The 57,671-nt window shown below is 48.9% G+C and carries 36 protein-coding genes and 1 riboswitch (2 of these 37 cut by a window edge); of the genes, 25 read left to right on the top strand and 11 right to left on the bottom strand.

The genetic code is table 11. From position 1 onward, the window contains the following. The 4 genes from MHI52_RS27225 to MHI52_RS27210 form a co-directional block, all read left to right on the top strand. Positions 1-1,647: the 3' portion of a non-ribosomal peptide synthetase gene (locus MHI52_RS27225; RefSeq protein ID WP_076254967.1), read on the top strand. It extends 1,632 nt beyond the left edge of the window; only the last 1,647 of its 3,279 coding nucleotides appear in the window; its start codon lies off the left edge, out of view; it ends in the stop codon at positions 1,645-1,647. Beyond that, positions 1,637-3,463 (top strand): ABC transporter ATP-binding protein, encoded by a 1,827-nt coding sequence (locus MHI52_RS27220; RefSeq protein WP_101314562.1) that lies wholly within the window; start codon positions 1,637-1,639, stop codon positions 3,461-3,463. Before MHI52_RS27225 ends, MHI52_RS27220 begins: the two co-directional genes overlap by 11 nt. After that, positions 3,460-5,193, top strand: coding sequence for an ABC transporter ATP-binding protein (locus MHI52_RS27215; RefSeq protein WP_076254971.1), 1,734 nt, complete (start codon positions 3,460-3,462; stop codon positions 5,191-5,193). The genes MHI52_RS27220 and MHI52_RS27215 overlap by 4 nt, the downstream gene beginning before the upstream one ends. A gap of 85 nt (positions 5,194-5,278) precedes the next feature. Then, positions 5,279-24,172: a non-ribosomal peptide synthase/polyketide synthase gene (locus tag MHI52_RS27210; protein WP_405157987.1), complete on the top strand. Its 18,894-nt coding sequence runs from the start codon at positions 5,279-5,281 to the stop codon at positions 24,170-24,172. A gap of 112 nt (positions 24,173-24,284) precedes the next feature. Here MHI52_RS27210 and MHI52_RS27205 read toward each other — a convergent pair whose 3' ends face one another. Both MHI52_RS27205 and MHI52_RS27200 read right to left on the bottom strand, forming a co-directional pair. Continuing rightward, positions 24,285-24,959, bottom strand: coding sequence for a VOC family protein (locus MHI52_RS27205; RefSeq protein WP_076319717.1), 675 nt, complete (start codon positions 24,957-24,959; stop codon positions 24,285-24,287). A gap of 20 nt (positions 24,960-24,979) precedes the next feature. Beyond that, positions 24,980-25,861: a LysR family transcriptional regulator gene (locus MHI52_RS27200; protein ID WP_341344181.1), complete on the bottom strand. Its 882-nt coding sequence runs from the start codon at positions 25,859-25,861 to the stop codon at positions 24,980-24,982. Positions 25,862-26,030: 169 nt separating this feature from the next. On the opposite strand from MHI52_RS27200, the gene MHI52_RS27195 reads away from it, so the two are divergent. Continuing rightward, a complete protein-coding gene (locus MHI52_RS27195; RefSeq protein WP_405157986.1) occupies positions 26,031-27,212 on the top strand; it encodes a CynX/NimT family MFS transporter in 1,182 nt (393 codons plus the stop codon). A gap of 38 nt (positions 27,213-27,250) precedes the next feature. Here MHI52_RS27195 and MHI52_RS27190 read toward each other — a convergent pair whose 3' ends face one another. Continuing rightward, positions 27,251-28,219: a helix-turn-helix transcriptional regulator gene (locus MHI52_RS27190; RefSeq protein ID WP_405157985.1), complete on the bottom strand. Its 969-nt coding sequence runs from the start codon at positions 28,217-28,219 to the stop codon at positions 27,251-27,253. 87 nt (positions 28,220-28,306) lie between these two features. Here MHI52_RS27190 and MHI52_RS27185 point away from each other — a divergent pair, with 87 nt between their 5' ends. The 8 genes from MHI52_RS27185 (at position 28,307) to mmuM (ending at position 37,837) form a co-directional block, all read left to right on the top strand. Beyond that, positions 28,307-28,750 carry a VOC family protein gene (locus MHI52_RS27185; protein ID WP_076253518.1) on the top strand — a complete coding sequence of 148 codons (444 nt, stop codon included), beginning with the start codon at positions 28,307-28,309 and terminating at the stop codon, positions 28,748-28,750. 248 nt (positions 28,751-28,998) lie between these two features. Beyond that, a complete protein-coding gene (locus MHI52_RS27180; RefSeq protein WP_405157984.1) occupies positions 28,999-29,523 on the top strand; it encodes a VOC family protein in 525 nt (174 codons plus the stop codon). A 487-nt stretch (positions 29,524-30,010) separates the two neighbouring features. Beyond that, positions 30,011-30,916: a PAS domain-containing methyl-accepting chemotaxis protein gene (locus MHI52_RS27175; protein WP_036607056.1), complete on the top strand. Its 906-nt coding sequence runs from the start codon at positions 30,011-30,013 to the stop codon at positions 30,914-30,916. A 148-nt stretch (positions 30,917-31,064) separates the two neighbouring features. After that, on the top strand, positions 31,065-32,777 hold the full coding sequence (locus MHI52_RS27170; protein ID WP_036668138.1) for a spore germination protein: 1,713 nt from the start codon (positions 31,065-31,067) through the stop codon (positions 32,775-32,777). Between the two features lie 38 nt (positions 32,778-32,815). Beyond that, entirely contained in the window at positions 32,816-33,916 is a 1,101-nt protein-coding gene (locus tag MHI52_RS27165) for a spore germination protein (protein WP_339191275.1), read from the top strand. Further along, positions 33,913-35,115, top strand: a complete 1,203-nt coding sequence (locus tag MHI52_RS27160) for a Ger(x)C family spore germination protein (RefSeq protein WP_076253520.1) — start codon at positions 33,913-33,915, stop codon at positions 35,113-35,115. Before MHI52_RS27165 ends, MHI52_RS27160 begins: the two co-directional genes overlap by 4 nt. A 70-nt stretch (positions 35,116-35,185) precedes the next feature. Next, positions 35,186-35,287, top strand: a riboswitch (SAM riboswitch). Positions 35,288-35,379: 92 nt separating this feature from the next. Continuing rightward, the gene (mmuP, locus tag MHI52_RS27155) at positions 35,380-36,792 is read left to right on the top strand and encodes an S-methylmethionine permease (protein WP_076253521.1); all 1,413 of its coding nucleotides are present in this window, start codon (positions 35,380-35,382) and stop codon (positions 36,790-36,792) included. Then, entirely contained in the window at positions 36,770-37,837 is a 1,068-nt protein-coding gene (mmuM, locus tag MHI52_RS27150) for a homocysteine S-methyltransferase (RefSeq protein ID WP_405157983.1), read from the top strand. Before mmuP ends, mmuM begins: the two co-directional genes overlap by 23 nt. An 83-nt stretch (positions 37,838-37,920) precedes the next feature. Here mmuM and MHI52_RS27145 read toward each other — a convergent pair whose 3' ends face one another. From MHI52_RS27145 to MHI52_RS27125, 5 genes are all read right to left on the bottom strand, one after another. Continuing rightward, entirely contained in the window at positions 37,921-40,323 is a 2,403-nt protein-coding gene (locus MHI52_RS27145; RefSeq protein WP_405157982.1) for an ABC transporter permease, read from the bottom strand. 2 nt (positions 40,324-40,325) lie between these two features. Beyond that, positions 40,326-41,084, bottom strand: a complete 759-nt coding sequence (locus tag MHI52_RS27140; RefSeq protein ID WP_101314572.1) for an ABC transporter ATP-binding protein — start codon at positions 41,082-41,084, stop codon at positions 40,326-40,328. A 103-nt stretch (positions 41,085-41,187) separates the two neighbouring features. Continuing rightward, positions 41,188-42,630, bottom strand: coding sequence for an ATP-binding protein (locus tag MHI52_RS27135; RefSeq protein ID WP_127546677.1), 1,443 nt, complete (start codon positions 42,628-42,630; stop codon positions 41,188-41,190). A 20-nt stretch (positions 42,631-42,650) separates the two neighbouring features. Then, positions 42,651-43,352 (bottom strand): response regulator transcription factor, encoded by a 702-nt coding sequence (locus MHI52_RS27130; RefSeq protein ID WP_315371356.1) that lies wholly within the window; start codon positions 43,350-43,352, stop codon positions 42,651-42,653. Between the two features lie 236 nt (positions 43,353-43,588). Continuing rightward, positions 43,589-44,419 carry an AraC family transcriptional regulator gene (locus tag MHI52_RS27125; RefSeq protein WP_036668130.1) on the bottom strand — a complete coding sequence of 277 codons (831 nt, stop codon included), beginning with the start codon at positions 44,417-44,419 and terminating at the stop codon, positions 43,589-43,591. A gap of 198 nt (positions 44,420-44,617) precedes the next feature. Here MHI52_RS27125 and MHI52_RS27120 point away from each other — a divergent pair, with 198 nt between their 5' ends. Then, the gene (locus MHI52_RS27120; protein WP_076319713.1) at positions 44,618-45,394 is read left to right on the top strand and encodes a sugar phosphate isomerase/epimerase; all 777 of its coding nucleotides are present in this window, start codon (positions 44,618-44,620) and stop codon (positions 45,392-45,394) included. Positions 45,395-45,449: 55 nt separating this feature from the next. Then, entirely contained in the window at positions 45,450-46,469 is a 1,020-nt protein-coding gene (locus MHI52_RS27115; protein WP_036668128.1) for a Gfo/Idh/MocA family protein, read from the top strand. Between the two features lie 270 nt (positions 46,470-46,739). Here the strand turns inward: MHI52_RS27115 and MHI52_RS27110 are convergent, their stop codons facing one another. Further along, positions 46,740-47,687 carry an aldo/keto reductase gene (locus tag MHI52_RS27110; protein ID WP_405157981.1) on the bottom strand — a complete coding sequence of 316 codons (948 nt, stop codon included), beginning with the start codon at positions 47,685-47,687 and terminating at the stop codon, positions 46,740-46,742. 20 nt (positions 47,688-47,707) lie between these two features. Continuing rightward, positions 47,708-48,712, bottom strand: a complete 1,005-nt coding sequence (locus tag MHI52_RS27105) for a Gfo/Idh/MocA family protein (protein WP_405157980.1) — start codon at positions 48,710-48,712, stop codon at positions 47,708-47,710. A gap of 118 nt (positions 48,713-48,830) precedes the next feature. Here MHI52_RS27105 and MHI52_RS27100 point away from each other — a divergent pair, with 118 nt between their 5' ends. From MHI52_RS27100 to MHI52_RS27075, 6 genes are all read left to right on the top strand, one after another. After that, positions 48,831-49,670 (top strand): helix-turn-helix domain-containing protein, encoded by an 840-nt coding sequence (locus tag MHI52_RS27100; RefSeq protein ID WP_405157979.1) that lies wholly within the window; start codon positions 48,831-48,833, stop codon positions 49,668-49,670. 106 nt (positions 49,671-49,776) lie between these two features. After that, positions 49,777-50,184 carry an Rrf2 family transcriptional regulator gene (locus tag MHI52_RS27095; protein ID WP_017692155.1) on the top strand — a complete coding sequence of 136 codons (408 nt, stop codon included), beginning with the start codon at positions 49,777-49,779 and terminating at the stop codon, positions 50,182-50,184. A gap of 165 nt (positions 50,185-50,349) precedes the next feature. Beyond that, positions 50,350-50,799 carry a nuclear transport factor 2 family protein gene (locus MHI52_RS27090; protein WP_100529881.1) on the top strand — a complete coding sequence of 150 codons (450 nt, stop codon included), beginning with the start codon at positions 50,350-50,352 and terminating at the stop codon, positions 50,797-50,799. 306 nt (positions 50,800-51,105) lie between these two features. Next, the gene (locus MHI52_RS27085; RefSeq protein ID WP_207765612.1) at positions 51,106-51,552 is read left to right on the top strand and encodes a LytTR family DNA-binding domain-containing protein; all 447 of its coding nucleotides are present in this window, start codon (positions 51,106-51,108) and stop codon (positions 51,550-51,552) included. Between the two features lie 12 nt (positions 51,553-51,564). Next, positions 51,565-51,993, top strand: coding sequence for a DUF3021 family protein (locus MHI52_RS27080; RefSeq protein ID WP_340984197.1), 429 nt, complete (start codon positions 51,565-51,567; stop codon positions 51,991-51,993). Positions 51,994-52,170: 177 nt separating this feature from the next. Continuing rightward, entirely contained in the window at positions 52,171-53,478 is a 1,308-nt protein-coding gene (locus MHI52_RS27075; RefSeq protein ID WP_315373173.1) for a dienelactone hydrolase family protein, read from the top strand. Between the two features lie 201 nt (positions 53,479-53,679). Here the strand turns inward: MHI52_RS27075 and MHI52_RS27070 are convergent, their stop codons facing one another. After that, the gene (locus MHI52_RS27070) at positions 53,680-55,059 is read right to left on the bottom strand and encodes an MFS transporter (RefSeq protein WP_405157978.1); all 1,380 of its coding nucleotides are present in this window, start codon (positions 55,057-55,059) and stop codon (positions 53,680-53,682) included. Positions 55,060-55,265: 206 nt separating this feature from the next. Here MHI52_RS27070 and MHI52_RS27065 point away from each other — a divergent pair, with 206 nt between their 5' ends. The 4 genes from MHI52_RS27065 to MHI52_RS27050 form a co-directional block, all read left to right on the top strand. Next, positions 55,266-55,589, top strand: coding sequence for a helix-turn-helix transcriptional regulator (locus MHI52_RS27065; RefSeq protein WP_341344170.1), 324 nt, complete (start codon positions 55,266-55,268; stop codon positions 55,587-55,589). Positions 55,590-55,731: 142 nt separating this feature from the next. Continuing rightward, positions 55,732-55,920 (top strand): hypothetical protein, encoded by a 189-nt coding sequence (locus MHI52_RS27060; RefSeq protein ID WP_074096524.1) that lies wholly within the window; start codon positions 55,732-55,734, stop codon positions 55,918-55,920. 83 nt (positions 55,921-56,003) lie between these two features. Further along, a complete protein-coding gene (locus tag MHI52_RS27055) occupies positions 56,004-56,924 on the top strand; it encodes a YafY family protein (RefSeq protein ID WP_282320175.1) in 921 nt (306 codons plus the stop codon). Positions 56,925-56,952: 28 nt separating this feature from the next. Then, a protein-coding gene (locus MHI52_RS27050; RefSeq protein WP_405157977.1) for a hypothetical protein crosses the window boundary here: on the top strand, positions 56,953-57,671 show its 5' portion. 280 nt of this gene lie beyond the right edge of the window; the window shows 719 of its 999 coding nt (coding positions 1-719); the start codon lies at positions 56,953-56,955; the stop codon falls past the right edge of the window.

Here is a 57,671-nt window from a genome sequence, read left to right as displayed (position 1 = left end):
AAGGTCCACTATTTCAATGCTTACGGGCCTACCGAAGCTTCGATTGTTACAACGCTTTGGGATGCGGATGAGCAGCAGCCAGAGCGCAGAGTTATTCCGATCGGGCGCCCGCTGTCTAATCATCAGATTTTTATTTTGGATGCCCACCTGCAGCTTGTGCCTCCGGGAGTGGACGGCGAGTTATGCGTGGCAGGCGTAGGGCTTGCGAGAGGTTACCTGAACCATCTGGAGCTAACGGCAGAGAAGTTTGTGGAACATCCGTTTGTGCCGGGAGAACGCCTTTACCGGACGGGAGATCTCGCCCGCTGGCTGCCGGACGGCAACATCGAATACCGGGGGCGGATCGATCATCAGGTGAAAATCCGCGGCTACCGGATCGAAATCGGCGAGATTGAAGAGCAGCTGCTGAAGATCGCCGCCATGCAAGAAGCGGTGGTGCTCGCCCGCGACGACGCAAACGGCCATAAACAGCTTGTCGCTTATTACGTTGCGGAAACGAGGCTGGCGGTGCATGAACTCAAGGAGCAGCTCGCCAAGCAGCTTCCGGGATATATGATTCCTTCGTACCTCGTGCAGCTTTCGCGGATGCCGCTGACCCCGAACGGGAAAATCGACCGCAAAGCGCTACCCGCACCAGAGGAAGCCGCCACTGGAGGAACGGAATATGTTGCGCCGAGAACACTGCTCGAGATGAAGATCGCCCGTGTCTGGCAGGATACACTTGGCATTCCACAGGTCGGCGTAAAGGATAACTTTTTTGAGTTGGGAGGCAATTCCTTAAGTCTGATTAGGCTCGTTCAAGCCGTTTACGATGAAACGGGCATCGAGATACCGCTGAATCGCCAATTCCATCATGTAACCGTTGAAGCCATGGCTTTTGGAGAGGAGGATCTGGGTCTGGATAAAGGGGGAGACTCCTTCATTAAGCTAAATAAAACAGGGGATCTGAACGTGTTCTGCTTCCCTCCAGGCAGCGGCTTCGGCATCGGTTACCGAGAGCTTGCAAGCAGACTAGACGGCCGATTCGTGCTTTACGGCATTGATTTTATCGACGATGTCATCGATTACGAGGCCCTGCTGAACCGTTATGTGGATGAGATTGTTCGTATCCAGCCTGAAGGACCTTACGTGTTGCTCGGTTACTGCTTCGGAGGCAACCTGACGTTCGAGGTAGCCAAATCGATGGAAAGAAGAGGGTATTCCGTAACGGACGTGCTCATGGTGGACTCGTGGATTAAGGGCACACTCACACCTTATGAAACGTCTGAGAAAGAGCTTGAAGAGATGCTTGCGGATTTCGACGAAGAAGAGAAGGAATTAATGAGCAATCCGCTCGTGCGGGAGCGTGTTCATCGGAAGATCAAAGCCACATTGACGTACGAAGCGCAGCTTATTAATTCAGGAACGATAACTGCCCGGATTTACGAACTGATTGCGAAGGACAGTGAAGCGTTCCGCCTGGAGCACCAGTTGCCGTCTTGGCATAGGGCAACGACGCAAGCTTACGCCGATTACCGGCTGGAGGGCGCACACGAGGAGTTACTGGAACTCGCGCGCGTGGACGAAACGGCCGTTGTCATCCGTGACATCTTAGTGCAAATCAAGCAGCAGATCGAAGCGGAGGCAGGGGTCCTGCATGGGAGCTGACCGGCAGACGTCTGTTCAAGGACAAGGCACAGCGGTGCCTTCCAAGCGCCGAACCGCTTATGCCACCTGGAAAGCGTTCCGCTGGCTGATGTCCTATGTAAGCCGTCACAAAGGCTGGATGATCGTCGGTATCCTGTCCGCAATTGCCGCCGCGGTTATTGAGATATGGACGGGACGTTTGGTCGAGCAGTTGACCACACAGGCCGAGAATGGGGCGGGGCCTATCGTTCTGCAGATCGTGTACACGGTCTTTGTGGTCATCTTGATCGGTGTGCCGGCGAAGTTTTTCATGAGCTTTGGTGTGGAGCGAAGCAGTGCCTCTGCGGTGCAGGATATCCGCAACCATGTCATGCGTCATATCGGCAAACTCCCGGTCCCCTATTTGGAAAAGCAGCACTCCGGCGACGTGTTGTCGCGGATCAACAACGATCTGCAGCTCATCCAGCAATTTATGATTCGGGACCTCGCCCAGTGGTTTTATCATCCGCTATTATTTATCGGCTGTTTCGCTTATTTGATGTATCTCCAATGGGAGCTGATGCTGTACAGCCTGCTGTTATTTCCCGTAGCACTGCTGGTTTCCCAATGGATCGGCAAGCAGTTGGAACAGTTGACGGAGGAAGCCCAGGCGAACATGGGCCGAATGAACGTCAACCTCCAGGATACGCTTGGGGGGATGCCTATTGTAAAAAGCTACCTGCTATCCGGTATGTTATCTCGCTCCTACCAAGTGCTGCTACAATTGACGGCTCAAAAAAAGCTGGCCGTGAAAAAGCGGGAAGCCTGGGTCAACCCGCTGCTTTCTACGCTGATGATTAGCCCGATCATTTTCGCCGTCAGTTACGGAAGCTATTTGATCTACAACGGGCAGCTAGGCGCGGGAGAACTGATCGCCTTCCTGTACTTGCTTAATCTGTGTCTGGAGCCGCTGGAGCATATTCCCGAGCTCATCACGCGCACGTTTGAAATGACCGGTGCCCTGAGAAGGGTCTCCGAAATCGTCGAGCAGCCGACCGAAATGGAAAATGGCCGTTTGATTCCAAAAGCGAGCGCCGCCCCCATCCAGTTTCAGAACGTAACCTTCGGGTATGAAGAGAGTTCCCCGATTCTGCGGAATGTTAGCTTCTCGGTGCCGGAAGGCAAGACGATTGCACTTGTCGGAGCGAGCGGCGGAGGGAAGAGTACGGTGTTTAAGCTGGTATGCGGCTTTTATCCACTTCCGGAGGATCAGGGCGAGATCCGCGTGTTCGGAAGCCTGATCCACGGTGCAGATCCCGAGCAGCTTCGGTCGCATTTTTCCGTGGTAACCCAAGATTCATATTTGTTTAGCGGTACGATCGCCGAAAATATCGGCTATGGGCGGCAAGAAGCGTCGATGGACGAGATTATCGAAGCCGCCAAAGCCGCTCAGGCTCATTCTTTCATTATGCAGTTTGAGGACGGTTACCAGACGTATGTCGGAGAGCGCGGCGGGTTTTTGTCCGGTGGGCAACGCCAGCGCATTGCAATGGCTCGGGCGTTCCTGAAGGATGCTCCCGTTCTGCTGTTGGACGAGCCCACATCGGCACTTGATCCGGAGTCGGAAAGCGCGGTTCAGGAAGCGTTGGGCGTATTGATGAAGAAGAGAACGACCATGGTTATTGCCCACCGGCTTTCTACGGTACAAAACGCCGATGAAATTTGGGTTATGGAACAAGGAAGTATTGTCGAAAAGGGCACTCATGAACAATTACTCGAGAGGAAGGGACTGTACGCCCAGTCGTATTACCAGGAGTTTACCGAGTCTGCCGAACGCAGGGAGGTGTCGTACACATGAAAAAGGGCGGAAGGCTATCACAAGTGAAAGAACTCGGCTACTTGCTGACGTTTATGAACCGCAAGCGCAAAACCCAGTACGCGATTGGCCTTGCTGTAACGGCGCTCACCCAGACATTGTTTCTGATCGCCTTCAGCTTGGTCGTACATAACTTGGTTGATTTCGCCGTGTCCCGAGATACGTCCCTGATGGTAGAAGCTTTTGTTATTTTGGGCGCGGCCCTGTTCCTGGAAAATATAATTTCTCCCTGGTTCATTTACTTATACCAGCGCAGTGTCGAGCTGACTGTGCTGAATATCCGCAAACGTCTTTATGACAAGCTGTGCCGGGTGCGGCCGAGATTCCTGGAGCAGAACCACCATGGGGACTTGCTGTCGCGAGTGAACAACGACGTAACGACCGTTGAGTTTACATTCTCGCAGGTTTACTTCGTTTTGCTGCTTCAAGTTGTCTTCTGCATCGGCTCCATTGTCTCTATGGCGGTGATTGATTGGCGGTTTGCTGGCGTATCCTTCGTCATTCTGCTGCTGTCCTCTCTGGTCAGCCTGAAATTTGCACGGGATATCCGCGCTTTGTCCGAACAAGGCTTGCGTACGCTCGGTAAAATGACCGAAAAATTTAAAGATTTTATGGGCGGCATTCAAATTGTGAAGCTGTTTCGCATCCGCACGATTTACGGCCAGTACGAGGCGTTGAACGAGCAAATGACGCAAACGCTTCGGCAAACGGCGAAAAAGAACGGTATGCAGGCTGCGGTGAACCATTTTATCAGCTACGTCACGTTCTGCGGCATCATCGTCATCGGCAGTCTTCTTTATGCTTACGGATTGATGGGAATGGGAAGTGTCGCCGCTCTGGCAGTTTTGCAAGTGAATCTGACGCACGCCTTGTTGAACCTGGGGATGGTTCTGTCGATGACCCAAAATTCGCTCGCGGGCGCTCACCGGATTCAAGAGGTACTAAGTGAGGAAGAGGAACCGGAGCGTTTGGGATCTTCTCGTAGCGAGCTTTTATCGGAGGCTGCGGTGGAGTTTCGCGATGTGGAATTTTCCTATCAGGCGGATAAAAAGGTACTTGTCGACATGTCCATGCAAGTGTTTCCTGGTCAGGTCGCTGCGATTGTAGGAGCCAGCGGCAGCGGTAAAAGTACGCTGATCAAGCTGCTGCTCGGCTTTTATCCTGTGGACAGCGGAGATATTCTGCTCCAGGGCAAACCGTTCGGCCATTACACGCTGGACGAAATTCGCAGGCAGATTGCATACGTTCCGCAGGAGCCGTTTTTGTTTACCGGCACGATTGAGGAAAATATCCGCTATGGCAATCCGGATGCAACGGATGAAGAAGTGGTTGAAGCGGCCAAAGCGGCGTACGCTCACCATTTTATTCAGGAACTTCCTGAACAGTATAAAACGCCGGTGGGAGAGAGAGGAGCGTCGTTGTCAGGTGGACAAAGGCAGCGAATTGCGATCGCCCGGGCGATTCTCAAAAACGCCCCGATTCTACTGCTGGACGAAGCGACTTCTGCATTGGATAACGAATCCCAGCATTGGGTACAGCAAGCCCTGAACGTATTGATGAAGGGGCGCACCACCATTCTGATTGCCCACCGTCTCAGCACTGTGGAACATGCGGATTTGATTACGGTCATGAATCAAGGAACGGTCGTGGAACGGGGCCGCCATCAGGACCTGCTGGCGCTCGGAGGTTATTACGCGCGGCTGTACGGCTAGACCCGCTTTACGGCGGGCGGCTTCCTGCTGATATTCAGGTATAAAGCCTATCTACAAACAATCTCTAATACGGGAGTGTGTCGATGTGAGAGAGAATACGAACAAGCAATATGGATTAACGCAAGCCCAGCGCCGGATATGGTTCATGGAAATTATGAATCCGGGCACATCCATCACGATGCTTTCCGCGACCTACCAGATTACGGGCGAGATCGACACCAAGCTGCTTGAGCAAGCGGCTGCAGAGATTGTCAAAACCTATGACGCTTTCCGAATCCGCATTAGCGGGGATATGCAAAATCCAACGCAGTGGTTCGAAGAGCTGGAGAATGTCCAAACCAGGATAAGCCACCTCGAAATAGGCACGACCGAACAATTCTATGCTTGGGTGAAAGAAGTAACCGAAAAACCGGCCAGTGTGTTCGACGAACACCTCTACCAATTTACGATGATCCATTTTGCGAACGGCCAAGTATGGCTTAATTTGACTATAAATCATATCATCGCCGATGGCTTGTCCGTCACTGCTTTGCTGCATGCGGTGATGGAAAAATACCTGGAACTTCGCAATGGCATCTTCAGGAGTTACCAGGCCCCATCCTATCTGGATTATATTTCAACTGAGCATGAATATGAGCAATCGCAGCGTTATCAAAAAGGCAAGGAATATTGGCTGACCAAGTACAACACTTTGCCTGAAACGAGCGGCATTAAATCGGTTCCGCCATTCTCGATTGGCAGCGAATCGAATAAACGTTCCATCACTTTGGATGGTTCCCGCTATGACCGCATTCTGGCTTTTAGCGAACAATATCAGGTTAGTTTATATACGTTATTTTTGTCCGCCATGTACGTCTTATTGTATAAGCTGACCGACAGCACCGATGTTCCAGTCGGCACGGTGTTTGCCAATCGCACCAGCAAGAAGGAAAAAGAAACGATCGGTATGTTCGTCAGCACCGTGGCTACGCGGATTAGCCTGAATCCAGTTGAGTCCGTGCTTTCCTTGATCCAAACGGTTTCCAAGGAAAATACGGCGGATCTGCGGCATCAGAAATATCCTTATAACCAATTGATTCAGGATTTACGCGAACAACACGGCCGCAACGATCTTTCGGAGTTGTTCCGCACGTCTCTGGAATATCTACCTTTGAAAATCGTGGAGTACGAAGAAATCAAGGTACGTCTGGAGGCTCACTTTGCTAGACACGAGATGGACGATCTACTGCTGCGCTTCGACCATATGCTGAATGAAGGCCATGTCATTCTCCATGCTTCCTATCGTACCGGCCTGTTCGAGACGACCGAGATTGATCGCATTATGGAACAGTATGTAACCGTTTTGGACCAGTTTCTTGAGACTCCCGAACTGCGGGTGCGCGAGATTTCTCTGTTGAGCGATGAGGAGAGACACCGTATTCTGGAGGTGTTTAACCCGCCGGTGGCAGCACTGAGCGAGGGAATAGCGTTTCATCGGTATGTCGAAAAGTTTGCCCGAGACATTCCGGATCACCCGGCAGTTGTTTACATGGACAAAAAGCTGACTTACGGCGAATTGAACAAACGCGCTGAGCGGCTGGCTGCGCTCCTTCGTGAACAGGGCGTGGGAAGGGAGACGATTACGGGGATCTGGGCAGAGCGTTCGGTGGAACTTCTGGTCGGTGTGCTCGCCGTATGGAAAGCCGGCGGAGCTTATGTACCGCTGGACCCCGATTATCCAGCGGAGCGGATTGAGTACATGCTCAGCGATAGCGAAGCATCGGTGCTGCTTACGCAGCGTCATCTGTTGGAGGGGGCCGGAGGTTGGCTGGCCGATGACCGGCTGAAGCTTCAAGCTGTCTATGCGATGGACGATGAACAGATGTATAACGAGGATACCTCAGCCGTGGAATTTGAATCCGCTGACAGTGCCCCACATGACTTGGCTTATGTGATTTACACCTCCGGTACGACGGGACGGCCAAAAGGCGTCATGATCGAGCATGGTAGTCTCGTGAATACGGCGGATGCGTACCGCCGTGAGTACCGGTTGGATCAGTTCCCGGTGCGGTTGTTGCAACTGGCGAGCTTCTCGTTTGACGTGTTCGTTGGAGACATCGCGCGGACGCTGTATAACGGAGGAACGATGGTAATTGTGCCAAAGGATGACCGGCTTGATCCGAACCGCTTATACGGCTGGATTCGGGACCAAAACATTACGGTATTTGAATCGACACCTGCGCTCATCCTACCGTTCATGCAGCATATTTATGAAGAAGGGCTGGACGTCAGCTCCATGCATTTGCTGATTACCAGCTCGGATGCTTGCAGTGTCACCGATTACCGATTGCTGCAGGAAAGATTCGGCGGACAATTCCGCATCATCAACAGCTACGGCGTTACCGAAGCGGCCATTGACAGCAGCTTTTACGATGAGCCGCTGGACAAGCTGCCATCGTTGGGTCATGTGCCGATCGGCAAAGCCTGGCTGAACGCCCGGTTTTACATTGTAGATGCCGGGTTAAAGCCGGTTCCTGTAGGGATTCCGGGGGAGCTTGTCATCGGCGGCGCCGGGGTGGCGCGCGGGTATTGGAACCGTCCGGACCTAACCAGCGAGAAGTTTGCAGACAGCCCGTTTGTGCCTGGAGAACGTCTGTATCGGACAGGAGATTTGGCCCGCTGGCTGGAAGACGGCAACGTTGACTTCATCGGCCGGATCGACTATCAGGTGAAAATTCGCGGGTTCCGGATCGAACTCGGCGAAATTGAAACGGCCCTGCTCAGCTTCCCGGGGGTCAAGCAGGCTGTGGTGACTGACCGTACGGATGAGCAGGGGCAAAAGTATTTGTGCGGTTACGTGGCGGGGGATGTTTCCTTGCAACTGAGCGATCTGTTGTCCCAATTGAAACAAGAGCTGCCTGCGCATATGGTTCCGGCCCGGTTGGTGTCTCTTGATCAGCTTCCGCTCACACCGAACGGCAAGATTGACCGTAAAGCGCTACCTGAGCCGACCGGAGAGATAGAAGCCGGCCGTGAGTATGTGGCTCCTCGCACAACGCTGGAAACAAGACTTGCTCTTATTTGGCAGCAGGTGCTGGGTATTGCGCGAGTTGGAGTCCAAGACGATTTCTTTGACCTGGGTGGTCATTCCTTGCGGGCCTCCGCGCTTGTTTCCAAGATTCGAAAAGAGCTACAAGTCGAGGTTCCGCTGCGGGACGTTTTCCGCTACACCACGATCGAGCAGCTTGCCCAAAGAATTAGCGGTTTAAAGCAGCAGGAAACGTATGAGATTACAAAGGCGGCAGAGACCGAGTACTATCCGGTTTCATCCGAGCAAAAGCGTCTGTACGTCCTGCGCCAGCTTGACGCGGCCGAGCGTAGCTACAATATGTCCGCGGCGCTTCTTCTCAAAGGCAAGCTGGACTGCACGCGCGTAGAGTACGCATTCCGGGCGTTGATTCAGCGCCATGAGACGCTGCGTACCGGGATCGAGCAGGTTCAAGGCGAGCTTGTGCAGCGCATCTATGACGAGGTGGAGTTTGCTGTAGATTATTTCCAGGCGAGCGAGCGAGAAGTGGACCAAGTGGTGGAAGCATACTATCACCCGTTTGATCTGACCAAGCCGCCACTTCTTCGCATCGGCCTGATCGAAGTCGCCGAGGATCGCCACATCCTGTTGTTCGATATGCACCATATCGTCTCGGATGGCATCTCGACAGCGTTGCTTTTCGACGAGTTCAGCCGCCTGTATCGGGGCGAGGAGCTGGCTCCGTTGCGTATTCAATACAAAGATTATGCCGTTTGGCAGCATTCCGAAGCCTACGGGCAGTTGATCCAGCCGCAGAAGGAGTACTGGCTGGAACAGCTGTCGGGCGAGCTGCCTGTATTGGAACTGCCGACGGATTTCCCGCGGCCTGCGGTGCAAAGTTTTGACGGCCGGACCGTGAAGTTTGATATTGGGAAAGAACGGACGGAGAAGCTGAAAGAACTGGCCGCACGGACGGGCACGACCCTGTACATGGTGCTGTTGTCTGCTTACTCGATCCTTATGCATAAATATTCGGGTCAGGAAGATCTGATCGTGGGAACGCCGATTGCCGGAAGAACGCAGGAAGAAGTGCAGCCAATCGTAGGTATGTTTATCAACACGCTTGCCATTCGCAGCCATCCGGAGCGTTCCAAGCCGTACCTCAAGTACCTGGAAGAAATGAAGGAAATCACACTCGGGGCTTTTGAACACCAAAATTATTTGTTCGAAGATTTGGTAGAAAGTCTTCCCATTCCGCGCGCGACCGGCCGGAATCCGCTCTTTGATACGTTCTTCTCCCTGCAAAATACGGAGAATGAGCAAATTGTCATCGAGGGGCTGGAGCAATCGTTTTATCCGTTGGAAAACCGAACGTCTAAGTTCGAGCTGCTTCTGGACATTTCGGAACTGGATGGCCAGCTCGAATGCCGGTTGGAGTACGCTACGGCTTTGTATAAACAGGAGACCGCGGAGCGGTTCGCCAGACATTATGACAAGCTACTCGAAACTATCGCAACAGCGCCGGAAGGGGATATTGCTTCGCTGGAAATGCTAACGGAGCAGGAAATCCGTGAACTGGTGCGCGGTTTTAATGATTCGGAGGCAGACTACCCGCGTCAGCAGACGATTCATGGCTTGTTCGAAGAGCAGGCGAAGCTTTATCCGGATAACGTGGCCGCCGTCATGAATGAGCGGCAGTTGAGCTACCACGAACTGAACGAGCGATCCAACCGCCTTGCGCGTAAGCTGCGGGAGACAGGAGTCGAAGCGGATCAGTTGGTAGCGATTCTGGCCGAACGTTCGCTTGATATGGTCGTCGGCATTCTAGCGATTCTCAAAGCGGGTGGAGCCTACGTGCCTGTCGATCCCGACTACCCGGAGGAACGCATACGCTTCATGATTGAGGATTCGGGCGCACCGTTATTGCTGATTCAAAGGCATTTGCATGAGAAGACCGACTTTGCAGGAACGCGCCTTGAATTGGACGATTTCGTTTGGGGCGACAAAGGGGCGGACTCCGCTGGTGCGCTGGACGCTTCGAATTTGGAGCCAATTTCTGGCCCGGGTAACTTGGCTTATGTCATCTACACATCGGGAACGACCGGCAAACCAAAAGGCACGTTGATTGAGCATAAAAACGTCGTACGCCTTTTGTTCAACGACAAGAACCTGTTCGACTTTGGGCCGTCTGATACGTGGACGTTATTCCACTCGTTCTGCTTCGATTTCTCCGTCTGGGAGATGTACGGGGCACTTCTGAATGGAGGAAAGCTGGTTATCGTACCGCCGCTTACGGCGAAAAATCCGGCCGAGTTCCTGGCACTGCTGAGCCGCGAACAGGTCACGATTTTGAACCAGACGCCAACATATTTCTACCAACTGCTGCGTGAGGTTTTAGCGGACCATCCGTACAATCTGAGGATTCGCAACGTCATCTTTGGCGGCGAAGCACTCAGCCCGCTGTTGCTCAAGGGTTTCAAGACGAAGTACCCGGAGACAAAGCTGATCAATATGTACGGTATTACCGAAACGACGGTTCACGTGACGTATAAGGAAATTACATGGATCGAGATGGAGGCGGCAAAGAGTAATATCGGCAAGCCGATCCCGACGCTGAGCGTGTATGTTCTGGATGAAAACCGTCGTCCTGTTCCTATCGGAGTAGCAGGCGAAATGTACGTGGCCGGTGAAGGCCTGGCAAGAGGATACCTGAATCGACCGGATTTGACGGCGGAAAAGTTCGTTGATTCCCCGTTTGCGGAGGGGGAAAAACTGTATCGCTCAGGCGACTTGGCGGCCTGGCTGCCGGACGGCAACATTGAATACCTCGGCCGGATCGACCATCAGGTCAAAATCCGTGGGTACCGGATCGAGCTGGACGAAATCGAGACGCAACTTCTGAACGTGGAGGGCGTGGAAGAAGCGGTGGTGCTCGCCCGTCAGGACAACGAGGGAGAGAAGGCACTTGTTGCCTACTTTGTTGCAGACCGGACGCTGACAGTCAGCGAAATGAGAACCTCGCTGGCACAGGGAATGCCGGGATACATGATCCCGTCGTATTTCGTGCAGCTGGAGCGCATGCCGCTGACGTCTAACGGCAAAGTGGACCGCAAAGCGCTGACGGAGCCGCAAGGTAGCCTGCAAACGGGCGTCGAATACGTAGCTCCTCGTAACCTTACGGAGTCCCAGCTTGTGAAGATCTGGGAGGAAGTGCTGGGCAACTCCGGCATTGGAGTCCTGGACAATTTCTTTGAGCTCGGAGGGCATTCCTTGCGGGCGACAAACCTTGTCAGCAAGATTCGGAAGGAAATGAACGTTGAACTTCCGCTGCGCGATGTGTTCCGCTATATGACGGTAGAATCGATGGCAGAGGCTATTGCCAGCTTGAAAGAAACACGGCACAGCTCGATTCCAAAAGCGGAAGAGAAAGCGTACTATCCAGTTTCCTCTGCGCAAAAAAGGCTGTTTGTCCTGCACCAGCTAGATAGCTCGGAGCTGAATTACAACATCCCGAGCGCCTTGCAATTGAAAGGGACTTTGAACGAGGCCAAAGTGGAAAAGGCGCTGACTACTTTGGTGGCCCGGCACGATATGCTGCGCACCGGTTTCGAAATCGTGAATGGAGAGCCGGTTCAGCGTATTCATCCGCTCGTAGATTTCAAGGTCGAGAAGCTTCAAGCAAGCAAAGATCAGGTCGCGGCCATTCTGGAAGGTTTCATTCAGCCTTTTGACTTGACCCAGCCGCCTTTGCTGCGCGCCCTGCTGATCATACTTGAGAAAGAGAAATTCCTGCTTGCGCTGGATATGCATCATATTGGTTCCGACGGTCTTTCCATGGACGTGCTGCTACGCGAATTTGTGGGGCTTTACAATGGGGAAGAATTGCCGGAGCTACGGATTCAATACAAGGATTACGCCGTTTGGCAGCAATCCGACGAGCAATGTCAGCGTATCAAACGGCAGGAGGAATACTGGCGCGGGGTATTCAGCTCCGAGCTTCCGGTTCTTGAGCTGCCTCTTGACTTTTCCCGCCCAGCCGTCCGGCAGTTTGACGGTCAAACGCTCACGTTCGCGCTGGATGCGGATAAAAGCGAAGCTCTAAAACGGCTTGCCGGAGATTCGGGGGCGACGCTGTACATGCTTCTTCTGGCTGCTTACTCCGTATTGCTTCATAAATACGCGGGACAGGAAGATATCGTAGTCGGCACTCCGATTGCCGCTCGTTCTCACGCCGACCTGCAACCAATTATCGGCATGTTTGTCAATACGCTGGCCCTTCGCTTGGGTCCGACGGCAGAGCAGACGTTCCTGGATTACTTGCAGAATGTGAAGGAAACGACGCTTGGAGCCTACGAGCACCAGGACTATCCGTTCGAGGAGCTGGTAGAAGCGCTTCAGGTGAGCCGGAATTTAAGCCGGAATCCGCTGTTTGACACCATGTTTTCTTTGCAAAAGCACGAAAGCCTGGATTTAGCCCTGGAAGGCTTGCAATGGTCGCTGTTTGACATCGAGGAAAAGAGAGCAAAGTTTGATCTTAGCCTGGATATCGTGGAAGAGGGTAACGAGCTGGTTTGCAAGATCGAGTACGCTACCTCGTTGTTTAGACAGGAAACGATGGTACGGCTGGCGGGTCATTACGAGCAGCTTTTGGCATCGATCCTGGCTCAGCCGGGTGCGAGGATCTCGGATTTGAATATTTTGAAGGACAGCGAAAAGCATGATTTGCTGGTCGGGTTTGCCGTGTCGTCTTCGGCTCTGGCGAAGCAATCCGCCTCAGAGGGTCCAGGCTTGGAAGCGGATGAGTCGTGGAGAGAGAGAACGATCCACGAGCTGTTCGAGGAGCAAGCAGAGCGAACGCCGGAGCAGGTGGCCGTTGTCTATGAGGACAGCCGCCTGACTTACCGGGAGTTGAACGAGCGGGCGAACCGGCTGGCGCGATCCTTGCGTGCCTCTGGCGCGCAGGCCGATCAGCCGATCGCGATCATGGCCGAGCGCTCGCTGGAGATGATCGTAGGCATCTATGCGATCTTGAAGGCCGGGGGCGCCTACGTGCCGATCGACCCGCAATTCCCGCAGGAGCGCATCCGCTACATGCTCGAAGATTCGGGCGCTAGGCTGCTGCTGATTCAGAGCCATTTGCGGGAAAGCGCGTCATTTGCCGGGACCGAGCCACTTGGTGGTCTATCGCTCATCGATCTGAACGATCCATCCGCGTATGACGAAAACGGCTCGAATCTGGAACCGGCCAGCGGACCGGAGCATCTGGCCTACGTCATTTACACATCGGGCTCGACAGGCAAGCCCAAAGGCGTCATGGTGGAGCACCGTCCGGTGATCAACCGGCTGCTGTGGATGCAGAATGCATACCCGATCGACTCCAGGGATACGATTCTGCAAAAGACGGCGATCACCTTCGACGTTTCCGTGTGGGAGCTGTTTTGGTGGGCTTGGACGGGGGCCAAAGTTTGCTTGCTGCCGCCGGGCGGAGAGAAGAATCCCGAGACGATTCTGGATACGATCGAACGGCAAGCCGTCACCACGATGCACTTCGTGCCGTCGATGCTGCACGCCTTCCTCGAATATGTCGAGCGTCAGCCGAGCGAAGATCTGGGTAACAAGCTGTCTTCGCTGAAACGGGTGTTTGCAAGCGGGGAAGCGCTGGCGACGTCGCATGTGAGCCGGTTCTGGCAGTGGATTTCGTCATCCGTGAATCAAGCGCAGCTGATCAACCTTTATGGGCCTACGGAAGCGACGGTTGATGTCTCGTACTACGATTGCGGACCGGAAGAGGCGTATGTATCGGTGCCGATCGGCAAGCCGATCTCGAACATCCGGCTGCATATTGTCAAGGAAGGGACGACAGCGCTGCAGCCGATCGGCGTGCCGGGCGAGTTGTGCATCGCGGGCGAAGGTCTGGCTAGAGGCTACTTGAACCGTCCCGAGCTGACCGCGGAGAAATTCGTAGAGTGTCCGTTCGCGCCGGGCGGGCGGATGTACCGGACGGGCGATCTGGCCAGATGGCTGCCGGACGGCAACATCGAGTATATGGGCCGGATCGACCATCAGGTGAAAATCCGCGGGTACCGGATCGAACTCGGCGAGGTGGAGGCGCAGGTCCTGAAAGCGGCGTCCGTACAAGAGGGGGTTGTCATCGCCAGAGAGGACGAAGCCGGTCAGAAGCAGCTCTGCGCGTACTTCGTGGCGGACAAGCCGCTTGCGGCGAGCGAGCTGCGAAGCGCGCTGGCGGAGGATCTGCCTGCGTACATGATTCCGTCCTACTTCGTGCAGCTGGAGCGGATGCCCCTCACACACAGCGGGAAGCTTGACCGCAAGGCGCTGCCCGCACCGGAAAGCAGTATGCTCGTTGGAACGGAATACGTGGCGCCCCGGACGGCGGCGGAGCAGACGTTGGTTGCGGTGTGGCAAAAGGTGCTGGGAACGGGTCGTCCGATCGGCGTGATGGACAATTTCTTCGAACTAGGCGGGGATTCAATTAAATCGATCCAGGTGTCGTCCAGGCTACATCAGGCCGGGTACAAGCTGGAAATTAAGCATTTGTTCAAATATCCGACCGTAGCGGAATTAAGCCCGTATCTCCAGTCGGTCTTAAGACGCGCCGATCAGGGGGCAGCTACGGGAGAGACGGGGCTGACGCCGATTCAGCGCTGGTTCTTCGAGCAGTTGTTCGCCGAGCTGCACCACTTTAACCAGGCGGTGATGCTGTACCGGGAGGAAGGCTATGACGAAGCGGCGCTTCGTCAGGCCGTGCGGAAGCTGGCCGAGCATCACGATGCGCTGCGCCTCGTCTTCAGCTGGACCGAGAGCGGGTATGCGGCATGGAACCGGGCCATCGAGGAAAGTGACGGCGAGCTCTACACCCTAGAAGTGATCGATTTCCGCGGAATGACGGACTGCGCGCAGGCGATCGAAGCCAAGGCGAACGAGCTTCAGCGCAGCATTGACCTGCAGGCAGGGCCCTTGCTGAAGCTCGGCTTGTTCCGTTGTGCGGATGGAGATCATCTGCTGATCGCGATCCACCACTTGGTCGTAGACGGCGTATCCTGGCGGATTCTGCTTGAGGATTTTGCTGCCGGCTATGAGCAGGCGCTGCAAGGGAAGCTGATCCGTCTGCCGCTCAAAACGGACTCATTCCAAACGTGGGCGAAACAGCTCGCTGATTATGCGAACGGTCCGGCGATGGAAAGCGAGAGAGCGTATTGGCAGCATATCGAGCAATTGACCTATGAGCCGCTTCCGAAAGATTTTGAACAAGGCAGATCCAAGCTGAAGGACAGCGGGGTCGTGACCGTCCGCTGGACGGCGGAGGAAACCGAACAGCTGCTGAAGCAGGCACACCGTGCTTACCATACGGAAATGAACGATTTGCTACTTGCTGCGCTGGGCCTCTCAGTACAAGCTTGGAGCGGTCAAGAACGCGTGCTGGTGAATCTCGAAGGCCACGGCCGGGAAGAACTTTTGCCAGATGTGGACATTACACGCACGGTAGGCTGGTTCACAAGCCAATTCCCTGTTGTTCTGGAGCCGGGCCACGCTCAGGCACTCGGTCATCAGGTGAAACAGGTGAAAGAAAACTTGCGCCGCATTCCGAACAAAGGAATCGGCTACGGCATTCAGCGTTATTTGTCGGCGCCGCGTGACGGAGAGCGCTTCGTTTTGGAGCCGGAGATCAGTTTTAACTATCTGGGTCAGTTCGACCAGGATTACGAAAGCAGCGGCTCGCAGCCGTCTCCGTTCAGTCCGGGCTCCGATTCAAGCCCGAATGCTGTGATGAATTATGTCCTCGATATCAACGGTATGGTGTCGGAAGGCATGTTGGAACTCACGATCCGTTATGGGGAAACCCAGTATCAACGGGAGACGGTTGAGCGCTTGGGCACCCTGCTTCAATCGAGCTTGCGTGAAGTCATCAGGCATTGCGTATCGAAAGAGCGGCCGGAACTTACGCCTAGTGACGTACTGCTTCAAGATGTAACGGTGGAGGAACTGGAGCGGCTGTCCGAACATACGGCGGCACTCGGCGAACTGGAGAATGTATACACCCTGACTCCGCTGCAAAAAGGGATGTTGTTCCACAGCTTGCTGGATGCCGATTCGGAAGCCTACTTCGAACAGGTGACCTTCGATCTGTATGGAAGCCTGAATGTGGAAGCCTTCACCCGCGGATTGGATACGCTGGTACAGCGAAATGAGGCGCTGCGGACCAATTTTATTACCGGCTGGAGAGACGAGCCGATTCAAGTGGTATTCCGCGAGCGGAAGTGTGAAGTGTACTTTGAAGATATTCGCTCGGCAAGAGATGAACACCCGGAGAAGACGATAGCCGATTTTGTTAGCGCGGATAAAGCGAACAAGTTCGATTTGGCCCAAGGCTCTCTGATGCGCGTTACAGTTTTGCGTACGGGCGACGAGTCCTACCAAGTGATCTGGAGTCACCATCACATTTTGTTGGACGGCTGGTGCATGTCCTTAATGATCAAGGAAGTGTTCGACACCTACTTCGCGTTCCAGGAGCAACGGACGCTGGAGCTTCCTCCGGTTACCTCATACTCTCGGTATATCGAATGGCTGGAAGCTCAAGATGCCGCAAAAGCTTCGCGTTACTGGTCCGAGTATTTGGCGGGTTATGATCAGCAGACCAAGCTGCCTCGGGAGAAAACAGGGCTGAAGCAGGGCGCTTTTGAAGCAGCTGAGATCGATGTGGAACTCAGCAAGGAACTGACTGGGCAAATCGAGCGGGTGGCGCGCCAGCATCAGGTGACGCTTAATACATTTATGCAGACCGTATGGGGACTGGTTCTGCAGGTATACAACAACAGCGATGATGTTGTATTTGGCTCCGTTGTATCCGGGCGTCCAGCGGAGATTCCGGGTATCGAAAGCATGATCGGTCTGTTTATTAATACGATCCCCGTCCGTATTCAAGGCAAAGCCGAGGAGACGGTAGCCGATATTTTGAGAAAAACCCAGGATCAAGCGCTGACATCGGGAGCTTACGAAACGTTCCCACTCTTCGAAATTCAGTCGCTTAGCGAGCAAAAGAGCGACTTGATCAACCATATTATGGTCTTTGAAAATTATCCGATGGAAGAACAGATTGAGCAGGTTGTCGGCGGAGGACAAGAAGCGCTGAAAATCGCTAATATCCAATCGCCGGAACAAACGAACTACGATCTGGACATTACCGTCATTCCGGAAGAGCATATTTTGCTGCGGTTTACGTACAATACACTGACATTCAGAGAGCAAGACATCAGGCAGATCCACGGTCATTTTGCCCGTGCATTGGAGCAGGTTGCGGCTAATCCGAATGTTCGTGTACATGAGTTAGAGCTTTTGACGGCGGCGGAAAAAGAAGAAATTGTCGGTGTGTTTAATCCGGTGCAGCCGGAAGTGGCTCCTGTGGCAGCGTTCCATCGACTGTTCGAGGAACAGGCGGAACGCACGCCGGAAGCGGAGGCCATCGTATACGAGAACGATCGGCTGACGTATGCGGAGCTGAACGAGCGGGCGAACCGCCTGTCGACCACGCTACGTGCAAGCGGAATAGGCCGGGAGACCATCGTTGGCATTCTCGCCGAGCGTTCGGTCGATTTGCTGGTGGCCGTGATGGCCGTCTGGAAAGCGGGCGGGGCGTATGTACCGCTTGACCCGGATTATCCGGCGGACCGCGTGCGGTTCATGCTGGAAGACAGCGGAGCGAAGGTACTGCTGACACAAACGCTGCTGCGAGAGCGTGCCGAATCCTGGCTCGGCGAAGAGGAACTAGCACTGGAGAAGGTGCTGTATCTCGATGACGAAACGTCATACAGCGAAGACCGAGCGAATGCACCAATGGACTTCGGCCAAGGCTCCAGCATGGTTTCAGGTCTGATCTCCAGCGAGCTGACGGGTGCTGTGAACGACCGTAATGAGAGCCATCCAAATGATGTTGATGTTGTCGGTATGGGCAGCTTCCATGAAGCCCGTCCTGAGGACTTGGCGTATGTCATCTACACGTCGGGAACGACGGGCAAGCCAAAAGGCGTGATGATCGAGCACCGCAGCCTGGTGAACACGGCAGCGGGTTACCGACGGGAATACCGGATGGATCAGTTTCCGGTAAGGCTGTTGCAGCTCGCCAGCTTCTCGTTCGACGTGTTTGTGGGCGATATCGCGCGGACGCTGTACAACGGAGGGACCATGGTGATTGTACCGAAGGACGACCGGATTGATCCGTCTCGTCTGCACTACTGGATAGAGCGGGAGCAAGTGTCGATCTTTGAATCAACGCCGGCACTGATCGTGCCGTTTATGGAATACGTGCATGAGCAGGGGCTAGAGTTAAGTAGTATGGAGTTGTTGATTACAAGCTCAGACAGTTGCAGTGTGGCGGAATACCGAACCTTACAGGAACGGTTTGGCTCGTCGTTCCGCATTATTAACGCCTACGGTGTGACGGAAGCGGCAATTGACTCCAGTTTCTATGATGAGGAGTTGGCGAAACTGCCACAAACAGGCCATGTTCCGATTGGCAAAGCGTGGTTGAATGCGAAGTTTTACATCGTGGATGCACATCTGAACCCGGTGCCAGTCGGCGTGCTGGGCGAATTGGTTATCGGCGGAGTCAGTGTGGCGCGCGGGTATTTGAACCGTCCAGAGCTGACGGAAGAGAAGTTTGTAGACAGTCCTTTCACCGCTGGTGAGCGGTTGTATCGCACGGGAGACTTGGCGAGGTGGATGGAGGATGGCAACGTGGACTTCATCGGCCGGATCGATAACCAGGCGAAAATCCGGGGTTACCGGATCGAGACGGGCGAAGTCGAAGCAAAGCTGCTGAGTGTAGGTGGCGTGAAGGAAGCGGTCGTTGTTGTCAGGGAAGATCAAGAAGGGCAGAAAGCGTTGTGCGCTTATTATACAGTGGAAGAAGGCTTGACGGCGGCAGATTTGAAACGGGCGATCTCCAGCGAGCTACCGGGATACATGATTCCATCGTATTTCGTTGAACTGGAGCAATTGCCTCTAACGCCAAATGGGAAAATTGACCGGAAGGCGCTGCCAGCGCCGGAAGGGGGAGCAGGAGGAGGCCGCGAATACGTGGCACCGCGCACCGAACTGGAGGCAAAGCTGGCCGCCATTTGGCAGGAGGTACTTGTTCGGGATAAGGCGGTAGGCGTAACGGACAACTTCTTCGACCTCGGAGGACACTCCCTGCGGGCGACAACACTTGTCAGCAAAATGCATAAGGAGCTGGGCGCCCAATTCCCGCTTCGCGACGTATTCCGCTACTCGACAGTTGAGGAAATGGCTGTGGCTATGGAGCATTTGGAGATCGGCTCGTTTATGGCTATTCCGGCTGCGGAACCTAGCGAGTATTATCCGCTCTCTTCTGCGCAGAAACGTCTCTATATCTTGAACCAGCTGGAAGGAGGCGAGCTGAGCTACAATATACCGGGAGCTATGCTGCTCGAAGGGCAGCTCAACCGGCAGCGGTTTGAAGAAGCATTCCGCGGGCTTGTAGCTCGTCATGAAACGCTGCGTACCAGCTTTGAGATGGTTGAGGGCGAAGCGGTTCAGCGGATTTACGAAGAAGTCACCTTCCAGGTGGAATATGTGCAGATCAGCGGGGAGCAGGCGGAAGAAACGGTGCGCCAATTTGTTCGTGCGTTTGATCTAGCGAAGCCTCCACTTCTGCGGGTGGGCATTGCCGAACTCGCGCCGGACCGGCACATCCTGATGTTCGATACACATCATATCGTATCGGACGGCGTTTCAATGGACGTACTGATCGAAGAGTTTGTGCACTTGTACAGCGGGGAGCCGCTCAAGCCACTCCGCATTCAGTACAAAGATTATGCAGTATGGCAGCAATCGGACGAGCAGAAAACTCAGCTTGCCAAGCAGGAAGCCTACTGGATTGACATGTTCCGCGGAGAACTGCCAGTTCTGGAAATGCCGACGGACTATCCGCGCCCGGCTATGCAGAGCTATGAGGGCCGCACGCTGCAATTGTTTATGAATATTGAGAAAAGCGAAGGTCTGAAACGGCTTGCAGCTGAAAACGGCGCAACGCTTTACATGGTTTTGCTTGCGGCATATAACGTGCTTCTGCATAAATATTCAGGTCAGGAAGACGTGGTGGTAGGTACGCCGATTGCGGGCAGAAATCATAGCGACGTTCAACCGCTGATAGGGATGTTCGTTAATACTTTGGCCATCCGAAGTTACCCGGCTGCCGGTAAAACGTTCCTTGACTACTTGAAGGAGATCAAGGAGACAACGCTGAGTGCTTTTGAACATCAGAATTATCCGTTTGAGGAACTGGTGGATAAGGTAAACGTGGCTCGTGATTTACGCCGTCATCCACTGTTTGATACGATGTTTGCTTTGCAGAATACAGAAAACGTGGAAATCCAGCTTCCGGGACTGCATCTGTCGACGTATGCCAGCGAAGAAATTGTTTCCAAATTCGATCTCAGCTTGGACGTTACGGAGATTGAGGACGGCTTGGAATATCTGTTTGAATACGCCACGGCTCTATATAAAACCGAAACGGTGGAGAAGTTGGCTGTCCACTACTTGCAGTTGCTTGAATCCATTCTCCGCAACCCTTCAGCGACGATTTCCGAGTTGGATATTTTGACACTAGCGGAAAAAGAAGAAATTGTCGGCGCGTTTAACCCGGCGCAACCGGAACAGGCTCCTATGGCAGCGTTCCATCGACTGTTCGAGGAACAGGCCGAACACACGCCGGAAGCTGAAGCTGTCGTTTACGAACACGATCGGCTGACGTATGCGGAGCTGAACGAGCGGGCGAACCGCCTGTCGGCCACGTTGCGCACAAGCGGCATCGGCCGGGAGTCAATCGTCGGCATTCTCGCCGAGCGTTCGGTGGACCTGTTGGTGGCCGTGCTGGCCGTCTGGAAAGCAGGCGGGGCGTATGTACCCCTTGACCCGGATTATCCGGCGGACCGTGTGCGGTTCATGCTCGAAGACAGCGGAGCGAAGGTGCTGCTGACACAAACGCCGCTGCGAGAGCGTGCCGAAGCCTGGCTCGGTGAAGAGGAACTGGCACTGGCGACGGTGCTGTATCTCGACGACGAAACGTCATACAGCGAGGAACGAAGCAATGTGTCAATGGACTTTGGCCAAGGCTCCAACAGTGCTCCCGATCGAGTCAACGGCAAGCTAACGGGGGCTGTGAACGGTGGTGGCGAGAGTCATCCGAATGATGTTGATGTTGTCGGTAGGGACAGCTTCTCTGAAGCCCGTCCGGAGGATCTGGCGTACGTCATCTACACGTCGGGAACGACGGGCAAGCCAAAAGGCGTGATGATCGAGCATCGCAGCCTAGTGAACACGGCAGCGGGCTACCGACGGGAATACCGGTTGGATCAGTTCCCGGTGCGACTGCTGCAACTCGCAAGCTTCTCGTTTGATGTTTTCGTGGGCGATATCGCACGCACGTTGTATAACGGAGGCACAATGGTCATTGTACCGAAGGACGACCGGATTGATCCGTCTCGTCTGCACCACTGGATAGAGCAGGAGCAAGTGACGATCTTTGAATCAACACCAGCACTGATCGTGCCGTTTATGGAATACGTGCATGAGCAGAGGCTAAAGTTAAGCGGTATGGAGCTGTTGATCACAAGCTCGGACAGCTGCAGTGTAGCGGATTACCGTACCTTGCAGGAGCGGTTTGGCTCGTCGTTCCGCATCATTAACGCCTATGGTGTGACGGAAGCGGCAATCGACTCGAGTTTCTATGACGAAGAATTGGCGAAACTGCCGCAGACAGGCCATGTGCCGATTGGCAAAGCGTGGTTGAATGCGAAGTTTTACATCGTGGATGCACATCTGAATCCCGTACCCGTCGGTGTGCTGGGCGAGCTGGTCATCGGCGGCGTTGGCGTAGCACGTGGGTACTTGAACCGTCCAGAGCTGACGGAAGAGAAGTTTGTAGATAGCCCTTTCACCGCGGGTGAGCGGTTATATCGCACGGGAGATTTGGCGAGGTGGATGGAGGACGGAAACGTGGATTTCATCGGCCGGATCGACAATCAAGCGAAAATCCGGGGCTACCGGATCGAAACGGGTGAGATTGAGTCGCAGCTGCTGCGGGTGGTAGGTATACGCGAAGCGGTGGTGCTGGTTCGAAGTGATGCGAACGGTCAAAAGGCGCTGTGCGCCTACTACACAACGGATATCGAACTGACGGCGGCCGACCTGAAACGAGCGATCTCCAGCGAGCTGCCAGGTTACATGATCCCGTCGTACTTTGTGGAGCTGGAGCATTTACCTCTGACACCAAACGGGAAAATCGACCGGAAAGCGCTGCCGACGCCGGAAGAGGGAGCAAGTGCAGGACGCGAATACGTGGCGCCGCGCACCGATCTGGAGACGAAACTGGTCTCCATCTGGCAGGACGTGCTTGGGTCAGTTACGATTGGTGTGACGGACAACTTCTTCGACCTCGGCGGTCACTCGTTGAGGGCGACGACGCTGGTCAGCAAGGTGCACAAGGAGCTGCACGTGGACCTGCCACTGCGCGATGTATTCCGGTACTCGACTATTGAAGCGATGGCTGAAGTGATTAGCCGATTGGAGCAGCAGGAGTTCCTTTCCATTCCGGTTCTGGATAAAAGGGAGTATTATCCGCTTTCCTCTGTGCAAAAGCGGCTGTACATCCAGCAGCAGATGGAAGGCGCCGAGCTTAACTACAACATGTCCGGCATGACGGTTCTTGTCGGGCGCTTGGATCAGAATCAATTCGAGGCGGCGCTCCAAGGATTAATCGCTCGTCACGAAGTTTTGCGAACCGGCTTCGAAATGGTCGACGGCGAACCGGTACAACGGATTTATTCGGACTTGGAGTTTGCCGTCGAGTATACACAGGCGACGGAAAGTGAAACGAAAACCATTGCGGATGCCTTTGTACGTGTCTTTGATTTGGAGAGGCCGCCGCTGCTGCGTGTGGGCTTAGTTGAATGGGAAGCGGAACGTCATCTGCTTATGCTGGACATTCATCATATCGTCACGGATGGCATGTCGATGGGTATCTTTATCGAAGAGCTGCTACGCCTATATAACGGTGAGACGCTGGAACCGCTTCGGATTCAATACAAGGAATTTGCCACTTGGCAGCAGTCCGAACCTGTAAAAGAACGGCTGAAACGCCAGGAAGCCTACTGGCTGGACATGCTGGAAGGTGAACTGCCAACGCTTGAGCTACCTACGGACTTTGTCAGACCTGCCGCTCGCAGCTTTGAGGGAGATGTGCTGCCTTTCAGTATCGACAAGCAGATGACGGACAACTTGCAGCGCATTGCCGATGAGAACGGTGCTACCCTATATATGGTGTTATCGGCGGCCTATTCAATCCTGCTCAGCAAGTACTCGGGACAAGAAGACTTCATTGTAGGCACACCGGTTTCAGGCCGCACACATGCCGACCTGGAGCCGCTCATCGGAATGTTTGTCAACACGTTGGCGATTCGTCATTATCCATCCAGGGAGAAGACATTCCTTGTTTACTTGAACGAAGTCAAAGAAACGATGCTGGGGGCCTACGACCACCAGGATTATCCGTTTGAAGAGCTTGTGAAAAAGCTGCAGGTGCCGCGAGATCAAAGCCGCAATCCTGTATTTGATGTCATGTTTGCGCTGGAAACGAAGGAAGATAACGTTCAAAGCTTCGGGGATATCCAGATCGAATCTTATCCGGAAACGCATGCGGTTTCTCAATTTGATCTTACCTTGGTCATTTCGTTGCTGGATGAGGGAATGAACGGGCAGTTTGAATATGCGACGAAGTTGTTTACGCGAAATCTGATCGACAATTTCGCTCAGGACCTGCTCGTGATCATCACCCAAATTGGCGAACAGCCTTCGTTGCTGCTCAAGGATATTTCCCTGAACGGGCAATCCGAACAGGAGCAAGATGAGCTAGAGGCTATTGATATTATTTTCTAATTATTAGAAGTTATTTCCAATCGTTGCAGACGAGTTTAAAGTCAAGTCATAGAAGCCGAGTGAAGTCAGGATCATATTCCTGAGTTCATTCGGCTTTTTTAGTTGTTCTCCTTTAATTAGATACAATGGAGTATAGGCCGTCCTGTATACGCAGATTACCGGGCTGCCCAGTTTCCACCTTCACCTCTGTAACAAATACACCAGGCATACGTCCGTCTGGGAACCAGGGCATCTGTTTATCAATGACAATAAACATACCTTCTGCATCACCCGTGGGGGAGAATTGTTTTCCGTCTCCGGCAAATGGTTCAAGTTGATAATGCTCATTCAATGTGTTCATCGTCTCAGGAACATCATCGACAGGCAGACCGATTTCACTAATGCATAACAGATGCTTCGCTTCGAAAGCTTCATCAACTCCATTATCGAGTGAATGGTGAGCGATAAATTCCATCAAGTTGCCGCTTGGATCATAAAAATAGAAGGCTGTTGCATCCCAGTAGGGGAAATAGAATTCATCTTGTCCATCTTTGGATAGCAATGAAATGTTACGGTCTTGAGCCCATCTTTTTGCATCAGCAAGTTTATTCGTTGGAATCGTAAATGCTACATGATAGTAGGGCTTTTCTTGTTCTGGCGCCTTCTTGAAAGAGAGGACCGAGTTCCCCGCACGGAATGAAACGCATGTTGCATTATCCTCCACAAGATCCAGTTCCAGTAGTGTACCGTAAAACTCTTTTATGGCCTCGACCTGATGTGTCAACAAACCAACTTCTCTTATTATCATTTCATTATCCTCCTTTAATCTCACCTTTGATTGAAATACTCGATTGTTTTCTCAATAAATGCCTTGGCCGATTGCGTCAGGTAACGGTCGGACCGATGGATGATCTCAAAGTGCCGGTATGGCGGATCGTCTGTAATTCGGATGCAACGTAGCGTGGGCTCATTCATGGCTTGGATCAGAGGATAAGGCAACAGTGTTCCTCCAACGTTGGCTTTGACCAGGCTAATGATGGAGGTTGCTGAACTGGTCTCCATGATGGTATTTAGGCTAAATCCATATTTACGGCAATAGCCGTCGACCAATTCTCTGCCTGTAAATCCTTCGGGAAACATCACCGTTTGGATATTACGCAACTCCTGAATTTCAATTGTGCTTCGTTCAGCCCAATCATGATTCTCGGATACGACGAGTACATATTCTTCACTGCACAAAGGAATGCGCACAAGCCGCCTATCCGGGGCAGACGTGATCTCGATGCCGATGTCGACTTCATTTTCCAACACTTGATTTACGACATAGATCGAAGAGATAACCTTCAATTGCACCTTGGGGAATCGGGCATGAAAATCAACGAGTAACGGAGTGATACGGTAATCCAAATCCGACGGAAGAACACCAATAACCAATCGTCCCCGCTGATCATTCCGAAATTCAGCTAGCGCATCCTGGGTATTCTGTAAATGCCGGATCATCTGTACACAGTGCTCCAGAAACAGAGTACCTGCCTGGGTCATCACAATCTTTTTGCCGACGCGGTCAAACAAAGGAACACCAAGTTCATCTTCCAACCCACGTATTTGTTGACTCAACGTAGGTTGAGATATGCCAAGTTTCTCAGCTGCCCGTGTAAAATGAAGCTCCTCACACACTGTAATAAAGTTTTCCATTTGACGAATCTCCATGAATTCACCTCTAATCATTGGTTTTATTAATCATTTTAATAGAAACAATAGTATTGTTCAATCATTATAATGATCCTATACTTAATTCGTGCACCACTCGAAGATCTTGTCATTAAAGAATAGGATCTTTGGTGAAGGCAACGAGACTACTCCCATGAGGTGATTCATAATGAAACTTTTTTATATTGTATTGGCGCTTATTCTGGCTTCACTGAACTTAAGACCGCCGATTACTTCCATTTCTCCTCTGATGAGTACCATACAGAATGATCTGGGTTTGAGCGGCATGACCGCCAGTCTGTTAACTACACTACCGGTATTATGTATGGGCATATTCGCTCCATTCTCTGTAAGACTAAGTAGAAGGTGGGGGAATGAAGGAGCCATTGTGCTGGCTTTAATCCTCATCGGGATAGGTACGGGTTTACGATTGTTCGTAGGCGCAACTCCGTTGATGATGTTCACTTCTTTTCTGTCAGGTGTAGGGATTGCATTGGCAGGGCCACTGTTGTCAAGCTTCATAAAGCAGTATTTTCCTAACCGAGTGGCAGCCATGGTCGGCATCTACTCTACAGCAATGGTGATGGGGGCAAGCATTAGTGTGGGATTATCGGTTCCGCTTCAGCAGACGTTGGGTGGATCTTGGAGAGGTTCTTTGGCTACATGGGCATTACTCGCAGCCATTGCATTGCCGATCTGGTTAAAATTAGCTTGGTCTGCGCGTACAGAGAGACAATCCGGACAAACTTCGGCTGTCATTCATGCACCACTTCCGGTGAAGAACAGGCGTGCATGGGTGCTGACACTGTTCTTCGGACTGATGGCCGCGATCTTCTATTCATTAACCGCCTGGCTTGCGCCAGCCATTCAGAGCCATGGATATAGCCAAGAGACTGCTGGCAACATCCAAACGTTATTTACATTGATATCACTGCCCTCAACGTTATTCATTCCCATGCTTGTACACCGATACCAAAGGCGTGTCTTCTGGCTTGTTGGATGTGCGATGTTGGAGTTAACAGGTGTCCTGATGCTGAATCTCTCTGTCAGTCCGTGGCTCGCGGCGATCCCGCTCGGTATTGGTGCAGGTGGACTGTTCCCAATTGCACTCATGTTGCCGATTGATGAGACAAACAATGCTCAGGAAGCGAGTAGCTGGTCGGCTATGACTCAATCTGGTGGCTACATTCTTGGAGCACTTGGACCGCTGGCGATTGGTTGGCTCCGCGATCTAACAGGCAGCTTCGTGCAAGCATTTTATGGTTTGGCTATCATCATCGTGTTGCAGATTATCGTTCAATTGGCTATTGGCAATAAAAAAAGTTTAAAAGTTAGCCGGGAGCAGAGCTAAAAGGCATGTGAAGTAAAATGGATATAGAAATATGATCTTTAGACATGATCCAACAAGTCCAGATAGTACTGCCTTAATGCTTTCTGTAAGATGACGGGCTCCATAATCTTAATCGATTTACCATAGCCTGCAAGATATCTCACTATGAAATCAAGCTCGTGAGGTTCATATGAACCGACAAGATACATGTGTCCCCTCTTCTCGATGATCTGCATAGATGGGAAATGTTCTTGCTGGAATAGCTCCATTCCGGCTTCATCAATCAGGCATTTGAATGGAATTGCTTGTTCCGATGGTTTCCATAAAGATTGGGCATCCTGTGAATAGAGTTCCTTTACATGAGTTAAAGGTTCAATCTCCGTTGTTTCGGCTGAAATGATGCGGTCGCAGCGAAAAACACGATACGCTTGTTTATGCAGATCATAGGCCTGACAATACCAATAGCCTTTCCTGGCATAGAGCGCGATGGGTTGAATGGTGCGGATATTGGTGTTTGCAGAAGATGGCTTTTGATCAGGGGATCTACGCTGATTAGCGTACGTAATCTGAATCACTATATTCTGCACAGCAGACATCAACAGAAATTCCAAATGTGCACTGTCGCGGATCTGCTCGGTATGTTGGAAGTAAACCCGGTGTTGGATGTTCTCAATATCCTGTCGTTGCTTGTCGGATAACGCGCTCATAAATTTCTCATGAATGGTCCGGAAAGAGACTTGAAAGGGTAAGCTGGAGAAGCTGCGGAGAGCCTGCATCGCAAAATAAAGGGCATGAAGCTCCCCCGTATTAAACGAAATGGGAGGCAGCTGCATCTGTTGCAGCAGTCGATATCCGCCGTAGCGTCCATATTCGACATAGATGGGCGCACCTAACTCTTCCAATGAAGTGATATCTCTTAACGCGGTTCGTTTGGAGATCTGGAACTCCTGCATGAGATCTTGCAGGGTGAACTGTTGTTTTTGATTAATGAAGCGCAGCATCTGGTTCATACGTTCTGATTTTTTCATATCAAACCCTCTTAATGGTGCCATGTATTGGCACCTTTCGTTGTTATAGTGATAAGTGTAATCCAATAGGAACAAGGAGGCAATATAATGAATTTTGAAGTGATACCATTTTTGTCGATGAACGGGGATGCGGCGGCAGCCATTGCTTTTTATGAAGAGTTTCTGGGCGCCAAGGTGATATTCAAGAAAAGTTATAAAGAGATGAAGGAAATGAACCCGGGTTTCGAGTACCCTGCCGGTCAAGATGAGTATATTACACATTCGGTGCTGGAGATTGGGGTTAACAAAGTCATGATTGCGGAAGAAGCAATGGACACGGAGAGAGCATGGCAGCTGGGGAACAGCACGTCACTATGTATTCAGTCCAAAGATAAAGATACCATCGATCAACTGTATCATTCTCTGATGCAACATGAGGGCGTGAAGGTACTGGTACCGTATGAACAAAATGAATTCAGCCCAGGATACGGTATTGTACGGGACCCATTTGGCATTGCGATTCAGCTGTGTGTCACTGTGCATGATTTTTAAAATGAGTTCAGGCCCCCGGTTAAGCACTCGTTATGTAAACCTGTAACTAACTTAAAAACATCAAAAAAAGAAGAGCCATGGATATCATGCGCTCTTCTTTTTCGGTTTTTATACAAGGTCGTTCGCACAACCATCAGATAAGTGAGACAGCTGAATGGTTATAGCGGCCCTCTTTTCGTGTAAATCATATAGGTACGGATGTCGCTGTGTACAAGCAAGTTCATTGGATAAAGGAAAGAAGGGATAACATGATTACGAGAGGAATCGACCATATTGGAATAACTGTACCGGATATGGAGCAGGCGACACTATTTCTACAACAGGCGTTTGGAGCTCAACTTGCCTATGACCATATAACGCCGGATGATCCCCCACAGGAAGGACCCGAGGCAGAGTGTAAATTAGGACTGCGTTCAGGAGCAAAGGTTATTCATATTCGGATGTTATCGCTAGGGGAGAGCTCCAGTATAGAGTTATTTCAGTACGCGAATACAGCGCAATCGGAGCCAGTTAGGGCATCAGATTACGGATTGCAACATATGGCATTGTATGTGGACGATATGCAAGAAGCTGCACGACACTTCAAAGAAGCGGGCGGGGTGTTGCTAACAGAGCCTGGGGCGTTGACCGATCATATTGAAGGCGGGGAAGGCAATCAGTTTGTGTATGGAAGGACACCTTGGGGGATGCTGATCGAGCTGATCTCCTACCCTGCGGGCATCCAGTATCCGAATCACAGTGAAGCGAAGCGCTGGACACCACGAAAAAAATAATATAGATGAGACTGGATAAGAAACAGGACGATGCACGACAAATCGTTCTGTTTTTCTTGTATATAGGGGCTAAACGGTCACTAAAAAACAGAAATTATGTTACAAATACGTTACAAATACAGAAGTGTATACTGGTTTGCCTTATGTTACGATACGTACAAGTAGATACAGAGATATTTTACGGATAAGATAAGTTATAACGTCTCTTTTCTGGATGATGAACATACTCCGAAAGTATGTTGATGGAACCCTTTTATCCAGGATATTGAAGAAGCATTGAAACGAAGGAACAACTATATATTTTGACTTCACAGGGTTGCAATAAAAATAAATAACAACAGGTGATCCAAAATGCTGCAAATCGGGTATCCATAGTAGAGCCATCTAGAACCTGATGGATACATATGTTGTTATGATTGTTTTTTGCTAGTTAAAGGCTGTCTATTATGGAATGAACTGTGGGGGTTATCAAGTGTCTATATTAGATATGGAAAAGAAAGATGTTGTCACCGATGCAATGGTCATCAAGGCGATGGAGAAAAGTCTTGCTATCATTCGATTCGATCTGGATCGCCGGGTAACCTACGTGAATGAAGTCTTTGCCCAAACGATGGGATATACGGTAGATGAGATGTACGGCATGAAGCATCAGCAACTGTGCTTCGGTCAATTTGCAAATACTCCGGAATATGATGCTTTTTGGAATAGCATATTTAATGGTGTCAGCTTCCAGGACAAGGTTGAACGCAAGGATGCAAAGGGGAATTCTGTATGGCTTGAAGCGACATATATGCCGGTGTACGATGAGACGAATCAGAAGATACTGGGTGTCTCCAAAATCGCCACCAACATTACCAACCGTCAGAACAACATTTCTGTCGTAGTGAATGAGCTGAAAACGATGTCTCATGAACTGAATGGGCAGGCAGATGTAGGTATTGAACGCAGTCAGGAATTGATGTCCAGTATCTCCTATATCTCAGAGGTGTCAACTTCTAACCGTGCAACGCTGACTCATTTGCAGGAACAGGCCGGATCGATTCAGGGCGTGGTACGAACGATACGCGAGATTTCGTCTCAGACGCAACTGCTCGCGTTGAATGCTGCCATTGAGGCTGCACATGCAGGAGAATACGGACGAGGATTCGATATCGTGGCCAAGGAAGTTAAGAAACTATCCGCAATGGTGGAGAGTTCGATTAATGAGATTCGAGATAGCGTGACTGGAATAACCAAGGAAATTGGCAATATCACAGGTGGCACCAAAAAAGTAGAAGAATATGTGGAGCAGAGCCAGAAGCAGATTGAGATCGCATTGAATGATTTTACAGCAATTGCTGCTTCAGCTCACTTGTTGGATGCCAAAGCGGAGCATGTGACCAGAATCGTATAACAATATATAGTAATAGCGGTTCCTTTCACAGGAACCGTTTTTTTGTCGTTCAGTACTCAAAAAAACGGGAATTATTGTGATCAAACGGGGACACAATACTTGGGAATACCTGCAGCTATGTCATGCAGAGAAATGTTGGGGTGGGAACATGTGGTCAACAATTGTATCCTACGTGCCGGATTGGTCCATATGGATTCAGGCATTCTTGGTCTTCATCATTCCAATTGGTATTACATTGAGCATGCGCTGGATCAATGCTGCCATTAAGCGCGGAAGCTTCTCTCGTTCGAAGCCATCGTCCATATCCTCGAAGGATATCTCGCCAGCAGCCAAAGGGCAGGGTGAAGGGACCGAAACAGGCCACTATGCCAATATTAAATTAACCGAAAAGTACAGCATAAATCTGACGAGTGTGAAAGAAAGCTTTGGACTCAATGCAGACGTGCATATTCGGGAATTTATTATTAGGGGAACGAATACACGGGCTGCGGTCATTTATACCGAAGGCCTGGTAGATCAAGACTTAGTTGATGATCACTTGATTACACCGTTGATGTTCGAAGGTGTTCCTCTACTTAAGCAGGAGGGTTTCCTTCATCCAGACAACGCACACTTACTGTCGGCATATCTGCAAGATCAATTACTTCCTGTCAGTCTGGTTGAGGAGACGAAGTCCCTCCAAGAACTCGCAGTTGGTGTGTTGTTTGGGAAAAATGCACTGCTGGTTGATGGTTTGCCAGGTGCTTTATTAATTGGAGCTCATAAGATCAAAACAAGAGGTATGAATGAACCCTTGTCAGAGGGACTGCTTCGTGGGCCTCGTATTGGTTTTACAGAGCAATTAAGCGATAATACAGGCATTTTACGTCGTTATGGAAGTGATCAGAGCCTGTTTATTAAGAAGTATGAAGTGGGTTCACGGATCAAAAAAGATTTGGCGATAGCCTATATTCAGGATATTGCCGATCCAAATCTCGTTGCAGAAGTATGCAAGCGAATCGAAGAGATGGATATGGATTCAATGCTCGAATCAGGTTATGTGGAACAACTCATCGAAGATAATACGCTGAGTCCTTTTCAGCAGGTACTGAATACGGAAAGACCTGACCGAGTGATGGGTGCCCTTCTGGAAGGCCGAGTGGCAATTTTGTTGGATGGAACGCCATTTGTATTAATTGTACCGGTGACCTTTAGCATGTTGCTTCAGTCTCCAGAGGACTATTATGAACGCTGGATTCCTGGAACATTTTTGCGAGTGCTGCGTTTTATGGCCGCGATGCTGGCATTGCTTGCTCCTGCGCTCTATATCTCGTTTATCTCGTTCCATCCGGGTCTTATTCCAACCAAGCTGGTATTGACGATTATTGAAACGCGTACCGGAGTGCCATTCCCCTCAATTATTGAGGTACTCATCATGGAGCTTTCAATTGAAATCTTGAGGGAGGCCGGGATACGCTTGCCCAAACCGATTGCGCCAGCGATGGGTATCGTAGGAGGTCTGATTATTGGCCAAGCAGCCGTGCAAGCGGGAATAATAAGCCAATTTCTGGTCATTGTCGTTGCGGTAACAGCCATCTCTTCCTTTACGATTCCGGTCTATAGTGCGGGATTAACGCTAAGGATTCTACGATTTGCCGCTATGTTCAGCGCAGCCGTACTCGGATTGTTTGGCGTGGTTATGTTCTTTCTGCTTGTGTGTACACACCTGGCACGACTCTCAAGCTTTGGCGTACCTTATGTTGCACCAGCCGTTCCCTATCACATGAATGAATGGAAGGATTTTGTTATCCGTGCACCGCTAAATATGATGAGAATGCGTCCCAAAATGACTAATCCGATCGATGATGATCGGAAAAAATAAATGGAATTCCATCTACTGAAGGTCTGGAGGTGAACTAAGTGAATGGCTCCCAAGGAAAGCTAACCACGACACAGGCCGTTGTAATTATTGTCAATTACATGCTTGGTGCCGGGATATTGACACTACCTCGAACGACCAGCAAAGCTGTCGGAACACCGGATGTCTGGATTTCCATTATCCTATCTGGATTCATTATCATAGGTGTCGGAATAATTCTGGTTACCCTGTGTCGCAGATTTCCGGAGAAAACCGTCTTCCAGTTCACCCGTGAGATTACGGGCAGCTGGATTGCTTACATACTGGGATTGTCTATGATTATGTATTTCATAGTTATTGCCGCATTCGAAATCAGAGTTATGGCTGAAGTAACTGGGATGTATCTGCTCGAACGCACCCCCACCTGGGCGATTGTGATGGTCTTCATGTGGATCGGTGTATATATGATTTCAGGCGGGCTTGGCGTTATCGTACGCGTGTTTGAGATCATCCTTCCAATTACGATTATTATATTTGTGATTGAAATTTTGCTTAGTAATCAGCTATTCGAAATTGGCAATCTGAGACCCGTACTCGGTGATGGGGTCATGCCGGTTTTCCAAGGGTTGAAGCCTTCACTATTATCTTATACAGGCTATGAGGTGATGTTAATCATGACTGCCTATATGAAAAATCCGAAGAAGAGCAATAAAGCGATGACCTGGGGGATACTCATATCCACTATTATCTACTTGATCACGGTGGTGATGGTTATAGGCAGTTTATCGCTCGATGGCATCAAAACTCGAACCTGGCCAACGCTGGATTTGGTAAGAAGCTTCGAAATCCAGGGTCTGATATTCGAGCGTTTTGAATCCTTATTGCTGGTCATCTGGATTATGCAAATCTTTTCGACTACAGCAATTACACATTACTGCGCTTCGGTGGGTATTCGTGATTTGTTTCGTTCCAAAAAAATCAAAGGCATCATGTACGGCCTGCTGCCGTTCATTTATCTGACAGCAATGATACCCAAAACAGTGGATGATACCTTCGTACTAGGAGATATGCTAGGCAATGTGTCCGTATTTTTGTTTGGCATTTTACCTCTGGTACTACTGTTGTTAAGTCTGATTCGCAAAAAAGGAGGCAAGCATGCATGATTACATTCCGCATGTTGTTACGCTTAGCCACTGTATTATGCATTCTCTTAACGATATCCGGATGTTGGAGCAGTCGAGAGATAGAGGATCTAAGTGTCTACGTTGGTCTTGGGATCGATATCGGCAAAGAGACGGAATTTGAGGAGAACATCGCCAATCAGGGAGGAGGGTATTCCAAGCAGAACAATGTGACAGCCACGGTACAGATTGCTCCCGGTAATTCCAGCAGTCAGAAGAGCCAACAATCCGGTTCGCCTGCTTCTGGTAAAACGTCCTATTCCAATGAACAGCTTACCGGAGATTCCTTGCTGCAAATCTTTCGTCAGTTTGCACTGAGACGAGATCATCCGCTCATCGGACATCATCTGAAGGTTATCGTTGTGTCCAAGGATATCGCCAAAAAGTATGGTCTGGACCAGCTGCTGGATTTTGTACTTCGGGATAACGATATTCGTCCTAACTGTCTGGTGTTGATTAGCCATCATCGCGCTGTTGATGTACTGACTTCAGATGATCCTTCCCGGATTCCAGCATTTTATCTTACAGGTATTACCGGTAATTCATACTTGTCCAATAAAATCCTGGACCCCGTTCTACTCTCCAAATTAGATGCACAAATGCAATCCGGTTCCAGCTTTTTGCTCCAGAATGTACTGAACTTCAATGGAGAGGACAAGTTCTCCGGTGCCAGTATCTTTGATGGGAAAACAACAAAATTCATCGGGGAACTCAGCCAAACGGATCTAGAAGGGCTATCTTGGCTCAGACCTAAAGAAAAAGGAGGTATCTTGAAGACATACAATAAAGAGGGGTTCACTGTTGTATATGAAATGAAGAAGAAAAAAACAACAATAATTCCAAAAGTGGTTGGCGATGATATTTCATTCCATGTGAAAACTGAATCCGAAGGCTGGTTGATGGAGGATTGGCGTGCTCCCGAGGAAGAGGAAAAAGGTGCGTATCTCAGTGAATTGGAAAAAGAATTTGCTGAACTTGCCAAACAACAGATTCGACAGTTGTTATACAAACTGCAGCATACCTATAAAGTAGATGTTGCGGATTTTCGGGATAGCTTGCGTATTAAAGAACCTAAAACATGGAAAAAAGTCAAAGACGATTGGGATAAAATTTTTAGCACCGTGCCGATCACCTATGAGGTAAAGACCACCATCACGAATCCGGGGTCTTCCACCGAATAGCGAGGTGTGCCATATATTATTTAATTGTTGACACATTCATGATAGATCGCTATATTAGTAAAAAATCATTTTCTTATCCAGAGAGGTGGAGGGACTGGCCCTTAGAAACCTCAGCAACAGATCTGAAGGATACTGTGCTAATTCCAGCGGGTGAAAGCCTGATAGATAGGAGCGTTTGTTTTTATTTGTCAGTAACGGCGCACTCTTTAGGCAGAGTGGGTCTTTTTTGTTTTTTCTGGATGAAGAAGTAGGGGAGCAGCAGGTATGGAGAACAACAACGACAAAGGGCATTTTCAGCGGAAAATGCAGGCACGGCATGTGGTCATGCTCTCTCTCGGAGGAGTCATTGGAACGGGATTATTCCTCAGCTCAGGTTACACCATTCAGCAGGCGGGACCACTGGGAACCATTCTGTCCTATCTGATCGGAGCCATCGTTGTATATCTGGTGATGCTCTGTCTTGGTGAACTGTCTGTTCATATGCCAGAGACGGGAGCATTTCATAGTTATGCAGCCAAATATATCGGACCGGCAACAGGTTACACGGTGGCTTGGTTATACTGGTTAACCTGGACTGTTGCGCTTGGCTCCGAATTCACAGCCGCCGGATTGCTTATGCAGCGCTGGTTCCCATCGGTAAACGTATGGATATGGAGCGCGGTTTTTGCACTGATGATCTTTCTGTTTAACGCTCTAACGGTGAAATTTTTTGCGGAATCCGAGTTCTGGTTCTCATCTGTAAAAGTAGTGACTATCGTAATCTTCATTATTATCGGTGGCGCAGCCATGTTTGGGTTCATTCCCATGGCGGATTCTGAACCGGCTCCATTTCTATCGAATATTACCGCATCCGGGTGGTTCCCTCATGGGGCTACAGCGATATTGATGACCATGCTTGCTGTAAACTTTGCCTTCTCAGGCACCGAGTTAATCGGCATTGCCGCCGGTGAGACGGAGAACCCGGAAAAGACGATACCAAAGGCTATTCATACAACGCTGTGGCGTTTGGTTATTTTCTTCATCGGAACGATTATTATCTTGTCGGCCTTGCTGCCCATGTCGGATGCCAGTGTACTGGAAAGTCCGTTTGTAGCGGTAATGGAGCGGGTGGGTGTACCCTATGCAGCAGACATTATGAACTTTGTTATTCTGACGGCGATTCTCTCTGCTGCCAATTCAGGCCTGTATGCATCTTCACGTATGCTCTGGTCTCTGGCTGACAAAAGAACGATCTCTCCGTGGTTTGCCAAATTGACCAAAAGCGGAGTACCGCTGAATGCACTTCTGATTAGTATGGTGGGTGGTGCGCTGGCCTTGCTGTCCAGCATCATTGCGCCAGGTACGGTGTATATTACGCTGGTTTCCATTTCAGGTCTGGCTGTCGTTGCGGTATGGATGAGCATCAGCGCTTCCCAATACATGTTCCGCAGACAATATATCCGGGAAGGACATGCGGTCAAAGATCTGGTCTACCGCACACCACTGTATCCGGTGGTACCAATTGTTTCATTTATATTATGCCTGGCTTCATGCATAGGTATTGCCTTTGACCCGACACAGCGAATTGCGCTGTATTGTGGGGTTCCGTTTATCGCAGTATGTTACGCTGCTTATTATCTGACAGAACGTGTGAATAAGAAAAGAGGACAAGTACATGACGCAAGAACAACAGACTAACCCCATGGAACAGATCCTTCGTGAACATCCGGTCATGATTCTGGATGGAGCGTTGGCTACGGAACTCGAACAGCATGGATGTGATCTCGATGATCCACTATGGTCTGCTCGTGTGTTGCTTGAGAATCCGGATGTTATTGTTCAGGTCCATGCAGATTATTTTCGAGCAGGAGCCGACTGTGCGATTACATCCAGTTATCAGGCGACGGTGGATGGTTTCCGCAAGAGAAGGATTGATGAACAGGCTGCACTGGAGCTGATCCGCAAGACGGTGGAACTGGCTGTACAGGCGAGAGATGACGTGTGGGCAGAAGTTCAGAGTAGTTTAGTAGAGAGAGAAAGCTCAACAGGTCAGCCTGTAGAAGCTCCTTCGGTACGTTCCGAGAACGTGGAGAATGAGGAGCATTTAACAGATCGTACAGGGGATCGCAAAGAAGACTGTCTTCGTTCACGTCCAATTATTGCCGGGTCCGTTGGACCGTACGGCGCCTATCTGGCGGATGGTTCTGAGTATGTGGGTCATTACGGCGTGTCGGATGAGACGCTTGTCGCATTTCACCGTCCGCGTATGGCGGCGCTGCTTGAAGCAGGTGCTGATATTCTGGCGTTTGAGACGATTCCTTCCTTGCAGGAAGCACAGGTGCTGGTTGATGTACTGAAGGAGTTCCCTCATGCGTATGCTTGGTTATCTTTTTCTTTAAAAGACGGGACAAGCATCAGCGAGGGCACACCGCTTGAGGTATGTGCACAGAAGTTTGGCTCCGAGCCGCAGGTTGCGGCGATTGGCCTGAACTGTGCTCCGATGGAAGTGGTGACGGAAGCAGTGGGTATTTTGAGCCGTACCAGCGATAAACCTGTTATTGTGTATCCGAACTCGGGAGAAGTATATGATGCAGCAACGAAGACGTGGAGCGGACAGGGTACCTGTGGCAGCATGAGTGATGCTTCGGAGCAGTGGGTTGCTGCGGGCGCGAAAATTATTGGCGGCTGCTGCCGAACAACGCCACATCAGATTGGTGCACTTGCGAAGAAATGGCGGAATTAGTTCATATCATGATAACAAGCCCTTCCACATCCTATAGAGGTATGGAAGGGCTTGTTTTATTGTGTTAAGGCATTCTGATTACATTATTCGATAACCAGTATACGTGGCGATGCTTCCCGAATGATTCTCGAAGAGAACCACGAGCCAAGACTGGCTGCAATGATGCTTAGACAGGTGAACAGTACCATTCCACCCCAATGCAGGATCAGTGGAAGCTGTACGATACCATAACCGGAAAGGACCATTTCGAGTAGAAGAGGCAGCAGGTATACGCCGACGAAAATACCCAGTATGGCTCCCACGGAGGACAGTATGAACATTCCCATGGTGAGCGACAACCGGATTTGACGAGATGTCATTCCCAGCGATTTGTATATCCCGTACGTTCTGCTTTCTTTACGGATATTGATTCTACAGGTACTGAAAATAATGATGAACGTCACAATGATAAACAGCAATCCAATCAGGCTCATCGGATAGATCAGGATGTTAGCGGCTTCCGCGTAAACCGAATCAAGCAAAGTCTTCTGAGTGAATACCGAAGCAAAATCTTTAAATTGCTCATTTAATTCAGAGGCAACCTTAGCCGCTTGTGCCATATCGTTCACATTGATGAAGATAACATCAAATTCACTATAATCCGGGTTCACACTTCTCATGGCATCAATGGTGATTCTGCCTGAAACAGACATGTTGGCGAACGCCTGATAGATGCCTGTGATGAGGAATGTACGCTTTTCTCCTTCAATATAGATATCGATAAGATCACCGAGATCTTTATTTGATGTTTTGGCTACACTTACACCAATGGCAATTTCATTCGCATGTTGTGGGTTAACCCCTTTTAACGTTTCGAATCCAAGTTCCTGATAACTCCCGTCCAGTACACTCAAGTTGAGACTGATGGATTGGCCCTCTACTGCTGCCAAAGACTCCGGGCTAATTACACCCGTTGTGTTCCCTTGCCAGCCTACATTGCTGATCCTCGAATCCTGCGCTAACACGTGCTTTAGTTCAGCCTTGGGGAAGTTACTTTTGTTCACTACGACTGCTGCGATATTGGCATTGTCATACCCCCATTTAGCTGCGGTCTGTTCAATTCCGTTTATACTGGTCAGCAGAACATACCCCAAAACTAGTACGGAGGAAGCCATGGTAGTCAGCAGGATTGTTAGAACAGAGCTTTTGGTGTTTTTGAACACATGTCGGAATCCAAGCACGGCGGTCACAGGCAGTCGTGTGAACCCGATCCAGTGCGCCAATGGCGAATTCATTTTGCCAGCCATCCGGCTGTGATCTGTCTCCGACATACCATAACGAATAGCCTGCACGGGCTGTATGCTACGTGCCTTTTTGGCATGTAACACAGTGAACAGAATCACTAGAGTAAATAGTAGTACGCCGGCCAGTATGGCCGCATCCAATCCTTGAACTGGAATGTTCTGATTCCCCACTCGAAGAGAGGATACAGAAATATTAATGATCCATTTGGATATCCATATACTGAGTGCAAGTCCAGGGATAATGGCTACGATGGATATCAATGCATATTGAATAACATAGGTGCCTATCGTTTTTCGGGAAGTCAGACCTAGTGATTTGAGGATTCCTATCGTTCTGTAATTGGCCAGGATGGCATCCGCAATCGTAAATCCGATGGTCATCAGGGCGATAGAGAGCATGACAACACCCATGAATATCATGATGAATCCAATAACCTGATTGATGATCAGATAAAAAGAGGCAATGGCCTCGAACTCCATTTTGGATTCCAGAAACGGAATACCTGTCTCACGATTGTACCGTTCCCAATACACCGAATTCATGCTGTAATCGTTAAAATGGATGCCCATCATACGATTCTCGTTGCCAGCAAGTGTAGCGAGATCATGTTGATAATCGGCAGGATTCATCCAGACCCGTGCTGTATTGGAGAAGGGTGCCCCGTATGGTACATCGATGACAATGCCCGATACATTCAATTCAAGTGTGCTTGAGCCGGTTTTGAAGCCAATGGTATCACCTACCGAGATATGATAAGCATTCGCCATGGACGTTGGAATCCAGACGGAGCCTTGTTCGGGAACTGTGTCGGGCGTCCCGCTTGAGAAAATCAGTTCATCCACACCCCATGGCGGTGGAGGCGTATTAAACATGTACAGGTAGATGTTAGGGATGTGAGTTTCATTCAAAATGATGCCTGAAAATGTACGATACGTTAGCAAAGGGGACACCTGAACTCCATCCTGAGAAGCCCACCAGTTGTGCACAGCGTCAGGGTCATTCAGTCCTTTTTCAAACGTCAGGATCTGATGAGATCCATGGGTTCGGGTATGCATTTCATAAAACTGATTGCCGGTGTTCGCCAGAATGACAGTAGCTGTAGATACAAGAAGTGTCGAGAGAAGCAGGAGCAGCGCAATCAACGCATTTTGTATTTTGTTCCTACTCAGATACGACAAGCTAAGTTTAAATATGACTGCCATCGTTATTCCTTCCCCGTAACCAAAGCGAAGATAATCGCTTCACGATCCTGAATTTGATGTTCGTCATAGGTGTCAAACTCAAGGATTCCGCCAATCTTGCCGTCTTGAATATAGATCAGGCGATCTGCCCGACAGGCGGCCTTGATATCATGCGTCACCATAACAACAGACTGTCCTTTTCGATGAATATCTGTAAGGATATCGAGAACGGCTGTGCCATGTTCCATATTTAAGCTTCCGGTCGGTTCATCCGCAAAAATGATATCCGGCGAATTGATCAAAGCCCGTGCAATCGCAGCTCGTTGCTGCTGTCCTCCGGAAGTTTGGGATGGGAGGCGGTTACGCTGTCCATCAATATCCATGGCATTCATCAGCTCAGCAGCGCGGGATAGGATGTCCTTCTTTTTGTTTCCTGCAATATATCCCGGTAAAGCAATGTTCTCTTTGATGGAAAGGTCTGGGACCAGATTGATACTTTGATAGATATAACCGATCCGGCGGGTGCGGAAATCGGACATTTGACGTTCACTGTAAGCGTCAATCCGCTGGTCGCGAAAATAGACCTCACCTGCTGTAATCTGATCCAGTCCGCTTAGCAGATATAAGAGGGTTGATTTGCCAGAACCAGAGTTACCCATGATGACCGTGAATTCCCCTTCATAGATATCAAGATCAACATTACGGATGGCATGATGTTGTTCACTTCCGCTGTTGTACGTTTTGCACAGATTCTGTGCACGGATAATCACCTTTTTGGACAATTCGAATCACTCCCGAGTGTAATATAGGATTTATTCTAGAGGAGGGATGTTGAGGAAGCCTTATCAAATTATGAATAAAGTATTACAGCTGTTGAGTGTGGGCTCAGCAGATCGGCAGATAGAACCGGAAGGTTGTACCTTGTCCTTCTTTACTAGTAAAGGAAATATGGCCTCCATGTGCTTCAATAATGCTTTGGCAGATAGAAAGGCCCAGCCCTGTACCTTCCTGAACACGTTGTTCTGCATGACTCGCCTGGCCTCTGAAGTAACGCTGAAAAACAAACGGCATGTCCTGTACACGTATTCCCTGACCCGAATCGGCGATCGTCACATTCAAATGCTCAGATTCCAGTTCCATATCTATACGTATCGTGTCTCCTGGAGCTGTATGCTTGAGGGCATTGGCGGCAAGATTGGAGATCACCTGTTCAATTCGAGTGGGGTCGATAGCGATTAACACATTGGGGATGTAGTTGGGTCCTTTATAGATAAGCCCCTTTGTTAGGACAACATGTTCAATAGGTTTCAACATCGTCTCCAGTATAGGCCCACTGTACAACTCACGGGTTTCCACCGAAATTTGCCCCAATTCCTGAAGTGCATGAACTAGCAGATCCTCCACAAGGCGGGCTGTTTTATCCGTATGGGTTCGCATCACTCCCATATATTCCATCAGCGTCTCCTGATCGTTGCATAGTCCTTCCTCAATAGCTTCTATGTATGCTTTTATTGTGGTAATTGGTGTTTTAATATCATGAGATATATTGGTGATGAGTTCCTTTTGTGCTTGTTCCTGCTGAATACGCTGCTCGCTCAAATGTTTAATCTCCGTGCGCATTAGATCAAACATAGCATATACTTCGAGCAATTCATCGTTCCGGTTGTACTGGATTTTTTCTTCATAATTGCCTTTAAGCATGGATTCCGCATGTTGCTTCAATTGATGGATGGGAGAGAGCAGGTGTTTGTCCAGTTTTTGTTTCATCCAGAATAGAAATAAGCTCAGAATCAGTGATAGGAGCATGAGTGCGCTAATCAATATAACCGGAAAATTCATCGGTTGCTGAACCGTAACCATGGCTTGGGGGATGGAAAAGATAGCATTGCCGATCTGACTTCCCATCGGTCCGTCCATCACGGGAAACGCGATATCAAGCATATCGTTACCGTCCGCGGCCTGCGTGGCATGATGCAGATCATAATGGAGAGCTGAACGCAGATTAACTTGCGTCCCTTCAGAGGTGGGGTCGGAGGACAGAATGACTTTTCCATCCAAGTTTAGATAGGTAAGCAGAACCCCGGTCTCTCTGGCGGTGGAACGTATGACTCCACGAATATTTTGTTCATTAAGATGCTGATGATTTTGCTCCAAAGCGAGTAAGATCGGATTGACCTTGAGTCGAACCTGATTCAAGGATAGATTGGATTCGCCTGAATTTCGATCTTGTAACAACATCATCGACAGTGCAAGGATACTTAAAACGATAATAATGAGAAGCCCAAGTGTTGTTAACAACCAGCGTTTGGACCAGCTGTTCAATGACATGTGGGAGCCTCCAATCTCACTTATTCGTAATTGAATTTGTAACCGACACCCCATACCGTCTTCAGAACGGTCGGATGCGAGGCATCTGCCTCGATTTTTTCACGCAGTCTGCGAATGTATACGGTTACGGTATTTTCATCACCGTAGGTTGCATATCCCCAGATGGCGTCGAGCAACTGGGCTTTGGAGAATACCTGATTCTTATGGCTTGCCAAGTAATGAAGTAATTCGAATTCCTTGGCAGACAGAGAAACTTCCAATCCGTTTAATGTAACTTTATAGGCTTTTTTATCAATCACCAGGTTTCCAAGATGCAACAGATCTGTTCTGTCTCCAACGGATGTCATACTGTCATAACGCCTGAAGTGGGCATTAATTCGTGCTAACAATTCGCTCAGCGAGAAGGGCTTGGTCATATAGTCGTCTGCTCCAAAGCCAAGACCGAGTACCTTATCGGTATCACTGCCTCTGGCACTTAGAATGAGGATGGGGATATTGTTGCGCCTTCTGATCTCTCGACAGACCTCGATCCCGTCCATGTCCGGAAGCATAATGTCCAGAATGATATAGTCTGGTTGAATAAGCTCCATAATCTGAAGTCCATCTTGTCCAGTGGCTGCCACGGCGGTTTCATATTGATTTTTGGTTAAATAATCTCGCAGAATGCGCGAAATATCTGATTCATCCTCAATGATGAGGACTTTGCGCTGGTGGGTTAGCATATGTATCGCTCCAGTATGATAGATATTGATTTAATGGATATGTATGAATTTGTAAAAAAACTGTCTCTATAATTGTACAGTCTTGTTCTGTGGGAGTCACATGAAAAAATATTGAAGTGAACTTCATTCTTATAAAAAACGTTCTGACTTCCAGTCGTACTGAAAATCGATTACAGTTCAATGTATCAAAATAACCCATGAACCTCTTTAAGGTCATGGGTTTCTGATACTGAACATCATACATGCTCCAGATCATCGATAGGCTCATGCTGCTTGGATTTGAGATATTCCGCCGGAGACACACCAAAGTGTGCCCGGAATACCCGGTGGAAATAGGAGTAACTTGCAAAACCGCAGGATTCGGCAATATGCTCCAGTGTCATTTCACTGTATTTCATTCGTTCCAGCGCCGCATTCAGACGGATCTCAATCGCATATTGAATCATGGTCTGATTGTAGTGCTCCTTAAATAAACGAACTGCACGTGACAGGCTGAGGCCCGCATAACGAGCCGCTTCATCAAGCTTGAACGTAACAGTGGCATGCTCCTCAATGAAACGTTTTAACTTCAGCGCAGAGGAAACTGCCCGATCGGTCTGTATATTCTCTTTAATTGCCCGGTCGATATACAGACATAATCCGCGTAGTAACGCATCCTTTAGCTCCGCATTTTCCTCAAGAGGCCCGCGACGTTTCTCAAGTAACATATTTCTCCACAGGCTGATGAGTTTGTCATCCAGTCCAATTCGGCTCACGGTAGATCGATGCTGCCGTTTCCACCAGTTCTCGATCCAGCTGCCCTCGCAGAACAGATAATAATCTCCGCTGGACAAACGTCCTTCCTTATGTGGTTCATCGACAACGAGATGGTAGTCGTCACCAGGCTTTAAGAGCAGCAAGTCCCCGCTCGTCATCCTGAATTCCTCATCCTGTACATACACTTTGCACGAGCCTTCGGTCTGCAGACGGAACAGATAGGTTTGCAGCTCGCCCTTCATATTATGAGTGAACGCTTTATAGTGGTATGAGTAGTCACAGATCAGTACAGATGTCTCTAACGTATCCAAAGATAAAATCCCCCAATATGTACATCCTGCATGCATTCAAATGGGCTCCATTCAATTGATGCAAAATGATGGAAATAAAATTTGATCAGATAGTTCATGTTCTGACTATATTGTATATGTTCATTCTAGCCTGTTTTGCGTTAGGATGATACCAGATAGAGCAATGAAAGCAAATTTGAGAACAGAGGTGTATCCTACATGAAAAAACTTAATATTGGTTTGCAATTGTTTACACTCCGTGATGAAACTGCAACAGATTTTCGTGGTACGTTGCGTAAGGTAGCGGCCCTTGGATATGAAGGTGTGGAGTTTGCCGGATATGGCGATATTCCAGCTGAGGAAATGAAAGCGCTACTAGATGAACTTGGACTGAAAGGATTCAGCAGCCACGTTTCACTACATGCAATGCGCGAAGACTTGCAAAAACAAATCGATTACCTGAAAACAATTGGTGCACAATATATCATTTGCCCTTACCTGATGCCAGAAGATCGTCCTGAGAATGCAGAAGGTTGGACCAAGCTATTCGCTGAGTTACAACAATATGGAGCTGAAGCAGCGAAACAAGGATTGATCTTCGGTTACCATAACCATGACTTTGAATTCCACGGCCAGGTTGGCGATGCCAATGCCTTTGATGCCATGTTCGCTCAAACATCACCGGAAGCGGTAAAAGTGGAAATGGACGTATGTTGGGTACAATTTGCGGGACAAAATCCGATCGAGTATATTAAACAATATGCGGGTCGCTTGCCGCTGCTTCATCTGAAGGACTTCAGCAAAGACGAACAGGGCCAGATGAAAACACTGGAATTGGGACAAGGTTCGGTTGACCTGCCAGCTGTTATTGAAGGCGCTACGAATGCAGGCGTGGAATGGCTGATCGTGGAACAAGACGTATGTCAGAATCCTCCGCTTGAGAGCGTATCCAATAGCTACAACTGGTTGAAAGAAAACTACTTGAATCAATTCTAATGGACCATCGAACCATGAAAAATGCTAATCTATTTGTCAAAGGAGACTTATGTACATGAGTAAAATTAAAGTTGCTGTATTCGGCTGTGGAGCCATTGCCGAGCGCAGACATATTCCAGAGTACGCTGCCAATGAGAACGTAGAACTTGTCGCTTTTGCCGATCCGGTTGTGGAGCGTGCGGAGAAGATGGCCGAAACTTACGGCGGTAAAGCGTATTCCAGTTACGAAGAATTGCTTGCAAACGAAACAGTGGATGCCGTTAGTGTGTGTACACCAAACTATCTGCATGCGCCAATGGCGATTGCTGCTGCAAATGCAGGCAAGCATGTATTGGTTGAGAAACCAATGGCAGTATCCACTGAAGAAGGCGAGCAAATGATCGAAGCTGCCAAGAAAAATGGCGTGTATTTGATGGTTGGACACAACCAACGTTTGATGCCTCCTCACGTAAAAGCAAAAGAAATTCTCGAATCCGGCAAACTCGGTAAAGTCCTGAATTTCCGTACATCATTTGGTCACCCGGGTCCGGAAGGCTGGAGTGTGGACGGAGCTGAAAGCTGGTTCTTCCGTAAAGAAGAAGCGATTATGGGCGCAATGGGCGACCTGGGCGTGCACAAATCCGACTTCATCCGTTATCTGCTGAATGATGAGGTATCTGAAGTGGCTGGTTTCATCAGCACACTGCACAAAGAAGGCACTAAAGTTGACGATAACGCAACTTGTTTGCTGCGTATGAAGAGCGGAGCGATCGGAACGCTCGTAGCGAGCTGGACACAATATAGAGCTGGAGACAACAGTACAGTGCTGTGGTGTGAGAATGGTGTTATGAAGATCGGAACAGTGGAAGGCGATGAAGTTATCGTTGAGCTGACCAATGGTACAGTTGAGACGTACAAAGTTGGTGCCATGGCTACCAACGAGAAACAAGTACCGAGTGGTGTAATTGACGCATTTGTAGAGTCGATTGTCACTCAAACACCTCCAGCGATTTCAGGGGAAGAGGGCTTGCGTTCTCTGCAAGTGATCTTGGCAGCATTCGAATCCGAGAAAACAGGTCAGATCGTTAAACTGTAATCCAACCGAATGACAGTGTAATTTCTAACATTCTAAATGGCTTAATCTATGATATAAGGGACTTATCTTCAGAGAAGTGTTCTGGGGTAAGTCCTTCTTTATTTGTTCCCAGACAAGTGGGGGGAAAGTGAACAGGGATACGGTAAGTGTGCAATAGGGTTTACAATAGTGGATCGCTTTTGCATAACAGAAAAGGCTGATATTATGCGCTATCGCGGAATATCAGCCTCTTGGAGTCATTAAATTGAATGATAGAATGTTTAACTCTCTTTAGATGCCAGCTGGCACATTACTGCCCAGATCCAACCATGCGATTTCAGCAGGAGTCAGCGTGATGCGGGCCCCCTCGTCACAGGACAGCAGCTCCGCCTGATTCTGGGCACCGATCAGCGCACAGGTTGGGAACGTCTGATTCAATACATAAGCGAGTGCAATCTGAATGGGTGATGTTTTCTTCGAATTAGCCAATTGTTCAGCCCGACGCAAGCGTTCCCAGTTATCATCACTGTAGAATACACGCACCAGATCTTCGTTATCCCGAACTTCAGGTGTGAATCTTCCAGTGAAGAAACCACGCGCTTGGGAGGACCAGGATAGCAATGGTAGTTTGGTTTGCTCATGCCATGCCAGCGTCTCTGCATCTGCTGACACACAGCCTTCCCAGAAAGGTTCGTTTGCTTTGGCCAGACTGAGATTTGGGCTGCTGAATGTGAAGCCCTTCAGTCCATTTGCCGCAGCGTATGCATTGGCTTCCTCGAGCCGCTGCCAGGTCCAGTTGGAGGCGCCAATTGCGCCGATTTTGCCGGATTCAATATGTTCGTTCAGTGCTTCAAGAATAACACTGACAGGGGTATTGGGATCATCGCGGTGCAAGGCATACATCTCTACGTGATCTGTCTGAAGACGCTCCAGACTTTCCATCAAGTCACTGCGGATGGCATCAGCGTTCACACGTGGCCCATTCTGGTCATGATGCGCGCCTTTAGTGAGAATGACGATCTGGTCGCGGTTACCACGTTCCTTCATGTAACGACCAAGAACTTCTTCACTCTGTCCACCACAATAAATATGTGCTGTATCTACAGTGTTACCGCCAATCGACAGAAAAGCATCCATGTTCGTAGCTGCTTTATCGTAGGCATTATGCACGAAATAATCGGTTCCTTTAATCAATCTGGAGACACGTTTACCTGTACCAGCAATTTCGATATATTCCATAAGTCAGTTCATCCTCTCAATTATAGTGTAATTCGTGTACGTTCTTCCGCTGAACGAAGGCAAGCTTCCAGTACTTTCATATTAGCTACCGCATCGGAAGGGGCGAAGCGCAGATCCTTGCCCTGAAGTGCAGCACGTGCCATATCATCTCCCTGTAGAGAGTAGTGGTTCACTTGCGGGACTTCAATCTCTCTGCGTTCACCACCAGCCGTTACATAGAAGTTGGAACTGCGGTCCTGTCCGCTGATAAATGCTGAAGGGACTTCAATAATACCGTCGGATCCCAATACCTCCAATGTGTTGCGGAAGGCTGCCCACATACTGCTGTCAAACGTCACGCCGATGTGATTATCGAATTCCAGCAGTCCGGAAGCCATCATATCGACTTGATCATGCTGTGGGGAGAACATGCCAATAACAGTGGCTGCACTTGGTTCTTGACCAAGCAGGAGACGTGCTACACTGATGGAATAACATCCGATATCATACAGTGCACCTCCGCCCCAATCCCGCCGAAAGCGGACATTGCCGGATGCATTGGAGTTATTAAATGAAAATGTGCTGTGCATACCACGAATCTCACCAATCTCACCGCTGGCAATGATATCTCGGATCTGCTCATATCTTGGATGATGGCGGTACATGAATGCTTCAGCCAGATGCACACCTGCATCTGCACAAGCTTGAACCATCTCCTGAGCTTCCTGTTCTGTCAGAGCCAGTGGTTTTTCGCACAAAATATGTTTGCCTGCTTCAGCAGCCCGGATCGTCCATTCCCGATGAAGATGATTCGGCAGTGGGATATATACGGCATCAATGGAATCATCAGCGAGCAAAGCTTCATAACTGCCATAAGCCTTGTCGATCCCAAGTTTCTCGGCCGTCTGTTTGGCTTTATCTTCGTCTCGACTGGCAATCGCGGTTACTTCATTTAACTCGGATTGCTGCAGGCCTGGAATGACGGATTCCACAGCAATGCTAGCGCTACCAAGAATACCCCAACGCAATTTTTGAACTGAATTCATGTGTTGTATCCTCCCGTTTATGAATGTATATTGTGATTATAAAGAATAGATCAATGAATTAAAATGATAATATATTGAGGTTAGTTAACACAATTTTGTTGATCAAGGAGAACCGGCTATGATGAGACAAACCGTATTGCTTACCCTGCAGGATATTCCATATTTTTGTTATCCCGAGTCCGTTGGACATTATATGGACCACGTCCAGCATGCCGTGTTGCGTGAGGCTGGCGCACTGAACAATTTTAATATTCACTATGTCGCTTCGGGCAAGGGATATGTTGAAGTGGACGGGGTGGTGCATGAGCTTCGCGCAGGTCAGGCGTTTCTCTATTTTCCGCAGCAGCGGCAGCATTATTATAGTAGTGAAGATGATCCATGGGATGTACGATGGGTTCATTTTTACGGTGAACGTCTGCATGATTATATGATCGAGCGGGGGTTACATCGCAATCTATTGTGGACACTGCGGCAACGCAGCTCTTGGGAAGAGGCTCATCTGGCCTTGCTCAATGAAGCGGAACAGAACACCATGCTGCGTCCGGCTCAGCTATCCACACTGACCTATGCTGTACTCGCCGAGTTCGTGCAGCATGCAGTACCTTTAAAGAGTACACGTACCACAAGTAAGGCGGAGAGTCGGGTTCTTGCACTTCTTCCACAGATGCAGCAGGAGGCCTGTCAACCTTTCCTGTTACAGGACTGGGCGGATCTTGCAGGTGTGAGTTCGTATTACTTTTGCAAAATGTTCAAGAGTGCTGTGGAGATGACGCCCATGGAATTTATCACTCGTTCACGACTACAGATGGCGAAGCAATGGTTACTCGAACGGCCTACGGCCAACATTGGACAAATCGCGGAGGAAGCGGGGTATCCCAATGCCAGTTATTTTAACCGCCAGTTCATGGCTCATGAGGGGATGACACCTACGGATTACCGCGGATTGTATCACAATTAACCCGTATCCTTTCGATGTTGCCAGCGCTTGAGGTATAGTGGTTTGACACAGAGCTCAATCAAGTCTATTATGGATAAATTAAATCCGTATATAATGAGGTGCCCTCATGAAATATTCAAAAGCGACAAATTATGCTTTGCATACGATGCTTCATCTTGTAAGCACTGCCCCTGAGCAACTGGTTAGTGTACACCAACTTGCAGAATTGCAGAAGGTATCACCAACATATCTGTCCAAAATATTGACCAAATTGGTTAAGGCGGGCATGATCGAATCAACTTCTGGCGCCAATGGTGGTTACCGGCTTAGTCGTAAAAATCCAGATCCTTCTTTCCTGGAGATCATTCATGCGATTGAAGGTCAAGCGTCCCTGTTCGAATGTTCCCAGAATCATAACGCAGGCTGTTTGATCCAGCAGGTGATGGTGCAGGCGGAAGAAGAGATGGAGAGTTTTTTGAACAATAAGAAAATGTCGGAACTGGCTTCCCAGATGAAGGGTGCACATTCCCTGTAACTTGCACTAGAAGTGATCTTTCCCCAACCTCGTGAGAGGTAAGGAAAGATTTTTTTGTATCGTTGTACCTAATAGAAGGCGAATGGTACAATAAGGAAGGTATAGTATGCATACATACATGATCCTAATCTTACATCACATTTTACATCTCTGGAGGGACAACACATGAGCCAATCAACGATCACAGGACTGGAACAATTGCTCGCGCTTGAAAACATTCGGAACACCAAGGCACGTTATTGCCGCTATATTGATACGAAGCAATGGGATACTTTGGGCGATGTGTTTGCTCCGGATGCAGTGGCCGATTTCAGTACAGAGGGCAACCCAATTCCGGTATTAACAGGCCGTGATACGATCGTACAAGTATTCCGTGATCTGGTGGATGTTGCCGTAACCGTGCATCATGTTCATAGCGCCGAAGTTGAATTTGTATCTGAGAACGAAGCAAAGGTCATCTCCCCAATGGAAGATTGGGTTACGTTCCCGGAGGGCAATGAGAACAAATCCTTCCACGGATTTGGGCACTACCACGAAACTTTTGTCAAAATCGACGGCCAGTGGTACATCAAACATACAAGTCTGCAACGTCTTCGTTTGGACCTGTTTGAATAGTAGATAAATTATTAGAGAAGAAAAAATTATTACTAATAGAAGCCCTAAGGAGCACGATGATGCGTCCTTGGGGTTGTTTTGTATTTTGCTTCTGTGTGAAAGGTCAGTGGAATGAATACAAAGGGCGACGAGCCCTAGAAGGCACGCTCCCAGACGGGCTCTCGACCAATTGGGCTTCGTAGTTCGTCATCTTCCACTGGGAAATGTCCTATGTATGGAATTAAGTTATTTAAGTGGAAGCTTACGCTTTTTCGTTATATGATTCACGTTATAAATGTTAACAAGTTTTAATTCGAATTTTCGAGGGTGATATTTATAAAAATTTTCATTGAAGTAATAGACCACACAGAAGAAGAGGAGATCCGCATCAGGTGTCACCAAGTAGACGAAAAAATACATGAGCTCGTTAATAAAGTAAAAACCGAAACGCTCATGATACTTGGCTATCATGAAGATAAGATTAGCCGCATCAAAATTAGTGATATTTATTATTTTGAAGCTGTTGACGGAAAAGTGTTTGCGTATTGTAAGAACACCGTTCATGAGGTCAAACAAAAGCTTTATGAACTGGAGGAACTTTGCCAAGAGAAACATTGTTTTCGGGCCTCCAAATCCACCATTCTAAATATAGCTAAGATTTCCAGTGTTCATCCGTCCATCAGTGGCCGTTTTCAAGCAATATTGGATAATGGGGAGAAGGTAGTCATATCACGGCAGTATGTGCCAACGCTTAAACACATACTTGGATTATAAAAGGGGACCTATATGAAGTATTCCGAGCTCATAAAAGAAATGATTAGAGATTTCTTAATTATATTCGCTTCTATAATGATAATCATCGCTATTTTACGGCAAATCTATGCTCCTGATGCAAGTTTCGAATTACAGACTATTTTTACAATTATGGCTTTCTCTTTTCTGGGTACTTTGACCGGAATTATTTTATATACGCCGCATGCGATTAGCGAGAATAAAATGCGCATCCGAGTGATTTTACATTTCTTTTTTCTGGAAGCCCTATTAATTTCTCTGGCTGTCATATTGAATCTTGTAAACGGTACTTTCAGTATACTATTATTGGCTTTGCAAATTGCCACAGTATACGCTATCCTTCGCCTACTAACGTATAAGAATGACAAAAAGGAAGCTGAAAAGATCAATGAAAGACTACAAACATTTAAAAATAAGGTTTAGAAGATATACACAAACTGCTCCTAAATAAAGTCGTATTTGTAGCGTAAGTACACTTCATTGCGTTGTTTTTACAACTTATTGGCTCTCAACTACAGCTTATCGTTTATGCGTATACACCTGCTCTGCCATTTATTATGATGAACTCATAAAAAGTTGGAGGAGGAGTAGAGAAGCCTTATGGAGATTTTAATACTTGTCGTTACTTTGGTCTCTGAGCTGGCAATTGCGGTTTATTCCATTGCAACCAAGCAAAGCCGCAGCAAGATAAAGAGTTGGACGAGAATCGCAATGTTTATAGGATTCATGATGCTAAGCTTGGGGAAGGTTGTCGTATGGGAGTACACTTGGGGGCTGTTTGCATGCTTGCTCTTTATATTAGCGTTCAAGGAAATAGTTGCACTTCTGCGCAAACAAACAAACCCAGCACGTTACAAAGCGTTCTCTACGATATGGAAGTCCCTTCTGTTAACACTGACCGTAGTTGTTACCCTTGTTCCTGTTTTACTTTTTCCACAGTTTAGGTTGCCGCGAGTGACAGGTCCGTATGTAGTGACTACTGCCACATACAGCTATATGGACAAGAATCGAATCGAAGAATTTACGGATCAGAAAGACAAGCGGTCTGTTAACGTGGAATTTTGGTATCCTGAACAGGCAGACGTAACCTATCCTTTGCTTGTGTTCTCCCATGGAGCATTCGGTATTAAAGCAAGCAACACTTCTACCTTTACAGAACTTGCGAGCCATGGTTATTTCGTCGTTTCGATTGACCATCCCTATCATTCATTTTATACCGTTTCCGAGGATGGAAAAGTCGTGACGATTAATCCCGAATACATGCAAGAAGTCAACAATGCAAATAAAGATGGGGTTTATTCACTTGGTGAGTTTTACGAGCTTACTCAAAAATGGATGAAATTGAGAACGGATGATATGAGTTTTGTCATGGATACGATTCTGGAACAAGCCGAGCAAAAGAAAGATTCTGTATATGGACGCATCGATACACAGAAAATAGGTGTCTTCGGTCATTCTATGGGGGGTGCAGCAAGCGTGGCACTGAGCAGAGAACGCGATGACATTAACGCCGTAGTAAATATAGATGCTCCGTTCTTTAGCGAGCTTGTGTATGATAAAGTTACGAACGAAATAAATGCAAAATCCGAAGCTTTCACCATCCCGCTTCTAAACGTTTATTCGGATGATGTGTGGATACAGCTCTACAGCAGTCCTCCGTATATCGCGAATCGTATTTCGAATGAAAATTTTAAAGATGCATACAACGTTCATTTTAAAGGCGCAAAACATTTAAGTTTAACCGATCTACCTTTATTCTCGCCTATATTGGCAGACCTGTTGCATGAAGGCAGAAAAGCAAATATAGATAAATATTACGCGATTGAAACTCAAAATGAACTCATCCTTCGTTTTTTTGACTATGCTCTAAAGAATCAAGGTCAGTTTGCTCCAAAAGCGACGTATTGAGTACTAGTTCAATAAAAGACAAGAAGGAAGCCGGTCAGATTGATTAGCAGAGCTGTTGTCAACTAGAGGAGTGACAATACGGATCGTTGCAGAAATGCTGACGATCCTTTTTGATATACATTGAAAAACCAGGTCTGGACCGTCGTGGCCCTTACCTGGTTTCTTGGGTTTGATAGCGATATAACAGGTTAGGATGAAATTCTAGATCTGATGACTTGTTTTCGTGACTTTCCGTGACTGCATTCTCAGATACACCTGAGAGAAAATAACGGATGCCAGTGCGACCACAGTCATGCCCCAGAAAATATTGGTGTACGCTGAGGACAGTGGCATGTTTTGCATCGCCGTTAATGCTACGCCGGTAACAGCAACACTGAAAGCACCGCTGAAGAACTGACTGAGTTGGAACAGCCCCATACCTGCGCCCACCTGATCCATAGTCAGATTTCCAGACAATTCATTGGACACGCTGGTGGTTAGGGAAGAGAAGCCTACGCTGAGCAAGACATAGACAGCCATAATGGCGTAGATGTTATTGTCTGCAAATAAGGCGAATAACCCGGCAGCTACCAGTAGCAGCCATGGTGCAAATTTCAATAGCAACGTATTGCCATGTCGGTCAATCATGCGGCCGATCCGGTTTGACAGCAGCATAGACACGACTGCACCGGGGAAGATGACAAGTCCGGATTGAGCAGGTGTCAGTCCATACAGATGCGCTAAAATTTGAGGTAACAGGAACAACGTTGAGAAGTTATTGATGTACGATACAATCCCCAGCGAGCTGAGCATCATATATTTTTTGTCTTTGAACAAAGCAGGTTGAACAAATGGATCTGCCGCGCGCCGAATTCGGAGCCAGAACAGAAGCAGTGCCGCAGCACCGATAACAAGAGTGAACCACTGACGGGAAGTCAGGAATAACAGCACACCCGTAGTACCGATGGCGAGAAGCACGGCACCCAGCAGGTCAAATGAACCTTTTTGCGGTGTTTCCCGAGGAAGCAGTTTGAAAAATACAGGAATCAAGAATAACGTTAATCCTGTAACGATAAACAGATCATGCCATCCCAGAAATTGTGTGATACTTCCGCCGATGACGGGACCAAGTCCAAGCCCCAGCGAACTGGCGGACATGATGACAGCCATCGATTTACCCCGGCGATCATGTGGAATGTACCGGGTAATCAGCACAATGGCAAGCCCCGGAACCGATGCAGCACCCGCAGCCTGGATCAGACGTGCAATGAGCAAAATGATGAAATGATTACTGAAGAACCCGAGAACCGATGCCGCACCAAGTAACGTAAGCCCGGTCGTGAATAATGTACGAATAGGTATGAAATCCGATAGACGTGAGAACGTAATCGAGGAAATGGCAAATACAATGGAATACCCTGTAACAATCCATGAGGAAGCGACGGATGTAAGCATAAATTCGGCTGCAATTTTGGGCAGGGCCAGATTAAACATCATTGTATTCATAACAACGAGTACAACGGTGAAGCCAAGCAAGCTTACGATTAATCCTTCCTGTATTCCGGTCCGTTCCCCTGATGATGCGGTTGCGGTGTTGTTCATAAAAACCTCCTAGAGTGATGTGTATTTCGCAACATTTCAGAAACGGTGTGTAACATTTGCAAAATGTAGTATGATGTCAATCCCGTGCCAAACAGGCAGGGGTTACATAACGAAATCATTAAAGTTCGATTGGTGTCGAACATTAGAAATATATCATGGATCTGTGTTAAAATACAATGGATAGTCTGAGAAAAGGGGACTACAGTATGAAGATTTTACATCATCCACAGGTGTCAGATATTGAACTTTCCTCCGTATTGTATGCGTTAAGCGACCCGACCCGTCTTGGGATTGTTGCCGAAGCTGCCAGAAGTGGGGAGCAACCGTGCAGTCATTTTCATGCACCTGTTGTGAAGTCAACGATGTCGCATCACATTCGGACCCTGCGAGAAGCTGGAGTCATTCGGGTCAGAGTGCAGGGCACACAGCATTTTCTCACCCTGCGATCCGATGATTTGGAAACGCGCTTTCCAGGACTCCTGCAACCGTTATTGCAGGCCGCAACTCAGTCGAGCACAGATCCTTCCTAAAGGTTGTCCTTTCTTCAGGTCGAAGAGGGGACATTTTTATTTTTTGAAATACTTCTAATACTGATGCGACATTCTGTGTCGTATCATGCCCTATATAATAACGGTGAACACACAAACCATATCGAAAAGAGGTTCACAACCATTGGCAAAAACTAAAAGAGGACGCGTTTTGTGGAGTCTTCCTTCCAGGGGCCGGGGAACATGCCCGGTGTGTAGCAGTACCCGAATTAAATTGTTGTATACGCAAACAAAAACAGACGGTACAAGTCTGAAAGTATGCAAGAAATGCTTCAAAGCCGTGCAATCCAGAGTGGATAAGGCACATGTATAACATAACTGGCCTGTTCTTCGGAACGGGCCATGTCTTTTGATATAATCGAATATATTAGGAATGGATGAGATGGGGGCGGGAAGATGAGTAACATGCATCGGATTCACTGGTTTGACGAACAGATTCGGGGTGGACGTTTTCCGAATAGCAGCTGGCTTGCCCGTGAATTTGAAATCTCCCGTCGTCAGGCTCAGCGTGATATTGAATATATGGCAAGTTCCTTGCGAGCCCCTTTGGTGTATATGGCAAAATATCGGGGCTATTGTTATGAGGATCAGACTTTTCGATTGCCCCATTTGTATATGACCGAAGAAGAGCAGCGTGTGCTGAAATATCTGGCGCATCGTTACCGGCATTACGATTATGATCAATCGGACGCGGTGAAACGTGTAGCACATTTGCTGGAGCGTTTTACGTTGGAGGAACAACAGATGGGAAGTAGTGAGCTCCCAGTATTTTCGGCGCAACCGAAGCAACTGCAATTCTTTGAATTGTTGTCCCACGCCATAACTGACTTGCGCAGAGTACATATTCATTACAGGGATCACGATGGAGAACGACAGTTTTCCTTGTGTCCATTAAAGATGATATCCCAGTTTAACGCCGATTACGTGGTGGGTTATGAAGCAGACCCTGTACAGCAAGTGGCCATTCGCTTGGAGGGCATTGTTCATGTATCGATCTTGAATGAGAGATTTGAGTACAAGTCAGATGCTCTCCTAAGTGGATGGGAAGAAACACTGCCTGTGCGTAAACCGTTTGTAGCTGAGATTCGCTTGAAGGAATTGCAGCAAATGGACCTATGGGAAGGGTATCGTATTCGGGCTAGGCAAGATCAGATTTATTCAATTGAATTTTATGACACGGACGCTTTCTTACAGCATTTGTTTGTTAGTGAATGGGAGGAACTTTTGTCTCCTGGGTGGCTTAGACGCAAGCTTCAGCAAAGCGCAGAAGGATTAATTGACAGGCTCGCGATACAAGGTAAGCAAAACGTGGAATAAACCAGTGTAGAGAGGAGAAGATCCATCCTTGGCTGAGAACATTTTAGATAACCTCATCATGAAGCGGGAGTCCAAATCGTACGTGGATAGTCTGCATGCGATACTAACCCATACAGGCCAGTTTCAAGGTTCCAAGGTTGTACTTGCCGGATATACGGGCATGGCTTTCAAGCTGTCGGTACATCGCAGACTACTTCCCATGTCGGTTACAGCGTATGGACAATGGGGGGAAGCGCATCGTCCCGGAGTTGATAACCTGGGGATATTCACGATCTGGGATGGGGGACGTACACGTCATTCCACGTTCGGTTATTATCAGCAGGATGCAGTGAATTGGGTGAGACGGAGTATTGATGAAGGCACGGGTGTAATTTACTGGATTCCTGAGTTCGGTGTTATTCATGGATATGATGACAGTGACCGCATCTTTTATGTGCAAGACGGATGGAGCAAGGAACCGCAGATTTTGTTGTATGACAATTTCGGCTTGAATTTTACTGGATTTTGGTATTGTCAGGTGTTTGGTGATCAGGTCCGCATCCCTGAACAGCAGATGCTGCTGGAATCCCTGCGACTGGCGATTGAGGATTGGGATATTCCCTATCGTCTGTTACCTGATCAGAATATTACTTCAGGTAGAAAGGCATATGATGTGTGGGTGGAGGCCCTGCGGAGTGGGGATTTCGATGAAACCGGTGCAGGTTATATTTTGGAATCCTTCTGCCATTCGCGAACCGAAATAAGGAT

The sequence above is a fragment of the Paenibacillus sp. FSL H8-0283 genome, assembly GCF_045040675.1.
GTDB classification, from domain to species: domain Bacteria; phylum Bacillota; class Bacilli; order Paenibacillales; family Paenibacillaceae; genus Paenibacillus; species Paenibacillus amylolyticus.
Note: the sequence above shows the minus strand (reverse complement) of the source record. Positions and strands in the feature narration are given on the sequence as shown.

What these genes read in the sequence shown, in the direction of transcription:
- MHI52_RS27080 (WP_340984197.1), top strand. Translation starts at nt 51,565, where the DNA reads ATGAAGTATTCCGAGCTCATAAAAGAAATGATTAGAGATTTCTTAATT.
- MHI52_RS27105 (WP_405157980.1), bottom strand. Translation starts at nt 48,712, where the DNA reads ATGAATTCAGTTCAAAAATTGCGTTGGGGTATTCTTGGTAGCGCTAGC.
- MHI52_RS27185 (WP_076253518.1), top strand. Translation starts at nt 28,307, where the DNA reads ATGAATTTTGAAGTGATACCATTTTTGTCGATGAACGGGGATGCGGCG.
- MHI52_RS27200 (WP_341344181.1), bottom strand. Translation starts at nt 25,861, where the DNA reads ATGGAGATTCGTCAAATGGAAAACTTTATTACAGTGTGTGAGGAGCTT.
- MHI52_RS27120 (WP_076319713.1), top strand. Translation starts at nt 44,618, where the DNA reads ATGAAAAAACTTAATATTGGTTTGCAATTGTTTACACTCCGTGATGAA.
- MHI52_RS27070 (WP_405157978.1), bottom strand. Translation starts at nt 55,059, where the DNA reads ATGAACAACACCGCAACCGCATCATCAGGGGAACGGACCGGAATACAG.
- MHI52_RS27100 (WP_405157979.1), top strand. Translation starts at nt 48,831, where the DNA reads ATGATGAGACAAACCGTATTGCTTACCCTGCAGGATATTCCATATTTT.
- MHI52_RS27065 (WP_341344170.1), top strand. Translation starts at nt 55,266, where the DNA reads ATGAAGATTTTACATCATCCACAGGTGTCAGATATTGAACTTTCCTCC.
- MHI52_RS27145 (WP_405157982.1), bottom strand. Translation starts at nt 40,323, where the DNA reads ATGGCAGTCATATTTAAACTTAGCTTGTCGTATCTGAGTAGGAACAAA.
- MHI52_RS27115 (WP_036668128.1), top strand. Translation starts at nt 45,450, where the DNA reads ATGAGTAAAATTAAAGTTGCTGTATTCGGCTGTGGAGCCATTGCCGAG.
- MHI52_RS27075 (WP_315373173.1), top strand. Translation starts at nt 52,171, where the DNA reads ATGGAGATTTTAATACTTGTCGTTACTTTGGTCTCTGAGCTGGCAATT.
- MHI52_RS27190 (WP_405157985.1), bottom strand. Translation starts at nt 28,219, where the DNA reads ATGAAAAAATCAGAACGTATGAACCAGATGCTGCGCTTCATTAATCAA.
- MHI52_RS27090 (WP_100529881.1), top strand. Translation starts at nt 50,350, where the DNA reads ATGAGCCAATCAACGATCACAGGACTGGAACAATTGCTCGCGCTTGAA.
- MHI52_RS27180 (WP_405157984.1), top strand. Translation starts at nt 28,999, where the DNA reads ATGATTACGAGAGGAATCGACCATATTGGAATAACTGTACCGGATATG.
- MHI52_RS27215 (WP_076254971.1), top strand. Translation starts at nt 3,460, where the DNA reads ATGAAAAAGGGCGGAAGGCTATCACAAGTGAAAGAACTCGGCTACTTG.
- MHI52_RS27220 (WP_101314562.1), top strand. Translation starts at nt 1,637, where the DNA reads ATGGGAGCTGACCGGCAGACGTCTGTTCAAGGACAAGGCACAGCGGTG.
- MHI52_RS27205 (WP_076319717.1), bottom strand. Translation starts at nt 24,959, where the DNA reads ATGATAATAAGAGAAGTTGGTTTGTTGACACATCAGGTCGAGGCCATA.
- MHI52_RS27175 (WP_036607056.1), top strand. Translation starts at nt 30,011, where the DNA reads ATGGAAAAGAAAGATGTTGTCACCGATGCAATGGTCATCAAGGCGATG.
- mmuP (WP_076253521.1), top strand. Translation starts at nt 35,380, where the DNA reads ATGGAGAACAACAACGACAAAGGGCATTTTCAGCGGAAAATGCAGGCA.
- mmuM (WP_405157983.1), top strand. Translation starts at nt 36,770, where the DNA reads ATGACGCAAGAACAACAGACTAACCCCATGGAACAGATCCTTCGTGAA.
- MHI52_RS27130 (WP_315371356.1), bottom strand. Translation starts at nt 43,352, where the DNA reads ATGCTAACCCACCAGCGCAAAGTCCTCATCATTGAGGATGAATCAGAT.
- MHI52_RS27095 (WP_017692155.1), top strand. Translation starts at nt 49,777, where the DNA reads ATGAAATATTCAAAAGCGACAAATTATGCTTTGCATACGATGCTTCAT.
- MHI52_RS27160 (WP_076253520.1), top strand. Translation starts at nt 33,913, where the DNA reads ATGATTACATTCCGCATGTTGTTACGCTTAGCCACTGTATTATGCATT.
- MHI52_RS27135 (WP_127546677.1), bottom strand. Translation starts at nt 42,630, where the DNA reads ATGTCATTGAACAGCTGGTCCAAACGCTGGTTGTTAACAACACTTGGG.
- MHI52_RS27055 (WP_282320175.1), top strand. Translation starts at nt 56,004, where the DNA reads ATGAGTAACATGCATCGGATTCACTGGTTTGACGAACAGATTCGGGGT.
- MHI52_RS27170 (WP_036668138.1), top strand. Translation starts at nt 31,065, where the DNA reads ATGTGGTCAACAATTGTATCCTACGTGCCGGATTGGTCCATATGGATT.
- MHI52_RS27195 (WP_405157986.1), top strand. Translation starts at nt 26,031, where the DNA reads ATGAAACTTTTTTATATTGTATTGGCGCTTATTCTGGCTTCACTGAAC.
- MHI52_RS27110 (WP_405157981.1), bottom strand. Translation starts at nt 47,687, where the DNA reads ATGGAATATATCGAAATTGCTGGTACAGGTAAACGTGTCTCCAGATTG.